The sequence below is a fragment of the Spirosoma daeguense genome, from assembly GCF_054776875.1.
Window position 1 is genome coordinate 115,343 of sequence record NZ_BAAHBF010000008.1, and the last position, 57,671, is coordinate 173,013.

Consider the following 57,671-nt stretch of genomic DNA (forward strand, 5'->3'; position numbering starts at 1 on the left):
GGACTGCCGGTTTATCCAGCGTATTGTAGGTTGCTTTTACGGATTCGTTGAGGTTGTAAAACGCACAGGCATAACGCTCTACGGTTTCACCCACGGTACCCATAAACGCATCCTGCCACCCGGAACCGCAGCCGCTGCTACGTCCGCCGAATTCTTCGCCACCCAGTTCCTTGGTACGTCCCGGCCAGATGCCGTAACTGATGAGATTCGGATCGTGGTTGAGTACGGGCATGCGGGTAATGCGCGAGAGAATCCCGACTTCCGATGAGATGGCTTTCAGCGCCTTGTTGAGGTTGGTATCGATGACGTTCATGGCTTAGTTCAGGGTAACGGGTTCTAACCAGGGAGCAGGCGAGTAAGCCAGTTCAGGCTGACAGACTTCACAGAAGGGTACTTTAAGCAGGTGGTGCTTGGTGATTCGATAGCTGAAAATATCGACGCTGACGTAGGCTTTCCATGTTTCGGGAATGCTCCAGCAATGCAGGAACTTGCTGGTTTCCAGTACGGCGTAGTTCGCCATCATGTCGATCAGCATATCATAGCCGGGCAGTCGGTCAGGCTTGGCTGTCAGGCGATTTTCGCGTAAATGATTTTCATATTCCTCTGAGTAAACCAGAAAGTTGTCGTGGCTTTTGAGCCGCAGCTTCAGGCAGTTGTAGCAACCGCATTCTTCGCCCCAGAAAATAGGGCCTACTTTTAAATTGGACGCTTCCAGTCCACCAATGTAGAGCCAGGGTTTGTTGGCTTCCACGGCCAGCTCGTTGAACTGCTCCAGAAAGAACGGGTTCCAGTGATGGCCATCGACGACCAGAAAATCGCTTTCCTGCAACACCGTCCGAAGCTGTGTTTCGTCGGCTTCGGCAATGGCGGTGAACAACCGTACCTGATCGAAGCCGTACTGACCTGCTTTTTTCTGGAAAAGCTGCCCCAGCGATTTGTCGCCTACGAACGTAATGACAGGTGCTTTGGAGAGATCAATGCTATATGGATTGTCTTTCTTGATATTGAGCGTTTGGGCCAGGTCGCGGGCGTTTTCGAACGACAGGAAATTGTTGGCGTCCAGTTCCTGCAATACGTCGAAAATTTTCTCTTTCGGGTAAGTACGTTCCAGTTTCCGAACCAGTGCCGATAACGGCTGGTCGGGGTCTTTCTGCAATAGACCGGCGAGGTCAATAAACAGAGCCGCTTTTTGCTCATCCTGAAATTCGATGGCATACACATCGGTTTTGGTACGTACCTGAAAGACTCCGTTTTTCTTGTCCTCGTAGATGTCGAAGTGGTGAAGCATGATTGAAAGCGTTTAGATCGATGAACAGAAGAATGGCGGACGGGCTTTTGCGATCCCCGTCCGCCATGGAGTTGACTAATTGGTAATAGAAGCTTCTGCTTCGAAGATACCCCAGCAGCAGCAGGTACAGGTGTTACAGTTGCAGCAGCAACCAGCAGCTACGATGTGGCGATTGTCGGCATTGTTAGAGAGACGTGAAATTTTCATGGCTTCAGAAAAGTTATTGGTTGTTTGCCTACTCTGGACGGGATTTTCGGCGGCCTCCCTTGCTGTATTGTGTCATGACTACAATCGGCGTTGGTTCGTCGGATTGTGCGAAAGAGAAGCGTTGGGTTGGTGCTCGCTTTCGTGTGCCCGATTACTGAAACAAAGGTGGGCGGTGGCGTAGCGGCTATCAAAAACCTCAGGTTATAGTCTATTCCATTACAGCATATTGGGGGTTCATCCGCCTTTTTTTTTCGGTCATACCGCCCATATCAGGTTCATGACACGAAAAATAAGGTTCATACACGCTCCATTTGGGTTCGCCCGAATTAGCTGGATTACCCCCTCCCCACGGCGATAGTTTTGGTCCATCAACTCGAACAAAAACTCTCTGCCGTCATGAAATCGTCACTACTTTTCCCCCTGATGTTGCTGGCCGCCACTACGTATGGTCAGGATGCTCCCCCCACTGTCCCGACACGTAGCACCGTAATCCGGGGCACTGTTCTCGATAAAAAACATCAGCCCGTTCCGGGTGCTAATGTCTATCTGGCTACGGTCTTCGATGGGGCTTCGTCCGATACGTCGGGGCGGTTTATGTTCCGGTCGTCGCAGGTGGGTTCACAGACGTTGGTGACATCATCGGTAGGGTACACGCAGGTAGAAAAACCCGTTAGTCTGGCTGGCGATACGTTGACGCTGACCATTACGTTGCCCGACGTAGTGAATACGCTCAGCATGGTGACAATCTCGGCTGGTTCGTTCGACGCCAGTGACGAAAAACGGATGGTGATGCTCAAACCGCTCGACATTGTGACAACTGCCGGTGCAGCCGCCGACATTACAAGTGCGTTACAGATGCTGCCCGGAACCCAACGGGTAGGGGAGCAGGAAGGGTTATTTGTACGGGGTGGCTCGGCCAGCGAAACTACGACGCTTATCGATGGAATGATGGTGCAGAATCCATTCTACAGCAGTATTCCCGACATTGCTCAGCGTGGTCGATTTACACCGGGTATGTTCAAAGGAACGTCGTTCAGTACGGGCGGTTATTCGGCCCAGTATGGACAGGCATTATCGAGCGTATTGCTTCTTGAAACACAGGATAAACGTAGTTCGGAAAATAAATGGATGATTGACCTGAATCCGGCCAATGCGGCTGTTTCCTATACGCACCAGGGTTCTATAGTTGGCCGGATTTCATATACGAATATGGGGCCGTACTTTAAATTACTCCGTCAGAATGTAAATTGGGTGCAGTCGCCGGAAGGGTTAGACGGTTCGCTCGAAGTGCGGGAGAAAGTCGGGAAACACGGTACGTTGAAACTCTACGGGCTCGCCAGCGGAAGTTCGTCGGCAACAAACCTGCCCACATTCCAGAAACCCGATGACATTTACCTTTTTCAGCTACGTAACAAAAACTACTTCACCACTAATTCGTATCAGCACATGCTGGGTGATGGCAAATGGATGATCAAAGCCGGATTTTCGTACAACTACAATTACGATTATATCAACGTAGCAGATGCCAAAACGCTTGATCGTTACGACCGCCGAGTTCAGTACCGTACCGTATTGACCCGATTCCTGAAAGGCAATAATTCAATCATGATTGGGGGCGAAGTGCACTATGTGAACGTAATGAACGAGCTGATTACCAAAACATTCTCGCTCGAAGATACGTACACAGCGGGCTTTGCCGAAGGTGAATTTTATATCGGAACAAAGCTGGCGGTACGTGCCGGACTACGTGCCGAACACTCGAAAGCAATCGGTCGCTCGAATCTGGCCCCCCGTTTGTCGATGTCGTATCAGGTTGGTGCACATGGACAGGTATCGCTGGCGGCAGGTCAGTTTTATCAAACCCCAGATAAAGGTTATCTCTATCGCAATCAGAACCTGAATTTCGAAGAAGCTACGCACCTGATTCTGAATTACCAATACATGCACAACGACCGCACGTTCCGGGTTGAAGCGTATCACAAACAATATGACCAGCTCGTTCGCGAAACTAACCTGCCCGGTTATGATCCAGACCCATACCGGCCAATGTCGGCCACGACCAACAACAGTGGTTATGGTTACGCCCGTGGTATCGATGTCTTCTTCCGCGATAAAACATCTATTAAATACGGCGATTTCTGGGTTGCCTATTCATTGCTCGACACGCGCCGACTAGCTGGCAACTTTCTGGCATCGGCCATGCCTACCTACGCATCGACACACAACCTGAGCTTCGTGTATAAACACTATCTCTCGAAACCCGGCCTATCGTTAGGTGCTACGTATCGGATTGCCAGCGGACGCCCGTTCTATGCGCATGAATCATCCGAATTTCTGGGCGACCGGCTTCCGACGTATCAAAATCTGAGTGTGTCGATCAGCAAGCTATTTTTCTTCAAACGCAACTACGTAGTGCTTTACACAACCATCGACAACGTATTGGGCAGTCGTAACGTGTTTGGTTACCGTTATTCGCCCGATGGTGCTTCCCGCTACGAAGTTCGGCCACCAGCCTATCGTACCGTTTTTGTTGGTATTTCAATGAATTTGACGAAGTGAGTTTAGAGTTGGTAATTCAGTAATTGGGCAGAACCTTTGGCAGAGGGTTCTGCCCAATTCTTTAGTTTTAGTGTGTTTGTTCTGTAAAAATCAGGCAATGCCGGACGAATAAAAGTGAACCGAAAAAGCAACGTTGTTTGGAGAGTTACACACGTTTTGGTGGGTTTATTACTGACTGAGAGTCGCTTATGAAAATAAAATGCTATATTTTCGATTTACTTAACCATTAAGTGTTGTAACTTAGCTGTTAGATAAGCCTCAACATCCTCTTCGAAGTGAAACTCCTTTTTTCCTTCTTTTCAAGATTGTACGCTTTTAATGTATTGAACAGCTATAATTAATACATTGAGCTAAATCCATCAAATTTCCTGTAGTAAATTCAAGTCTATATCTTTAGGGGAATAGATTATGAATTATTTATAAACTATTATGATTGAATAAGAATGGAGTCTTTAAAACAAGTAGGTAGCCCGCCGGCAAGAATAAAAAACAATGCTGACGATTCGCTTCTTTCTTTATACGATCGGTACAGTTCGCTGGCCTATGGGGTCATTTTGCAAATCATACCTGAACAAGCGTTGGCGCAGAAGGTACTTGTCGACCTGTTTTCTTCTGAAGAGGTAAAATCATACGCGCAGGACCCTATCGCTGCAAACGGCAAATTGATTCGTTTGGCCAGAAATAAAGCGCTTGAAGCCAGGCCCGCCCATTTAATTAAGACGTTCGCCATCGATGCCTTAACCGTCAGTGATGATTTGGGTAAGCTTGTGTTTGAGTTATCGTTTTATCAGGGCTATTCCATTCCGGAAATTGCAGAAAAATTAAAGCTTCCCTCGGCGGATGTTATGAAAACGCTCTCCACCTACTTTAAGCAACACCGCACCTCAAAATAAACTTGACTTTGAAAAACTATCAATATTTGACCGAGGGCGTTCTTGAAGCCTATTTACTTGGTTTAGCTACTGAATCGGAGAAACAGGAGGTTGAACACCTACTGGCTACGGATAACGAGGTGCTGGCGCAATTGAATGAAATTGAACTCGATATGGAGGAATTTTTTATGCGTAATGCCGTTCCGCCACCGCCAGCCATCCGGGAAAAACTAGAGATCAAACTTCTTGAAACGGATATTCAGAAGTGGGTCGAACCTGAGGAATCGACTAAAAAGTCAAGAACGTCTCAGGAACGTGAATCAAATTATGTCAATGTAGAAGTTGATGATACGCATATTCGGGTGCATAAGCACTGGAAAGCGGCCTTTATTGCGGTATTCGTTTTGTCTAAAATATTCCTGATTGCAGGCTTGTATTTCTACTTCAAAGCCAGCAGTCTGGAACAGGAAGTTACCCGTCTGAAAACAGAATCTCAGCAGGTGGTACAGCCGAATCGCTGAGAAATCACTGTTTGTAAGACTCGCTGAAAATCCCCATTCTGAAACCGTATCCAACGATTCAGAATGGGGATTTTTGTGTAATCACCAGACGAATGGATGATAGTAGTGTGTCCGGCCCTCATTTTTACGCATTGGTCGAAAAGGACGCAGCATCGGTCGAAATAATTTTTAACGCTACGTTCGGCAGTGTTCTTTTGTACAAGTATTTCAACGCAAAAGAAGAGAAACGATATGGAAACGTTCGCCACCAAAATCCGCAAACTCCGCGAAGTTCATGGCTATCCGCAGGAATATGTTGCCTTTCAGATTGGCGTAAGTCAGGCGGCCTACAGCAAAAAAGAAACCGGACGTACTGAACTGTCGCTTATGGTATTGCAACAGGTATCGCAATTATATAGAATATCCTTAACTGACCTGATCAACCTCACCTGGCAGGATCTGGTCGTGATGGTTATTCAACGGGGCGGCAAACAGGCGTAGCACATGTAGCTTAGGCATTACTTGTAATGTTGGTATTGGTTTGCGCCAACCGCGAACGTACCGAATCGTAATGCTTGGCCAGACAGTGATATAATACCAGTTCATAAGCCCGTTGTTTCGACGGGAAAAGCCGATTAACACTCATGTGAATCAGACTGTTCACAATGGGGTTCAACTGGGTTACGTCAGGCGTAGATTCACTTATGTGGAGAAGCAATTCTTGTTGCTGAGACATCCAGTTTTCCTGCCCGTCGAGGAGCGGAAACGGGCGACTCAGTGCCTGCTCGATCAACGGTCGATACGTTCGATACCGTTCGTTCAGTTGCTGACGTAGCGTTGAGTCGCCATTGAATTCCTCAAAGAATCGTTCTTTCAAGTCGCTGATTAACCGATACATAGCGTCGTTGCTACGTTGCGTATGACGTAATAGCGCGTCGATCTTGTGAATGGCAAAGCCGAACCGCAGATTCTCATCGAAGGTTTCGCCGGTTTGCGCCAGAAATTGAAGTGTCGACAGACTATCATGATGAAACAACGCTTCGCAGGATTCAATTCGGTGCATACCGTAGCGTTCTAACTCCCGCTGATACGTATCGGTCTGAATTTTATGCACTTCGCCCGTTTGCACATGCGGATGCAGTGCTCGTTCGACCGCCCGAATAACGTAGTGATAAAACTCAACGTGCGGATTTCCCCGAAACCGGAGTCGCAAATGCGTATCGGAATCTTTATATCGGACAAAGTGAAACTGATTGATAATCTGCGTACTCAATAACTGTTTCACGGTTGGATATAAATCCTGCACCAGCAACGTATCGGCCACTTTTTCGCCCGTGTAAATCTTCAGATACAGCCATTCGCTACCTACTGAAAATCGACGTTGCGGCAATTCGTCCATTCGTGTCGTAAACGGCTGAATAGCCGGGGCTGTGGTATTCTGAAACGGCAGAATCAGCTCGTGGGTAAACGTAGCACCAGCCTTTCCGACCGGGCAATTACCTGAACCTGCCAGAAACTCAGTAACCCGCACCGAAAGTTGTTTCCGAAGCTCCTGATCGAGCAATCGCAACGTATCAGGCACCCGCGTATTGAGCAACAGTTCGTTATCGCCAACGGTAATGACAAACTGCTCGGGCATTCCTTTTGCTACCAGCAAATCAGGCCATTCATCCAGCTTATTGGGCGGTAAATCACTACGTTGCAGAAGCCAGGTTGCCCGACTCACAATGATGTTTCGATAGCAAACGCGCGGTAGGTAGGTTTGCTGGCTAAGCTGGCCCCAATTCCACTGCACATTCAAATGGGAATCCTGATATTGTAAATCGCAGAGGAAACGATAAATGGGCAGACCATGCTGGAAATTATGCGCGCTCGACAGGCGTGGAATCACCCGTTTATTGAGTCGTTTCGAACGTAGCACCAACTGATCGTTATGTACCGATACTACTAAATCGGTAAGAAGAATCTGGTTTTCAAGTGGTACCGATGCCTTACCCATATACGGAATTTCGTAGGTGTGCAGACTGGGCCGGGTAAGAATATTCCCTGCTCGTGAATCCGGGAAATGAACAATCTCGGCAATGATAACGTCGGGGTTATGTTGCTCTTCGTCGAGTGCGCATTGCCGTATCTGTGTGGCTAATTCAGGATTTCCTTCGCAAAAACGACTCATCAAATTTACCGCCGAAGGCCCACGCCCCGATAACAGATTGAACCTGAACTCACCCCGATCAATAGCATCGGTATCGTTAGCGAGCAACGTTCCGAAAAGGAAAAAGCCGCTGGGTGGAGTTTCGGGTTGTGTGTGTGCCTGAATCGTCTTTAAATCGGCGTCGGTCAACGTTACTTCCGAACGATTGTGACGTAGCGCATCGGCATATTTACCCAGGACAAACGACTGCCACCAGTTCCAGCCCAGCGGATCGGTATCCGACGTAGCAGACGGAAGCGTCAGGCTGTCAATGAGTGGAGAATAGCCCACACCAAGGTCGAACAGGTTTCCATACCCAACGCCACTTTCATGATCAAGTGCGTAGGCGAGGGGCACTTCTTCGTGTTCGTAACGGTCGTAGAATCGGCGTTTAAACTCCTGTAGATCGGGCGATTGATACGGTTGGTTGAGCACCATCAGCGACTCAAACTGGCGTTGAATAGTTCGGATTACCCACTGGTTGAGTTGATACGTATCGGCGGGAAAGAACGTATCGACCTGCACAACATCGGCACCGGCAGGCTGGAGGTTGTTCGTTTCGAAAAACGCCCGGATAGCCTGATAACCGTTCATGCGTTCGTCAGATTGCTTCAAGGCTTGCTCAATGCTACGTAGCGATTCAAGCAACGTATCAATTCCTTTTATGTCCGAAAGTCGTTCGAGCAGCAGACTATAGTAGCTGTCGCCAATTACGTTTGGTTCGATTTCATAAACCAGTAATTGACTATCGAGCAATTGTTCCAGATAATCGCTGGCAACATCTGACTCAGCGCCTGCGCGGATTAATAAGTCGGTTAATTCGGGCAACGTAGCACCCTGCTGAGCCCGCGCAAACAAGGCTGTCAGGTGCGTATCGACGCTCACCGAACTGATAAAATACTGTCGCTGATTGTTCTCGCGCTGCTGTTCTACGTAGCGCAACGCATCGCCAACCGGATAAAACGACGAATTTGGGTAAAGCCGAAGCTGATTCCGAATGGCGGGTATACGTAGTAGCTCCTCTTTCAGAAATAATAACGACTCAAAATCAGGGCGAACATGCTGATACGTTTGTTCGGGGCTGGGTTCAAGAATTGTTTTGTTGCCAACAGTGCCGAGTGCACAACCTGCAAAATGGCCATAGGGCGTACAGCGCGTACACATCCGGATCAGGTATTTGTGCAACGTAATGAGTAGCTTTTCCTGTTCAGGTATTGGCTCCCCCAACAGCCAACGCTGGCAGCGTTCGTAAAGCGGTTGCGATGCAACGTAGATAGCTTGCTGCACCAGTGGATTCTGGTACCAGGCCAATAAAGCCGTTTGGAGCGATTGCGATTCGAGTTGTTGGTAAAACTGGGTAAGGTAAGTGGTTGGATATGCCGGACGGCGCAACAAAAAGAAGGGGTAAGGCTGTATCATGTTGAGAATGAGCGAAACAGTTCCTCAACCATATTACAGATTCTAGCTATGCGAAGCAACCTTTCATTAATTAAATTTTAATATAGTGTTTGAGATGTTGTTTATTATCTAAGTCAATTTCTTTAAGCAGATAGAGAAGTGCTGAATTTCAGACCATAACAGTAGGAGCGATACGTAGCAGATTCGTTTTATGATTAGACCATATAGCTGATACGTAATAGTCGTTTAATGGCGTTGCGTTGGCCATTGCCAGTGCTGTAGATCGTCGCTCCAGGCAATACCTAGCGAGGCATTTTTGTCGAAATCACCACCATCTTCAGTTTGTGGGCCTGAACCGTGAAAGAGCATGACGTATTTGCCAAACGCAGGAATATGTTTCAGATTTAGAACAGCACCACCTGTTATTCTGCCTTTGGCCCAGTTCCAGTCCGATTGCCCGAGTGTAATCAGTTCGCCCCAATCCTGCCAGTTTTTTAAATCGGCTGAGCGTTTTAAGCCGATCCCATTTTTCGGCGAATGCATCAAAATGTACTGGTTATTTTCGACTAAAACGCAGGCATTTTCGCCGGATTCAGTATGACCCACGAACGTCCAGTTTCGCAAATCAGTCGAGCTCGACATGCTGACGCCATTTTGTTTATAGAAGCACCACCATTTTCCCGATACGTCTTTATCGGCTACCAGATACGGGTCGATCATGCGGCCCATCTCTTTCTCTACTACGTCAGGGCCTTTTACCCGAAGCAATTCCGGACTACTCCAATGGCGTAAATCCCGACTGCGCATCGTAAAAATTCGCGCATCACCGTTGCCATATCGAGGTTTTTGATCTGCCGTATAGTTGGGGCGGGGGTAAGTTTGCAGACACAAAACCCATTCGTTGCCCTGCCGTACTACGTTACCGGGACTGCTATAATCAAGTCGTTGATCGCGGGCGGTTAAAATGCGGATGGGTGTCCAGTTTTTGAGGTCTTTGGTCTGGCTCATGGCAACGTAGGAGTAAATTTTGTTTTCTTCCTCCGTGCGTACCAGCGTGAAAAATACGTAAAGACTATCCTGATGATATAAAAAGGCCGGATCGCGATAGGCCGTACCATCATCGCCACGAAACAGAATAGGCGAATTCAACGCGGCCAGGTAATTTTTAAGAGGTGGGTCTGCCAATACAGGTGAGGTGATGAACCCCATAAGCAGGCAAATGAGTGACATTGATTTTAAGCGCATAGGGAAGGGGTAGCTGCTGAGTTTAAACAGACTCTAGATCATCGCGAAGAACATCTAAACGGGGGTCAGATTTTTATTCTGAAATGCCCCATTTTCAGTGATTTCCTTTCTGGTGGTTTTAGCCGAAACTACGAATTTCAATCGCGTTCAAACCTGCGAGCTTTTCGCCCATAGTCTTTTAGTTATTGACCTAATCTCAATCGTTATTGAGCTTTCAGAAGGGGAATAACCTTCGTGCCAATTAATTCAATGGACTTCATCAATTGTGCATGGGTTAGTCCGGCGTTATCCATCTGAAAGGTAAACCGATCAACTCCACCCAGTGCTTCGCTATGGTGAATCAGTTTTTCAACTACCCGCTCAGGTCCGCCAACTACCAATACACCCGCAGGCGAAATTAAGCCGTCGAATTGCTGTCTTGTTACTGGCGGCCAGCCTCGTTCTCGTCCTAATTTGGTCCATAGCTCAGCGTAACCCGGATAATAGTCGGCAATGGCCTGTTCATTCGTAGCTGCAACGTAGCCAGGCGAATGTAATCCTACTTTTAACTGATCAGGCGAAAAACCGGCAGCAGCTCCTGCTTTGCGATATAAATCGATCAATGGCCGAAAGCGATGCGTTTCCCCGCCAATGACAGCCACCATAAGCGGCAACCCTAACATACCCGCCCGGATAAAGGAATCTGGTGTGCCGCCTACACCCAGCCAAACGGGTAACTTCGCCTGTAATGCTCTTGGGTAAATGGGTTGGTTTACCAGCTTGGGCCGGAATTTGCCTGACCAATTAATAAACTCTTCGTCGCGAATCTTGAGCAATAAGTCCAGCTTTTCCTGAAATAATGCATCATAATCAGAAAGGCTAAACCCAAACAAAGGAAACGCTTCGACCGATGAACCACGGCCAACTACCAGTTCCGCCCGGCCTTTGGATATAAGATCCAGCGTAGCAAAGCTTTGATAAACTCGCACAGGATCTGCCGCACTCAGCACAGTTACTGCACTGGCAAGTCGTATTTGCTTGGTACGTGCTGCCGCTGCCGCCAAAATCACGGCAGTTGCTGAATCCAAAAATTCTTTCTTGTGATGTTCCCCAATTCCAAATACGTTAAGGCCGACTTCATCGGCAAAAGCAATCCTTTCGAGCAATTGCTCCATTGCGTCCACGCTGCTTAACGTATTTGTACCATACATCGCTGATGCGAAGCTATCAATGCCAATTTCCATATTATGCTACCTAAGAGAATGAACAAGTTTATAGTTCTCACCCAAAAGATTGTTAATTGGTTCCCTAACGCCTGATAACATCCCATGTAAATAGAGCATCGTTGGCATTCATAACCGTTGCCGTGTGAAGAAAAATTGACCATCTGGCAATCCGTTACTAGAGGAGCCAGATAGTCATTCTGTCTGAAATAATCACACTGACTAATGAAGCTGAGAGTCTTAAAGCCCCGTTAGCTGAAACAGCTGTATATAACGCCCGGCATCGGTTGATACGTAGCGATTGTAAACAATTCGATCTCCTTTGTTGGACCACACTACGCCATTAATTGGTCGCTGTTCATCGGTCGAACGGGTAGTAAGACGATGGAATTCTCCACTAATCAAATCACTCACGAAAATGCTGTTATCAGCCGCATAAGCAACCTGTTTTCCATCTGGGCTGAAGTTGAATGTTGTTTGGATCGAGAACGGTTGGTGAGTTAGTTGCCGAATTGAACCACCATTGGGCGAAACCCCAAAGAGCTGAATATGACCAGCAGCGTCTTTTGCCAAGAAACCAATTAAGGAACCGTCGGGCAAGCTGCGTAACCAGTGCCGAGGGCCTTCAATTCCGTTTTTCGTGAAGGTAACCCGACGTTGTTTAACACCTGCGGGTGGGTTCGGGCGGGTCGTTGCGGTACCTTCCAGCGGTTTGCCTGGATCGGCCTGGGTCAGGTCTTCGGGCAAATCGACCACAAACACTTCCGTAACGAGTTGATTTTCCTTAGTTCGGACATTTCCCTGAAAGGCTATGGCCCGTTTTTGCCAGTTACCATCGGCTTTACGGTATCCGTTATTGCCGATCCAGGTTTCGTCAAATGCTCGCTCAATCTCGTCACTACCGGCTTTGGGCTGTTCAGTGACCTGAGCAATAATGGTAGCAAACCACTCGCCATCAAAACAGTCCGTATCATTAGCGTCATGTACCTTTACGGAATGGGCTGGCGTTAAAACACCAACGGTCCGAAGGTCTTTTACGGCTGGATTCGTTTGAGAAAGCCGCTCCAGAACTTCGTCATTATAGGTAAAGCTGATTCGCTGTCCATCGCCACTCCACTGATGTGCATGTGTTCCTCCGCGTAAAGCACCCGGTACAAACGGAGCCGTAAGGCATCGACCATCCAAAAAATGGGGCTTCTGAGGCTGATCGACAGCAACCAGCACACCAGTTCGCCGACTCATGGAATATGGGTAGCGGGCATTTGCGTTCCTAAGCCCATGTAAGAATAGAACTTTTTGTTCCTTGGGCGAGAACGTAACAGCACCCGCACCCGGCCCATGTTCGGTCTGGTTGGGAGTTTGATAAAGCAATTGGATTTCTTTCGTGGTCACGTCAACCAGTTCAATGGAACTAGTTTGTCCTAAGCCTGTGTCGACGTTACGTGTATCATAGACAATCCAGCGATCGTCTGGTGAAAAAGCCTGATTATTATTAAGCGTATGACCTTTAGCGTCGAAAGTTAGTTGTGTCTCTATCGGCATTTTCGGTTGTTCTCTAGCCAGCAAAAGCCCTAAAAAAAGGGGCCAACCAGGTATCAATTGTTGAAAAAGAGGCATGCCATTTCTGGGTTATTGCGCATTAGCTCATATCCGCATAGTGAACATCGGAGTCAAAGCTTAGGCCGAACTGATCCAGTACGTCCTTTGGCGGACCGGCCCACTGATGAGGAGTATTTCCCATGTAGCCTAACGTAGCAATACCTGCCTTGCTGGTGAAGTATCCGGCTGCCGTCAGGTTGCGCATGCGCGAAAAGAACGCTACGCCGGGCGAAAATTCAGGCTTGGCTTTGGCTGGGTAGGCGATGTCATCCACTACGGCGATACGTTGCGGGGCAGCGCATTCCATAAAGGGTTTCCCAAAGCGGTTCCGGCATTCGTGGTCCAGCCAGTTCAGTCCTCCGCGTACAGGTGTCTGCATATCGGGCTGATCCTTTAACATAAACTCAATAAACTGCGGTACACCTACTTGGGATGCACTGGGTGAGCGAGCATCGGCGGGCAGAATAATATCGCATAGCAACGTAACGGTAGCCAGCTCATGGGCCGTCAGGAATTTTGCTGTTTGTAAAGCGCTGTCTCTGCGTTGTTCTTCCGGCGACTTACCATTTTTGAATACCGTTACCGCTGGTTTTGGCAATGGAGCTGTTGGGGGAGCCTCAGGCGTAACTGCGGCCGGTAAGCTCAACGTAGTAAGAGGAATTGCTTTTAGAATGTCCCGGCGGTTCATATGGCTTTCTTTTTGATTTGATCGATGATATAATCGGAGGTACGCATGGATGTGGCCAGAATGGTCCATGTCAGATTTTTGTCGCCCTGTGATGGGAACGCCGACGCATCGACGACAAATAGATTTTTCACCTCATGAGCTTGCTGAAATGGGTTGAGCGCCGAGGTTTTTGAATCGTTCCCCATCCGAATTGTTCCGGCTTCGTGAATGATCTTGCCTGGAGCTTCCAATCCGTAGTTTCGATCCGCACCGGGAGCCAGACCAACCCGCTGCCCACCCATCGCGTGAATAATTTCATCGAAGGTCTGCTGCATGTGTTTGGCCTGTTTTATCTCATGCTCCGACCACTTGTAATGAAACCGCAACGTAGGGATACCATATTGATCGACACGATTTGGGTCAATTTCACAATAGTTGCTTTCCAGCGGCACAGGTTCTCCCCGGCCTGCCATCGAAACAAATGCACCATAGTATCGGAGGTAATCATCCTTCAAACCAGTACCATACCCACCAGCTTCTTTCTTTTTACCACTGGCATCGGCAACAAGACCATTATAGTTTTCAATACCACTCATGAAGTTATAATCGGGCATACGCATACCGCCCCCATATTCAATGTGATACCCACGTGGGAAATCCAGCTTTTTGTTATCGAGCCACCAAGGGGTATAAATATGGCAACTTTGAGCCCCATCTTCATTGTATCGTTTGCGGTTCATCAGAGCGGGCACAAAACCCGACATGGAAGCCCCGGTTGAATCGTTTAAGTACTTCCCAACTACGCCCGAACCATTGGCCAGGCCCTGCTGAAATTGGGAAGACTTCGAGTTCAGCAGGAGTCGGGCCGATTGACAGGTGCTGGCAGCTACAACCACAATCTTGCCCTTAACGGTACGTTCCTGTAAACTAGTCTTGTCGACATAAGATACACCTGTACACAAGCCGCTTTGTGGGTCGGTTAATACCTCGCGGGCCATAGCATTATTGATGAGCGTAAGCTTTCCGGTTTTCATAGCCGGAATAACCAGCGCCGACGACGATGAAAAATCGGCCGCAGCTGAGCAGGCCCGGCCACACTGGGCGCAATAAAAACAGGTTCCTCGTTCCTCATTGATGGGTTTGGTTAGTACTGCCAAACGAGAAGGGAATACAGGGACGCCGATGCTACGTGCTGCTTTGGTAATCAGCATTTCGTGCAGGCGAGGTTTCGGGGGCGGTAGAAAATGCCCATCGGGCTCATTCGGCAATCCGACGTTGGTACCAAACACGCCAATGAGTTTATCCACCCGATCATAATAAGGCTTCATTTCCTGGTAGCCAATGGGCCAGTCGGCACCAATTCCTGAAAGACTGTATCGTCGGAAATCATCGGGGCCGAATCGCAGCGAAATACGTCCCCAGTGATTAGTACGTCCTCCAAGCATTTGTGAGCGAAACCAATGGAATTCGGTACCCGATTGCGCGGAATACGGCTCTCCTTCGATTTGCCAGCCCCCCCAGGCCGCATCGAAATCCCCGAATGGGCGAACGGTGTTGGCACCTCGCCGGGGTGATTCGTAAGGCCATTTAAGCTGCGTAATATACTTGGGATCAGCAGGGTCGAAATAGCCTCCTGCTTCCAGAAGACAGACATTGGCGCCAGCTTTGGTGAGTTGGTAGGCAGCCATGCCGCCACCAGCCCCAGAACCTATGATGATTACATCATAAGTCAAAAGTTCTTTACCATTCAAGTTACAAGACATAAATACTAGTGGCCTGACTGGATAAGGCCATGTTAAGAGCAAACTTAGTTTTTATCGTTTTCCAGAACCTCCAAAGCTTACGGATGTAGAGGTTCGGAAATTTAGGACTAATTCGTCAGTTTACTGTATACTACTCATATATGGTTCAATCGTACCTTTCTGTTCCTTAAAAATATCAAATCCACCCACTCCTCACAGCCGTTATTTATCCTACCCGGCTTGTGGTGTATGTAGCAGTTCAGTGGAATGGGAGCCTGCTTCATGTAGGAGACGTAGCGAGAGCCAACGTAGCGGGGATGTAAACCATAGTTATCTAAAACGACTCCACCTTATGCAGTCAGTACGTATCATGGGAATACTAAAATTTTAGATTAGAAATTTTTCGATGAGGTAGTATTTTTTGTATTCGTTGGTAAATCCAAGGTCAAGGTAAGTGACGTATATTGGTTTGGAATACTTTAAAAAAGAGATATTAGAAAGGCTGTATCATGTTGATTCAGCTTTTTTTTTCTTTCTAGGAAATCCAAGTTCCTTCGGCCTACGTATATAAGTCGTTAAGTTATTATTAGGGAGATTTTGAAAGGCTGTACCAGAGGGGGCGCAGTCTTTTTTGTTATATAGCTTTTCTAAATAATGTACCTAATTTTTAGATAGTTATCTGCCCTTGTCAGTCGTGGCCAAAGAGATTGAATAAGTTCTATTATGGTTCTACAGGTTGTGTATATGTTGGCACATGACTGATGCACTCTTATTGGAAAGGTGAGAGCATGGAGGTGATTCGACAGATTTTAATCGAAAAACGGCAAAATAGTGGCCAAACCTGATATAAGTAATCAGTCGCTCTTTAAAAAAAATAGGGTGTTCTCTATTCTCTACTTCACTATTTATATCAAGCCAGTATCATGGCCTGTACATAAAAACTGGTTCCGCCTAATCGATACACATGAGGAAGGAAATGGCTTCCGAATACAATATATCCTTCCGATTCTAGGCTGGTAACAGACGCTATTAGGTGCTTTAAGCAGTGAGCTTCCAGAATGATATACTGGTTTTTCATTATTAATCTATGAGTTCATAAGACAGGAACTCGTGTTCAAAAGTAGTGTGGCTCCGATTGCGCTGTCCTTAGAGAGCCATTAGATTTTCCTTAAAAAACAATTAGAAAACTTGAAAATGGAGAGGAAAGGCTTAGTTGAAAGTTAAGCCATAAACTCAATAAACACGCCAAATACGATGCCAATGCCGTATTTTTGTAAATGTTTCGTAAAATTTTTATGAAGTGTGATGCCACACTAAACCTGCCAGAAGCGTACTTAATTGTAAGTATTTTTTTTGTTATGCCTACCTTTGTGAGCATCCTATATAGGTAGGGCGATAACGAGTGAGACGAATTGATCTTATTCTCAACTAGCTAGGTAAGTGGTGTTCTTGCGGCCAAAATAGCAGAATAGGAATGTTGGTGTGATAGCGATTTTAGGCAAGTTTTTTATATTTATTTAATTCCACTCACAATTTGATACACTTTTCCTGCCAGAGCGTTAAGCTTTTGTTTGGCTTAGCCTGTTTGCAATCAATCATTAAAAGGTACTACTGTTCATGTGTTGTACTATGTATGTTTCTGATCGCTGTCCAATCGGCGTATGCGCAATATGAACTTTACCCGTCAGGGTTTAGTCAGGTATTGGTGGCTGATGGACTTAGCAATCCAACCGCTATGGCTTTTGCGCCTGATGGTCGTATTTTCGTAGCAGAGCAGGATGGTAAGCTGCGTGTGATTAAAAATGGTACGTTATTGCCTACACCTTTTGTGCAGCTAAATGTTGTATCTGCCGGAGAAGCGGGTCTGACAGGAGTAGCAGTAGATCCTAATTTCGAGACGAACAATTATATATACCTATACCATACGGTAAACGATTCTCCCTCATCCTACCGTAATCGTATCAGCCGCTTCATTGCCGATGGAGACGTAGCATTAGCTGGAAGTGAAACAATTATTTTAGATCTTGATCCACTTCCTCACGTTGAGCAACATAATGGAGGTGCCATGCACTTTGGTGTTGATGGTAAGCTATATGTTGGGGTAGGAGAGAGCCATGACCCACCTAAATCGCAGGATCTGGATACGTATTTGGGTAAACTTCTGCGAATCAATCCAGATGGGAGTGTGCCAACTGATAATCCGTTTAAAACGGGCTCCGAACAACGTAAGCGAATCTGGGCGTATGGTTTGAGAAATCCATTTACCTTTTCGATTGACCAAATGACTGGACAGATATTTATTAATGATGTCGGTGAGGGTAGTTGGGAGGAAATCAACGAGGCCGCTGTAGGTGGCATTAACTTTGGCTGGCCGTATGCAGAAGGGTATAGTAATGATCCGGAATATGAAAACCCAGTATTTGCCTATCCACACACAGAGTCTAGATGCGCCATTACAGGAGGCTTGATTTTCAAACCAAATACTACGTCTTACCCGGCTGAATTGGCTGGCAAATATTTTTACCAGGATTTTTGCACCAGTGCAATTAATACGCTGAGCCTAACAGATTCTATAATCACACCCACGTTGTTTGCTGCAAATTTGCCAGGAATGCCTGTTGGGTTAACTGTTGGTGCAGACGGTAATCTCTATTTCCTTAGCAGAACCGGAGCACTCTATAAAATTATATATACAACAGAAACAGCACCTGCAATCACACGTAACCCTATAAATGTTACGGTGCCAGAAGGGCGAAGAGCACAATTTTTCGTTTCTGTATCGGGCGCAACTCCGTTTACGTTTCAATGGCGAAAAAATGGTGTCGATATTAGCGGGGCGACATCCTATAGTTATACCATTCCTGTGACTGCACGGGCTGATTCGGGCCGATATAGTGTGTTCGTTACAAATGGCGCCGGGAGTGTTTTAAGTGACTCGGCAACATTAACACTCACTACTGCCGATTTTTTGCCAGTAGCTACCATCGACTTACCGCTTAATCATACTGTATATCGTGCAGGTGATGTAATTACCTTCTCCGGTTCAGCCACAGATGCCGAAGATGGAATACTGCCCGACAGTGTTTTTGTATGGAGAGTGGAACTACACCATGATACCCATTTTCATGATAGTCCACCTATCGCCATTGGAACGAAAAATGGCCAGTACACAATTCCTAATCATGGAGAAACGTCTGCCAATGTTTTTTATCGAATTATACTAACTGTTCATGATTCGGGTGGAGGGACTAGCTCAACCTATGTTGATGTAATTCCCAACGTAGTCAATCTCTCTTTTGCAACTGTTCCGGCTAACCAACCACTATTTCTGGATGGACAACCGATTACTACCCCCTATTCCCGCTCCTTTGTGTCTGGTATGAAAGTAGGGCTTACGGCGCCAGCAACACGAACAATTAACAACATCGTCTATTATTTTGATCATTGGTCGATTCCGCTTGATTCGGCCAGCCGGATGACGATTCCCAACAGCAATGCTACGTTTACCGCTTTCTATGTACCAGGCCCATGTATTGTGCCTGTACCTGTATCGACTACAGCTATTTCAGCTACGGCCGCTACAGCGAACTGGTTTGCGGCAACAACACCGGATACAACACAATACCAGCTTCGATGGCGATTAGAAGGTGCATCGACCTGGACTATTATCAATAGCTTAACCGCCACAAACGGGCATGGTAGTTATCAATTGATTGGTCTAACGAATCTTGCCCGTTACGAATGGCAGGTAAGAAGTATCTGCTCACGTACTGATAGTTCTGCGTTCTCAAATTCTGCTTTTTTTCAAGCAGCAACTCCTTGTGTTTCACAATATACAATCAAGAGTGGTTCGTGGGCTAACCCAGATACGTGGTCTTGTAATCGAATACCCGTTAGTGGAGATGTTGTTCGGATAAATCACGCTGTGACAGTACCCGTAAATTATAATGCATACGCCAGAAAGCTTATCTATGATACGTCGGTACCTATTCTATGGGAAAATGGTGCACGGTTATTAATCAGCCCATAAATAGAGCTCGCAGAAATGAACGTAGTAAAACCTGAAAAGCCGGATAAAATCCGGCTTTTTCAATATTCTTTAGTGGGATTTTCGGTCAAATCATTGATTTGTATTGATGTCTGCCACAGTAGGAGAAGTCATAACAGAAGGTTTCCCACGTGTAAACGATAAGAAAGCACCTAATAGAATTAATGCCGTCATTGCCAGGTAAGCGTAGTGCATACCAAGGAGTTGAGCTTCAGTCGTTTCTGGTACTACGTTATGCGTCATTGCATACTGATTTCGTGTGCTGTGCCAGACCGTAGCCGCCAGCGCAATGCCAATCACAAAACCCAGATTTCGCATAAAGGCAATCATGCTGCTGGCAATTCCTCTTTGCAACAAGGGGGCCGAATTTAAAGCACTACTACTGTTAGGCGATTGAAAAAGACCAAATCCCAAACTGACCAGCGAACTGCGCCAGATAACATCTTTCCAGTCCCAACTTGCATCGAGAAACGAAAACGCAAAATAGCCACAGGCCGTAATCAATAACCCAATTGTAGATACCAAGCGCGTAGGTACGCGGCTGGAAAGGTAGCCACCCAATGGCGCAACAATGCTTAGGGTTAGCGGCCCCGCCAGCAATATCAACCCGGCTTGCTCAGGATTCAGACCCAATAACTGCTGGAGAAAAAAAGGAATGACAAACAGATTACCGCCCGATGCCACAAAGCCACAAAAAGCTGCGAGAATAGCTGACGTAAAGGGCCAGATCCGGAATAAACTCAGACGTAGCATAGGCTCGCTGACACGCATTTCCCAAAGCAGAAAAACGACTAGCAACGTAGCACCAACGACCAGCAATCCTAACACCAGACTACTACCCCAGCCGTAGTGTGGTTCTGACCCGAAATCCAGTCCTGTCAGCAACGTAACAACACCGACCAGAAATAAACCAGCGCCTACCAGATCGAATCGTTGGCCACTTACTTTAGGGCTTTCGGGGAGGATAGTCCAGGCTCGCCAGATTGCTAGTAAGCCAATCGGTACGTTCACCCAGAAAATACTTGTCCAGCCGAACTCACCCAGTAATAAACCACCAATAACTGGTCCGGCACTTGAGCCAGCCGCCACTACAGAACCCATAAATCCCATTGCCTGTCCACGTTCGTTTGGTGCGAACGCATCGCCGATAATTGCCGGGCCAATTGCGAAAATCATAGCGGCACCCAGCCCCTGCAACACCCGAAACCCCACAAGCGACCATAAATTCCAGGCCAGCCCGCACAGAAATGAGCCAAATACAAACACGCAAAAACCAGTGATATAGAGTTGCCGCCGACCGATCCAATCCGAAAGTTTGCCCATGATCAGCAACGTACTGGTTGTTGTCAGCAGATAGCACAGTACAACCCATTCAACGCCATCTCCTGCGTTTAACTCCCGACGAATAGTGGGTAAGGCAATGTTTACGATACTGCTGTCGAGCGTCGACATGAACGTACCAAACATGACTGTACCCAGAATAATCCATTTATTAGGCAACGATGTAGCAGAAACTGAAGCAGGCACGGATGAATCGGTTTATTCTGAAAGCTAACCGCCGTAAGTTAGTAGTTGTTCAGAATAAGCGGTACAGTCGGTAATTCATGAAATGATTACCTTTTGAGGGTGCTACGTACGTTAACGATTCAGAAATGATAAACAATTAACTAATGATGCTGATACGTGAACTTTACCTACTGCTACTGCTAACATTTGGCAGTCATTTAGCATTTAGTCAGGATAAAAATCAACCGCTTGCAGGAAATTATAGTATTCCTTTTCGGCTAACAAATTTCAATAATATCTCAGTACAAACAGTTCTTAATCAACGAGATACTGTCCGTTTGATGTTTCATACGGCGGCCAATGCTGTTACGTTGACCGAAGAAGCTGTCAAACAACTTAAGACGATAAATTTCGCGGGTGCCGATAGCGTAAAAAGCTGGGGAGGTGGCGGTAATACGTCGAGATATAGTAAAAGTAATACGATTCAACTCGGCGAGTTGCACTGGCATGACGTACCGATTTGGGAAAATAAAAACTCAGGACTGGAAACAGACGGAAAATTCGGAATTGACCTCTTTGCCCATAAAATCATTGAATTAGACTTCGACAAGAAACAAATACGATTGCATTCAGGTCTGCCCGAAAACGTTGGTACGTATGAAAAGCTGAAATTGATTATTGAGAACGAGATGCTCTTTGTCGAAGCGGGTTGTGAATTGGGCGGACGTATTATCAAGAATAAATTTCTGCTCCACTCTGGGTATTCCGGCGCGGTTTTATTCGACGATACGTTCGTGAAAGACAATAAAATCGATGAGACGTTGACGGTTATCAGCGAGAAAGAATTGAAAGATTCGTTTGGTAACGTACTGAAAACAAAACGGGCTATTCTACCCAGTTTTCGCGTCGGTAATGAGACATTAACAAGCGTTCCGGTCGGCTTTTTCTCTGGTTCTATCGGTCGGCAGAAAATGAGCATTATCGGTGGCGATCTATTGAAACGATTCAACATCATCATCGACGTAGCAGGGCAATACATTTACCTGAAACCTAACGGATTAAGAGATACGAATTATTTCAGTAGCTAATCAGCCGGCATTGTTTACCGACTGACTAATTAGCTGCTCATAAGTACCTTCCGACAACTACAAGGAACACTACTTTGTTGCACCGGAAACGGGCACGAGCTTAGCCGACAAATCGGGTGTTTTCATATCGGCATCGAACGGGAACATGGGGCGCTGAATGCGGTTGTACTTAAGCCGGAACAAATCCTGATCAACACCGCCGGGCGTCAGCGCCATAATCCAGTCTTTCTGCATTTCATATAATTCGGGCTGTAAATAGCCAATTTTGACAACCACAATATCGGCTTTGCGAGGATTGAGCCCTAGCCGGACAAAATCCTTTTCTTCGTGGTAGGGTTTCCGTTTTTTGGTAACAATAACGTGAACGCTGCCTATTTTTACTACGGCTTCTACTTCGGCATCTTTGTCGCCGTAGTGTATCGCTTCAACAGTTCCGTCGAGGGCGACAGGTCCGGCAAAACGTGAATCGACAATGGCTCCAGCTTTACCCGTTACGTGTCCGCCGACACCCGCCGAAATTACTTTTTTGATGAATTCAGGGTCTGGAATCGACGCATAGAGCAGGGTAGGGCCATCCGGTTTTTTAAAGGCGGGGTTCTTTAGAATCTGCGTAATCGTCCACGTTACGTCGCCAGCACCACCGGCTGTCGGGTTGTCGCCGGTATCGCTGATGTAAAACGGACGTATTGAACTCGAAATAGCTTTTGTCAGGCTTTCGTCCAACGTACCGGTTGGGGCTACAAACCCAAACTTCGACCGTACATTCCAGAAGTTTTGTGCCAGTTTTTCAGCCGATTGCGTCACCTTGGTTTTATCGTCGCCTACCACCATTACAGCCGCGTGGTTACGTGGTTCATCGGCCCAGGCATAACCAATCCAGATGCCTCCATCGACCACCCCTTCCTGTTTATCGGAGAGTGGTGTTACGTCCTGATAAAGACTTTTGCCGGGTTCGATACGTGTGCTTGTCTTTTCGCCGGGGAGCAGAATCGGTACGGTAATCAGGGCTTTGTAAGCGGGTTTTCCTTTGCCACTTTTGATACGTTCCAGAAGATTAACGACGGCCCGTTCTTTGGTTTGCATAGCGTCTTCGTGCGGAGCCATACGGTAGCAAGTCATTAAATCGGTGTTTTGCGCCAGCCGCCACGATACGTTGCCGTGCAAATCCATCGACGTAGAAATGAGCGTTTTATAGCCGATAACCTTACGGATTCGCGTGATTAAATCGCCTTCGGGATCATCAAGCCCTTTTACGCTCATGGCGCCGTGAATATCGAAATACAAACCATCGTAAGGCATGTATTTTTTTAGCGAATCCAGCATTTTACCAACCAGCGATTCGTAGGCTTCACGCGTAACGGCCCCACCCGGTAATGATTTCCCAACAACGGCTGGTAGCCAAAGAGCCTGTTTACGTAGTGGCGAAACGGGCATCATAAACGAATACGCATTGAAAACTTCACCGCTGTAACGGGCATGAAAGGCTTCTTCGTGCGTAACGGCCGGAGAGAACGTACTGGATTCGATACCTAACCCAGCGATGGCGATACGTGGTAAACTATTGTTTGTTGATTGAGCGATTCCCTCGCTGATGAGTAAAAAAGAGGCTGCAACGCCTAAAAGCAATTGTTTCATGCCCACAAGTTAATGGATAGCTAATAAAATTTTGCTAGCCAACCGTTTGGCCGATTCTGAAACGTTTAAAGTCATTTAGGTAACGTAGTGACAAAGTCGTTATATGCCTTGGCTGCGTAACGGTCAGGATAGGATTAATCGCTACGTAGCACAAAAGCTTATTTCAATACAGCCGGTAAAATATACTCTTCCATCATTCGGTCTACCTGCGGGTGGGCATACCACGTATTAAATGCCGTGGCTGTAACGACCACTACAAGCGGCTGATCCTTGAAAACAAAAATCTTATTGCCGCCATTTCCGGTGCAGTAATCCGTTTCGTACGATTTGCCGTTTACGGTATAGGTTTTGTTCCAGAACAGATAGCCGTAATACTCATTCTTCCGTCCCGGAATCGGTTTGTGTTTTGAGAACGTTTTGGTTACCCAATCGGCCGGAATAATCTGCTTCCCGTTCCACTTTCCTTTGTTTTTATAGAGCTGCCCGTATTTTGCAAAGTCGAGTGCGTTCATCTGGATTCCACCTGCCGTATTCGCTACGTGCTGTGGCGTGTATTGCCATTTGTACTGGCTGATTCCCAAGGGATTAAATAGCTGTTGCTTCGAATACGTATCGAGATTGCCGGGCACGATTTTGTTCAATACGTCGCCTATGACCACAACGCCTGCCGTGAAATAATGCCACTCGCCGTTGAATTTGGTTGGTTTTACGGGCAGATCAAGCGCAAACTTTACCCAGTTCGCCGTAGGATACATGTTTTCTTCATTACCGGGTGAATTCATCTCACTGTCGTTTCCATCGAAAGCCGAACTCATGGTGAGCAATTCCTTGAGCGTAGTTTTGGCTTTTTCGGGCGAGTAATTCGAAAATGTTTTTAAATCGTAGAAATCGGCTAAAGGTTGGTTCTCGCTTTTCAAATGTCCCTCACCCTGCGCGATTCCAGCTAACGTAGAGGCAAACGATTTACCTACTGACCGAACATCGTGCAACGAATCTCTAGTGGCTCCGTTGAAATATTCTTCAATCAATATCTTGCCATTTTTGATAACAACCACGCTCGTGATATGCTTGAATACGTCGGCGTCGATGTTGCCCTTGAGTTTCTTGATTTCCTGGGTGTCGAATGATTCACTAGAAACGGGAAGACCAGCATAAGGTTTAGGTGCGGCTAATTGAATATCTGCCAGGTTTAAATGAGGTTTTCGATTGACTTCCAGCGCTAGTTCGCCCACCGCAATGGTTTCGCCCACCTTCACCTCTGCCAGTTTTACATACGGTCTGATTTCAAATTTAAACTGATGATGCCCTTCCGATAAAGCACTATCACCACCGTTATACATAAATCGGTTCCAGGCCGACTGGCTCCACCAACTCCCTTCGTGCTGATTGTCGATAAGCGGTTTACTGATTATGGTTTCGGTATGTTTCAGTTTGGCGTAGGGGGCGCCGGGATGAAGATTGCTCTGATAGACAAGTCGGTTATCGACGTAGAAATTGAACTGATAATTTCCCACTTTGGCGAGCGAATCTGGTTGTAAATCAGGAGCTAACGGGTGTAAATAATTCGTGAGCGAGTTGCCCATGAACACTGTTATAAATAAGTTGCTCTTATTCGTGAGTTTGTAGTGTTTCAGGAAATCGTCAGCCTTCAAATCGGCCGTAGGTATTGCTTTGCTGGTGAATATGATTTTGCCAACATTGGCCTGATGAACGGCTGAGGTAATACCTTGGCTTTTAACGAAATCGCTGGATTGAGCGTCAGCGGACCAATAACTAAAAAGGAGAATGGATAAAACTGAAATAAATCGCATAGGTATTGTTGTTGTACTGCGAATGAAATTTTGCCCAAATCTCGATGAATGGAAAATTCGAAAATAGAACGAAATTAACCTGAGCCGTCACGTACTAAAAGTTTCCGGTACTGCGATGGGGTAACGCTGTGCTGCGCTTTAAACGAACGGATAAAATGACTCTGATCGGCAAATCCGCACGACAGCGCGATTTCGGTCAACGGAATTTCTGGCGATACCAATAGCGGGAGCGCCTTCTGGATACGTAGCGTACGAACGTAATCCCCTAAATGAGCATGAAAATAGCGCGGAAACTCCCGACAAAGGTGAACCGGATGAATCGCTACGTAGCTCGACAAGTGCTCAAGTGTCCATGCTACGTCCGGCGCATCGTGTAGTAATGTTCTGATTTGATTTACCCATGCCGGTTGGGTTCGATACGGCTTTTCGGGAGCCGGGTTTATCTCACTTAAAAGCTTGACAAGTAGTGCATCTATAGCCAGTCTTTCGTCGCCTTTATACAGCTTCGTTTCCTTAACGATGCTGTACATCAGTGTTTTCAGATGAGGATTTTGCAGATTGAGACTTCCCTGAACCGCGTCAGTTCGAAGATCGTGGGTTTTGAACCAGTCGGGGTTGATTTCTACGTGAAATCCGCGTGTGTATCCTTTGGGTTTACTGTTGAAATGAGCTTCCTGCCAATGGTGAAAGAGTAGACTTCCAGCCGTGCAGTGGTACGTTTCTTTCCGATTGCCTTCCAGTACCCGCCCATCGAGAATAAACGTAAAATAGGCATTCTCATGAAAATGCCAGTCGACCCAGTCGTGCGTATACTCCGTATCGGTCAGCGTCAGATTGCCGAGCTTAACAGTTTGGTTCGTTTGGCCATAAAACTGACCAGTTTTCAACTCGTTCATAACCTTATGCCCTGATCAACAATACGTTTATTGAATGCGAATTACGAAAGAAAATGAATCAATTGGCCAACTTCCATGCTACGTAGCAGCACATTACTACGTATTGATTTCTAAAACCGAATTAATATTCGTCTATACAATCAGGTTGTTTACCTCAAAAGTGCTTGCTCAAGCAACATTCCAACGGTGATCGGCGTAAGGTATTGTTAGAGTTAATATGTTACACCAATAGATGAGAAAAAATACATTCACCGTAAATGCCTTTACTAATCTCTGGGCTACGAAGCTATGGATTAGTCAGTTAGTACTTATATGTACACTGGTTTCGCTGATCGGATGTTCGAAACCCGAAACCACCGTAACACCTGGAGGAACTACCACAACTACGCCAACGACCAGTACGACTACTACGTCGACCTCCTCAACATCGATTGTGATTGATAGCGTTAGTACATTGTCGAGTGCCAAAGAAGGTAACACCGACGTAGCGGCCAACGTCGATGATTTGCTGGCCAATTCAACATTTTCGTCAACCGTAACCATCAATTTCGGTACGTCGGTCAGCATTTCTAATCCGCTGGCTGGTAAGGGCGTAACCATAACCGAGACAAACGGCGATGTGGTGATTACGGCTACAGCGTCGGAAGTGGCGTATGTGCTGTCGGGAACGACGGCCAATGGTTCTGTAAAGATTTACAGCGACAAGAAATTCAAGCTCACCTTAAATGGTGTGAATATCACGAATGCCGATGGCCCTGCAATTAATATCCAGTCGGGCAAGCGGGTGTTTGTGGTGCTGGCCGATAATACGAACAATACGCTGACCGATGGCGCTACGTATGCTGCCAGCGCCACCGAAGATATGAAAGCTACGTTCTTCAGCGAAGGCCAGTTGATTTTTAGTGGAAACGGAAACCTTTCGGTAAAAGGAAATTACAAACATGCCATTTGCAGCGACGACTACGTGCGGCTGATTAGCGGAAATATCACCATCACCAGCGCCGTATCGGATGGGGTGCATACCAACAGCGCCTTTATTGCCGATGGTGGAAAAATAACCATTACGTCAGCTTCGAACGATGGTATTCAGTGCGAAAAAGGCTACGTAGTGATTAATAACGGAACCTTCAACATCAACGTAGTCGACAAAGGACTGTCGGCTTCTTACGATACCGACGCCACAATTGATCCGTACATGACCATTAATGGTGGCACAATTAACGTAACGTCCAGCGCCGGAGAAGGCATCGAAACGAAGAGTATACTGACCATTAACGGTGGTACGATTACGTCTAAATCGAAAGACGACGGCATCAACGCCGGAAAGTTCATTTATATTAATGGTGGTGTGGTTTATGCCTATGCTACATCGAACGACGGTATTGATTCGAACGGAAAAATTACCGTGACGGGAGGTAAAGTAATTGCGGTAGGCTCAACGGCACCCGAAGAAGGTTTCGACTGCGACCGGAATACGTTTAAAGTAACGGGTGGAATTTTGGTTGGCATTGGCGGGGCAACCAGCCAGCCTACGGCCAGCGTCAGTACGCAGGCATCTGTTATGTTGGGAAGTGGAACGCAGAATCAATTAATTCATCTTCAATCGAGTGACGGTGCTGAAACGCTAACTTTCCTGATTCCAAGAACATACGCAACCATGCTGTTTTCCAGTCCGAAGCTAAAAGTGAGTAAAGGCTACAAAGTATTTACGGGCGGAAGCGTAACCAACGGAATATCTGTCAACGGTTTGTATCTCAGCGGAACCTACATTCCCGGAACGCAGGGCACTACCTTCACCATGAGCAGTATGCTGACAAAGGTAGGAGGGAACGTAGGGCCTTAGTCGATTGTGTTACGCTATAGAATTATAAAAGGAAGGGCCCGGTCACTTGACCGGGCCCTTCCTTTTATGACGTAGCTAATAGTGAGCAAATTTTACTTTCCAAAAGCATCAACATTTTCTTTCGTGATACGTAGCAAACCTGTATTTACGGACGTTGGTACGTTGATAATGCCTGCCTGCGCATCATTGCCCGAAAGCTTATTGGTCTGGTGAACCATGTCGTATAGAAATTGCGCACCATACCACGTAAAGAGTTCACGCTTTTGCCCGGCAAGCATCTGAATAACGCCTTCGCGTACCAGTTGCAGATGTTCCGGCTCCCAATCGACGGTTGTGACTTTCACCTTTCCAACTCGACCTGCTTCCTTGACGGCCAACCCGATACCCGGCCCGGAATTTGAGTCGAAGCCACAAAGCCCGGCCAGATCAGGGTGTGCCGACAACAGATCGGACGTAATACGAGCCGCTTCTTCAACATTCGATTTGTCGTCGAATTTACCAACAACTTCAATGCCTGGGTATTTTTTCACTACGTCCAGAAGGCCCCGAAAACCGGCTTCCATACTGTTCAGGCCAAGAATACCCATGTAGGCAATTTTACCTTTGCCACCGAGCAAACGTACCATTTCCTTGCCTTGCATCTGACCAATTTCGTACCAGTCGGTGCCTAGAAATGCGTGCCGTTTTGAGTTCGGAATGTCGGAATCATAGACAACCGTTGGAATTCCGGCAGCCACCGCTTTATCGATAACCGGGCCAATGGCCGGGTCTGTACCATTGATAAGCAGCCCGGTCGGACGAGTGCCGATGACTTCTTCGATTACGTTAATCTGCGCCGGTACGTCCCATTCGGCAGGGCCGAGGATGGATGTTTTTACCCCTTTTTCACGGCCCCAGCGCAGAAATGTTGCCTGATCGTGGTGGATGTACATGGGCATCGTAACGGCAGTCGTCACCATTACGTATTCTTCGTCGGTGCTGGACGTAGTGGAGTCGGTAACCGTATTGAGGGCCGTGCGCGTGGTATTCTGGCGAGGAGGAAGCTCGCAGGATGAAAGAGCTAGTAAGCTAAGGATCAAGAGTTTTTTCATGCGAGTGCCCCCCGTTTTTGAAGCGCTTTATCGGTCCAGACGGCCGCAATCAGAATCAGGCCCAGAATAATTTCCTGCCAGTAACCCGATACGCGCGCCAGAACCATTACGTTACTGACCAATCCCATAAAGACGGTTCCGAGTAGCGCACCAATAATTTTACCATGTCCGCCCGACAAACTGGCTCCGCCCAGAATTACGGCTGTAATCACCCGCAACTCTAATCCCCGGCCTGCTGTTGGTAAGGCCGTTCCTAGCCGGGAAGCTAACAGAATACCTGCGACACCTGCCAGTAAAGCGGTCAGTACGTAGCCCCACAATTTCATGTTACGTACCCGAATCCCGGATAAATCAGCCGCTCGTTCGTTTCCGCCGATATAATAATAGCGTCGAAAAAAAATGGTCCGATTCATCAGAAACGCAAACGTAGCCACTAGCAAAAGCATGTACCATACTGGCATTTGCACACCCAACAAACGCGATTGGCTGATGGCGTTGAACCAGTACGGTAAATTCTGAATTCCGGCTCCACTTACCAATAAGGCTCCACCGCGCACAATACCCATTGTTGCCAGTGTCTGAATCATGGGGTTAATGCCTTGGTAAGCAATCAGGTATCCGTTTGTCAGGCCGACTAAACCGGCAGATGCTAGTGCCGTAATCAGGGCCAAAGGCATCGGCATTCCGAGGGTAATCATCGAATAAGCCGCAACTCCACCCGAAAACGCGACTACCGAACCAACGGACAGATCGAAAACGCCCGATACCAGCAGGAGCATCATGCCAACCGCCACAATGGTGTCGATGCTCAGATTCAGCAGGAGTTGACTCCAGTTACCAAACGTTGGAAACGTCTGTGGGAACGTAATGGCCGCGCCAACGCCAACCAGCAAAATGGTTAGCGTTAGCGAATACGTGCGTTCCTGCAAAAGTGATCGCATAGGAGTGGTGAACGATGAGTGGTAAGTGATGAACGATGAATTTAACGTAGCAAATAACTCATCGTTCATCACTTATCACTCATCACTCTTTATAGTGTTTGATAATTCCTGGCGGCATCGTCTAATACCAGAACCCAATCCTGACCGTAACCTTTGGTGGGTGGCGAAAATTGTTGTGCTTTCTGGTTATCGAACGTACCGGCTGATTTGGTTTTGCCCGTACGCGGGTCGAACCACGTAGCGGTAATGGTTTTGCCCGAAATCTTGCCCGGATTGACCGTAAATGGTTTACCTACAGATGAATATACAAATGCATAATCTTTGCCGCGCGTAGCCTGAATCCGTTCGGAAGATGCCAGATTATTCTCTACAACCAGCGACTGGTCGGGAACACGGTCGAGTTGGGGGCGGGCGGTCAGCAGTTTCCGAACGTAGCGCATCTGATTGGCTCCGGGCAAATCGAGGGCTTCCGGCCAGAAAAGATGCGGCCCATTTACGGCAGGACGTGCCGAACTGTACATCTGCCAGATGTCATGACAACCATACGTATGTCCGTGAGCACCTGCGAACAAATCCAGATACGCATACAGGCGCACATCGTAAGCATTTGACGTACCTAAATCTTTAGGATTGAAACAAACCGGATGGTCTTCGTAAATCGGTTCGGCATCAATGGTAGGCCGGGTTGGCTGGCTGTTATACGACAACGTAATGTGGTCATACATAGGCGTAAACCGGCAATGGCCATTCTGATGCATGTTGAAATCGAACCAAGGCTCATTATTGAACCACTTCAACGAACCACCGTCCATTCCGTTGGGCTGTGGATGATACGAAATCAACGCTTTATCGGCTCCACCAACGGCATTCTGAATACCTTCGGCCATCGCCCGCCAGACTGTTACGTCCTGCGAGCCATCGCGCGGATTGCGGTCGCCACCCATCACCCAGACGATATTTTCGCGGTTCTTATAGCGGTCGCCAAGGTAGCGACCATAGACACCAGCATTGGTTGGATTGAAAATTTCAGGGCCTTTTCCCCATGTACTTTTAAATAGTTTATCGCCCCAGGTTGGCAGAAACGCAATTACAATACCGTACTGCGCTGCCTTGTCGACAATGTAATCGACATGCTTGAAATAGGCTTCGTTTGGCTTGGTCGGGTCATCGCCAACGAGTGGTGTTTCGTTGTACGGATTCGGCTCTTTCAACCCGTCGAATTCGGCCAGCGCCACGGCTTGAACTACCGTAAAACCCTGTTCAGCCCGTTTTTTTAGGTATTGATCGGCCTCTTCGCGATTCAATCGATGAAATAATTCCCAAGCCGTATCGCCCAGCCAGAAAAAAGGCGTACCGTCCTGATGAACCAGATAGCGTTTATTATCGGAAACCTTCAGGCGACCATGCGAAAACGGCTGTTGACTATAAGCAGTCAGATTGATTACCAATCCAATAATCAGAAGGATGCTATTTTTCATGAAAAGGAGTAGTTAGGAACCTCATTTAAAAAAAGTGGCACAGAGTTACACTGAGTCTAAAAGAGATTCACAAAGAACTCCGTGTGTCTCTATGCGTCTTTGCGTATCTCTGTGTCTAGCTTTTACTATCGAGCCGTGATATCTTTTACCTGCTCACGAATATCATCCATCTCAAAAATGCGCTGCCAGCCTTCCTGAAACAGAATCGGTTTAGCCCGTTTCGAGATCTTGTAAGCCGCATCGGAGAACGTACCGTTGACTTCTTTAAACAGCACCGCAATCTGAATACGTAGGTGACCCAACACGAAATCGCGGGCGGCTGCTTCGGGAACGCCCAACGTAACGATTCGGTCGTAACCTTCTTTCACTACTTCCATGCAGGTTTGCGCCAGTGTTTCAACCATCGCCGGTTCCAGAATCGCCATCTGTTCCAACGTAATACGGTGCGTTTTGTCGACGGGCTGATACATATCTTGTGCCACTTTTTCGCCCAACTGATAATGCGCTTCCGTACCTGCCATCAGAGCCACCACAATCGATTGTTTAGCCGAGATGCCGCCGTAAAAGTCCCGGAAGGCGGTTTCGGTTGGTTCCCAGTTAAAGACCGATGGATGGCAAGGGTGGGCAATTACATAACCCAGATCGTCGCGGTGAGCAATCACGCCATCAAGCGGAGCGGCTGGATCAAGGGTAAGAACCAATGCGCCCGATTTCATTTGGGGAATAATCTGCTCGGAAAGTTTACCGATTGCTACGTCGGGAAGGGCCAGAATCACTACGTCGGCATCGGCAACGGCGGCCGCTTCTTCGCTCACCGATACGCCCCGCAGCCGGAGATTTTCAATACCCTGTGGTGCAATTTCGAGGTAAGAAACGTCGTAATCGGCTAGTTTTAGAAAGTTATCGGTTAGTCGGCAGCCCATTTTGCCACCAGCACCTACCAAAGCAATTTTAGTCATATTGGTTAAGGTTTATATTCTCGCTAATTGAGGTAAATAATTGTGTGTTTTTCAGGTAGTTGATACTTTCTATAGCCCAGTTTTCTTCTTTGCGGATAGTTTCCTCCATCGTAGCTTCGGGAACAACCCATTGTTCGAGAATTGCCGTTTCACAGCGATTGTATGGGCGAACCTGCTCCATCAGCCACGGAATATTCAGCATACCCTGACCCGCTATCCGCCCGTCGATCTGGAAACCCATCAGGTGCGGAAGTCGCTGAATACCAAAATCTTTCAGGTGTAGATTGACCGTATAAGGAGCTAAGGTATATACCACTTCGGCCAACCCTTCGCCAGCACCCATCGAATTGACGGAATCAAGACAAATACCAACGCTCGGGCTGCCCACTCGTTCCAGTATGTCGGCAAATTCAGTTGACAGCAGTCGGTCGTGATTCTCGATACCCAACGTAATACCTGTTGTCTTCAGAGTAGGAATCGCATTTTTCAGGATGTCAACAACCTGATTAACCGTTGGCTGATACGTTGCTTTATCAATTACAAACCGCAGCAAACGGCTTTTTAAATAGACACTCAACTCAACGTACCGTTCAAGATGGTCGTCGGTTAGCCCACGCGCTCCAACTTCCAGTTGCACACCTAATCGCGTCACTTCCTGCTTAAAGTTGCTTAATCGTTGAGCCGATAATTCATGCAGTGGCCAGTTATCGCCAAACTGCACCAGCGAAACGCCTAGCTGCTTCGCCCGGGCGAGTAAACCCAGTTCGTCTATCGGTTCCGGCGGTCGATGTTTTCCGGGATCGCCGATTGCCCATCCGAAGGTATATGTGCTGATGCCTAACTGCATAATTTACAGAGAGTTTCTCAGTAGCAATCCTCCGGGATTGGCAATTTTCTCGCGTCGGCGTTCGGCCAGTAATTGCCCGGCTGTTTGTCCCATAAGGGCAAAATCGGTAGAAATAACACTGATGCCACCCGCCAGAATTTCCTTCATCGGCGTATCGTCGTACGAAAGCAGACCGACCTGCTGACCAAGGTTTAGGTTTAGTCGATGAATGTCTTTTAGAAAATCAACCAGATCGCGGTCGGCGAAAATCAGAAAGACCTCACCCGGCTCTATTAGTTGACTGGAATAGCTATTAACGATACGTATCGGAAAATTAAATTCCTGCCCAAATCGCTCAAAACCAGCCAGCAGGCTACCGGGAATGTACTGAAACCGATCTTTCGACAAAACCAGTGTGATACGTTGGTAGCGTTTCAGTCGCTCGAAAGCCGATGAAAGAGCGTTATAGATATCTTGCTCGAAATCCTGATAAACAGCCGAAAAGTCACCCGGAAGCGTAGGGAGCATCTGGTCGAGCAGTAACAGTTTTTCGGGGGGGATCAGTCCGATGATTTCCGAAATGTCCGTATCGAAATGCGGCATTACGACGTAGGCGTTGAAGCGGCCCAGGTTGTTACGTATCAGCGTTTCGAATACCGTTGGATTGTAGTGGTGGAAGAATACGCTCAACGTAGCATCGTCAGGCAAAGCGGCTTTGAGGGCATCGTAAAGTGTTTCTTTATAGGCATTTAACGTATCGAAGATCACCAGTATGTTCAGCGATGTTCGCACGTTGGTACTCGCTACGTAGAACCCTTTGCCATGCTGCGAACGTACTACACCCCGTTGCCGAAGATCTTCGTAGGCTTTGGCAACCGTCACTTTGGCAACACCCTGCGCACTGGCCCACTCGCTGATCGACGGTAGTTGCTGACCCAGTTCCAGCGTACCCTGTTCGATACTCTGTAAGACCGTTTCGATGAGTTGCTGGTACTTCGGTTGGTCGGCCGATTGATCGATAAGACTATCATGCATTCGTTTGAATCAATTGTGTTTGTCGTTAAAACAAACGGAGTCACTATTACTTAAAAATTGCCCAGCATTAACGCTTCGATACGACTGCGTATGCCTTCGGGTGTGGCTTTTATCGCCAGATAGCCGTGCATCGGATTTACAGGCGATTTCCACTCGTTACTACCATCGGCGTTCACCGAACAATGACCATCTTTCATGACGGAAAAATAAGACGATGTGCCTTCAATGGCTTCCAGAATGGAAACCTGATCCCAACTGGCACGGCCTTTGAAGTTGTTATATAGTTCATAACCCCGATAAATTGGGCTATTCGGCTTACAGCGTGCCTTGAAATCAGCTCCACCTGTTACCAACTGATTACCGACTTCCCAACCTGCGAACGTAACAGGTAATGTCCACTTCGCCAGACAATTGACCGTCGAAGCCGGATCGGGCCGGTAAAAATTGGCTTCCTTACCGCTTGGAAAATGACCACCCATGCACGACCAGCGTTTTACTTTTTTAGTAACCAAATCCAGCCCACTCAACGGACTGACGGCGTCGGGTTGTGAGTTCAGTAAATTGCTCAGGCTGGTCAGGTGTCCAATTGTGATAATCACGACGCTGCCGTCGGGCTCTTTTGCCAGCAGACGCCGATATAGCGACGTACTGTTTTCGGCGTCTTTGCTGGAGTTAAGTTTATGCGGGAACTCCTTCGACACCGTCTGCGTGTATTTCGAAAACGTTTTCAGCGAATCTTTCTGACTAACGCCAATCGGCAAATCACCCCGTCCGAAATACGTATTGATGGCATCGGTACACGTAGCACTGTGGAGTTCATCGCTGGTAACGATAACTCCCAGAATTCGAATTTTCCCCGCCTTTTCGTAGGTATGTAACATCGCCAGCGCTCCCACATCGTCTACATCCGAGTCCATATCGGTATCCAGAATAACTGCGGTTGGCTTACTCTGAACAGGCGTCTGCTTACCCGAACAGACATTCGATAGACCTCCGAAAATGACCAGTATGATAAAAATGAATCGGTGCATGCGTTGCAATACCTAGTAGTTAAGATGTTGTGATCTAATAAGACAATATGCTTTATGAATTTTCTTGCAAAAACTTGTACGGAAGTTAAAAGAAATTACTTTTGCTTTAAATTTTTGGTACAGTAGAGTACAGTAGAGTTTGTGCAAATGTACTGTCTTTTTGAAATAGTTAAACAAAATCATCTAAAAATTAAAAATATTTACGCTAGTACTTTCTCAAACCGTTTCGTTCCTGATGTGAAACGGTTTGAGGTACAGCTTCAACGGATCATGAAGCACTTACTTGTATTACTCATTTGCTCAAGTTGGTTCAGTGCCAGAGCGCAGCTTCAGATTCAGTCGAACCACCGTTATTTTCAGGATAAAGAAGGTAAACCCTTTTTCTGGATGGGCGATACGGCTTGGGAATTGTTTCAACGGCTCGACCGACCGGAAACAGAAACCTATCTGGAAACGCGCCGTCGGCAGGGGTTCAACGTAATTCAAGTAGTGGCTTTAGCGTTTGCCAACGACGAGGATAATCGTAAACCCAACCGCTACGGTGATTTTCCGTTTATCGAAAACAACCCCGACCGATTAGCCATTACGCCGGGAAATAAACCTGAAGATGTTGCCCAGTACGATTATTGGGATCATGTCGATTTTGTGATTCAGACAGCGGCCAGGAAAGGCTTATACGTAGCGTTGAACCCGGTTTGGGGTGATCACGTATCGCGTCACTGGAGTTCGAAAGGGGTTATTTTCAACGAACAGAATGCGCGAACGTATGCTAAATTTCTGGCAAATCGATACGCCAAACAGTGGAATATTATCTGGATACTCGGCGGTGATTGCCCACTTGTGTATGAGAAAGACAACCATAAATATGATGACCGGCCTGTCTGGCGAGCGTTGGCGGCTGGTTTCAAAGAAGGCGAGGGTACACAACGACATCTGATGACGTTTCACCCGAAAGGCGGACGATCTTCTTCGGAATATTTTCATCAGGACAACTGGCTCGATTTCAACGCATTTCAGTCGAGTCATGGCTCTCGCGATGCAGACGCCTGGAATTGGGTTACGCGGGATTTAGCACTCAAACCACCCAAACCCACCCTCGATATGGAGCCGTGTTATGAAGACCATCCCATCAATCCGTGGGATGGAAAATGGACACGTCAGCGCGGGTATTTCAACGCTTATGATGTTCGTTCCCGGTTGTACCGTGGCGTTTTTGCTGGCATGTGCGGGTTTACCTATGGGCATCATCAGGTCTGGCAGTTTCTGGATACAACCCGCTTTAAGCCACTGAGCGTTGGCGATACGATTATTGGCTGGAAACGGGCGCTCAATGCCGAAGCCGCCGGACAGATTCAGTTTCTGAAACAATTGATGCTCTCGCGCCCTTACTTTACCAGAATAGCCGATCAGACATTGATTCAGTCCGATAAAGGTACCGACTACCGGGATTTGGTCACGGCCACGCGCGATTCGGCAGGTTCCTACGTACTGGTGTATCTGCCTCACAGTAAGCCCGTAACAATTAACGTAGCACGCATATCGGGGAAGGAAAAACGAGTCTGGTGGTTCAACCCTCGAACGGGCAAGGCTGTGAAAGATCGGGGAGGACGTATCACAGGAACCGTTACGTTCACGCCACCGACCCAACGTAGCACGTCGAATACAGCAACCGATTGGGTACTCGTTATTGATGATGTTTCTAAAAAATATCCATATCCGGGAGATTAAGAAGTGGATTGAATTGCGACCACCCCCAACCCCCTCCTAAAACAGGAGGGGGCCTTGTAAAGACAAGCTTTGACTGTTAAGCCATGTTAGAATGAGGAAAAAATATCCTTCTGCGTAGCCTCCTGTTTTAGGAGGGGGGTGGGGGTGGTAAACTGCTAGTAAACTTCACTAAACGGTATGTTAATTTGATCTTTCACATGAAAATAGAAAATCAGATCGCTTTCGTTACGTTCCGGCAACTGTATCCTGATTCACTTGTAGTCTCCGGTTCGACATACCGGTTCTTTCTGAAAATATGTTAAAGTTCGCGGTTATCGGTACGGGTTTCTGGGCCAATTATCAGATTCCGGCCTGGCAGGAACTGCCTGGTGTTGAATTAATTGCTGTTTATAATCGAACACTTGCTCGGGCAACTGAGATCGCTCAGCGATTCAACGTTCCGAATGTATACGATAATGTCGATCAACTCTTTGATAATCATGCTCACGAACTGGATTTTGTGGACATTATTACCGACGTCGATACGCACCCTGTTTTCACCGCTAAAGCCGCCGAACGGGGTATTGACGTGATCTGCCAGAAACCGATGGGACCAAATCTGGAATCGGCCCGGCAGATGGTCGATACGTGTCAGAAGGCGGGCGTTCGGTTGTATATCCATGAAAATTTTCGCTGGCAGACACCGCTACGTCGGTTAAAAACTATTCTCGATTCGGGAGAAATCGGTCAGCCGTTCAAAGCGCGGGTAAGCTTCTGTTCGGCGTTTCCAGTGTTTGATAATCAGCCGTTTCTGGCCGAGCTGGACCAGTTTATATTGACCGATATTGGTTCTCATATTCTCGATGTATGCCGGTTTTTATTTGGTGAAGCCGACTGGTTATTGTGTCAGACCATGCGGGTTAATCCGAAGATTCGGGGTGAAGACGTAGCGAATGTGCTGATGAAAATGCGGAGTGGATTGAGCTGCTTCGCCGAAATGTCGTATGCTTCTCTGCTCGAAAAAGAAGCCTTCCCGCAAACGCTGGTGCAGGTGGAGGGAAACGCTGGTTCGGTGGTACTAACACATGATTTTCAGCTACGTATCACCACGAAATCGGGAACGTATCAGGTCGATGCTACGCCACCTTATTACGCCTGGGCCGATCCGGATTATTCGATTGTTCATGCATCTATCGTGGCCTGTAATCAGAATTTATTAGCCGATTTGCAGGGAAAAGGTGGAGCCGAGACAACCGGAGCCAATAATTTTGAAACCATCCGATTGGTGTACGCAGCTTATGATTCGGCACAACGTAACGAAACGGTTTATCTATGACGCCTTTTCTGCAACTCACAGGTATCTGCAAGCAATTTCCGGGCGTAAAAGCACTGGACAACGTATCGTTTGACGTACAATCGGGTGAGATTCACGCGCTTTGTGGCGAAAATGGCGCAGGAAAAAGTACGTTAATGAACATACTAACGGGAAACCTGTCGCCTGATTCGGGGGAGTTGGTGCTACGTGGTGAACCGATTCAGTTGAGCGGCCCTGCTGAAGCCACGCGGCAGGGAATTGCAATTGTGTATCAGCAACTTAGTCTGGTCGATAGCCTATCGGTAGCTGAAAATATTTTTGCGAACCGACAACCTCGAAACGCGTTGGGACTAATTCGATATAAAGAATTATACGCGGCAACCGCGTCTCTACTGAATCGTCTGAATATGACCGATTTACAACCGAAAATGTTGGCTGGCAATCTATCGGCTGGGCAAAAGCAGATGGTTGAAATTGCCAAAGCGTTGTCGCAGGAGCCTGATTTGCTGCTACTTGATGAACCAACGGCTTCGCTCACCGAACGCGAAACTCAAACGCTCTTTCAACTAGTACGTCAACTTCGGGATTCGGGTAAAGCGATTATTTATATTTCGCATCGACTGCACGAAATTTTCGCTCTAGCCGACCGGGTTTCTATTCTGAAAGATGGTCGTTTTCAGGGAACATTAACAGTTAGCGATACTACTCCCGCCGAACTGATCCGACGCATGGTTGGACGCGACGTAGTAGTTTCGCGCCAGCTATCTACAACTATGCCGGATGCTATTCTTGTTGTAGATAACGTATCGGGGCCGGGTTTTAGCAATGTAAACTTTCGCTTGAACCGGGGCGAAATTCTGGGCTTAGCCGGATTGATTGGCGCGGGACGAACCGAGATTGCGCGCGCTATTTTTGGAGCCGCCCAAACGAGTTCTGGAATGATTCTGCTACGTGGTCAAGCCATTCAGCCGGGGCATCCGGCCGATGCAGTAAAGCTGGGCATTGGCTACTTACCCGAAGAACGTAAAACGCTCGGACTTTTCGCGGATCAGACCATTACGCAGAATATCATTGCGATTCGTTCGCCAAAAACAAAGGCCGGTTTGTTCGATGCATCAGCCAGTCAGAACGTAGCAGAAGATTATCAGAAGAAATTAGCCATTCGTACGCCGTCGGTACGCGAAACGGTTGTAAAATTGAGCGGTGGTAATCAGCAGAAAGTGATGCTGGCGCGCTGGCTCCTGACCAATCCCGACGTGTTGCTGGTCGATGAGCCGACGCACGGCATGGACGTTGGCGCAAAGGCCGAAGTATACGCCTTACTACGTCAGTTAGCCGCCGAAGGAAAAGCGATTTTACTGATTTCAAGCGAACTTCCCGAACTTATGGCGTTATCGGATCGAATTCTGGTGATGTGCGAAGGACAGATGACAGGAGAGCTGAGCGGAGATGAAGCCACCGAAGAAAAAATCATGGCATTAGCCACTCATTAACTACTTTTTTTGACCTATGGAATTGAAGGCTGGTCCGGTTACGGTTCATTACGAAAACGGTTTTTTGCGCACATTTTCGGCAGGCTCCCGCGAGTTGTTACGTATGATTTATTTCGCTTTGCGCGACGCCAAATGGGATACCGCTCCGATACGTATCAGTAACGAACGTATTGATTCTGATAGTGATACGTTCCAGATTGTGTACGATTGGTCGGTCGATGGTTTGGGTATGCAGGTGCAGGGACAGGTACATGTCAATGGGCAGACCGACGGACGTATCGACGTGCAATTTCGGGCCGAAGCGCTTAATACGTTCCAGCGTAACCGTATTGGTTTGTGCATTTTGCATCCGATTGTCGCTACGTCGGGGCAGCCCTGCGTGATTACCAGCCCTGATGGAACACAGCTTGAAAGTCAGTTTCCGGATTTCATCAGCCCGCATCAACCTTTTCTGAACATTCAGACTATGACTTGGGAAACAGGTTTTGGCGATACGTTACAGCTTAGTTTTTCGGGTGATGTGTTCGAAACGGAAGATCAGCGCAACTGGACTGATGCGTCGTTTAAAACCTATTCGACACCGTTAACCATTCCGATTCCTGCAACCGTTGAAGCGGGCACTGTTATTGAACAGTCAGTACATTTTCAGCCAATTAAACTAACTGGTACCGACGATTTAATTAACGAGAACCTAGATACAAGCCAGAATTCCAGTGTGTTACGTATTGGTCTTGGGCATCGTATCGACGGACCGCGTTTGCAGCCTGACGAAGCGCTACGTTTGAAAAAGTTAAATCTATCGCACCTGCGAGCCAACGTCTTTTTCAGCGGTCCCGACTGGTCTGAGCAACTTCTGAGCGCACGTACCGATGCCAATATGCTGGCGATTCCACTTGAACTAGCCTTATTTTTTGACGGAGATGCCGCTCATCAACTTAATGAGTTTCTGACGTTCTTATCCGCTGAATCCGCTTCGATTCAAAGCCTTCTATTATTTAATCTGGACACGCATACTACGTCCGATAAACTACTGAATGAACTCGTTCCTATGTTACGTTCGCAGTTGCCAAACGTGAAACTTGGCGGTGGGACTGACGCTAATTTTGCCGAATTCAACCGGAATCCATTTCTGTATGATTTGGTCGATTTTGTTACGTTCTCAGCTCATCCACAAGCTCATGCATTCGATAATCAGACGATTATGGAAAATGCCGCTGCCCATGCCGACGTAGTACGTTCGGCGAAAAAATTAACCAGCAATAAACCCGTACATATATCGCCCATTACGTTACGGTCTCGTTTTAACCCGGCATTACCTGCCGACAAATCCGGTTATAATCCACCAACCGATAGCCGACAAAATACGGACTTTGCAGCCGAATGGACTCGAAAAAGTCTGGAAGCAGTACGTAGTGCCGGGGCCGATTCTGTTACGTATTTCGAAACACATGGCCCACGTGGTGTACTGGAAAACGATACGTTACTGGCTGTTTTACAGGATAGATAGTTGCCTATCTGTTGTGCGTAGTTCTAAATTCAATGCGCCGTTCCAACCGAAATTAATCCGTTAGGGTCAAGTTGAAAAGGGCTAACATGATGAAGAATTACTACGTTGGAATACTGTTACTATTGGTTGGCGTAATGGGTTGTCAGCGCGACGAGTCCGTTATGCCGTCGTCGCTGCTGCATCGCAACTGGAACCTGTTCCGAACACGGGAAATAGCGAGTAACGACTGGCGATATTGGGACTCCGATGCCTATTATACCGTTGAGTATCGGGCTGATGGTACGTTGGTTTACCGACGGAATGGTGTTCGTTCAGATGCGAATTGTTGTGGCGCGTTAACGTATACATTTCGAGGGAGTACGATTCAGTATACAAGCTGGAATTTTTGCCCCAATGCGTATTGTGCTACCATAAAAAAAGTAACCATCACCCAACTCTCGGAAACTCTCCTTGAGTTCAATGATGGTTACATGGTTTATCAGTATGAACCGGCCAAATAGCGTATTAAGGCTTTAGCACCACTTTAATCAGTCCTTTTTCTTTGGCGTAGAGCCGCTTGAACCAATCGGCACCTTCTTCGAGCGGAACCTCAGCACTGAGAATAGCCTCAACATTCATTCGGCCCGACGAAATCAACGAGAGTGCCGCTTCATATTCGCCATTGATGGCGCAGGAACCCTGCAAACGTAGCTGGCGGGTTACGATGGCCTGTAAAGGCATCTCAACGGTTGGAGCCAGATTCCCGACCAACGTAACGGTAGCTCCTTTCCGTGCACAGTCGATTGCTGTTTTTACTGTTGGCCCGGCTCCTACCACTTCAAACGCTACGTCGGCCCCACGGCCATTGGTAAGGGCTTGAACCTGTGCTGATACGTTGCCCGACGTTACGTTAATCTGATGCGTAGCACCGAGTTTCTGCGCCAGTGCAAGACGGTCATCATCAAGGTCGAGGGCGATAATAGTACCGCAACCGGCCAGCTTAAGTGCCTGAATCACAAACAAACCAATCATACCCGCGCCAACCACCACTGCCGAATCGTTGACCTGAATAGGCGTTAGGCTGAGAGCGTGCAGGGCTACTGCAACGGGCTCAACCAGAGCCGCCTGCGTGAAACTTACATTGTCGGGAATGGCGTACAGAATGTGCTGTGGAACAGACACGAATTCGGCAAACGCGCCCTGACGTTTGAAATCAGGTGTCGATACACCAACCACTTCGCGGCCATCGCTGAGATTATATTGACCACGGCGGCTATACCAGTCGTCGAGCGAATAAACTGTAGAATCGAACGTAACGCGGTCGCCCGTTGACCAGCCTTTTACGTCGGCACCTACTTCGGCAATAATGCCGCTGGCTTCATGCCCCATCACAATCGGTGGAATTCGTCGGCCGCTGCTGCCATCCATGCCATGAACATCGGAACCGCAGATGCCGACAGCTTTTACACGTACCAGAACCTCATTGGGTCGAATGGTCGGCCTGGGTACGTCCTGCAGGTCGAAGTGATTGTATTCGGTGAGAACCAGTGCTTTCATACGTAACGCGGACGTGTTGCCCGCCAATAAAAACATACATTATGCGGACAGAATGTCCGCGTTACAATTTCTGATAAATTCTGATAAATACTTCTGGTGCTATCTGGTCGTAATGACCCTGTTGCAACGTTGGGTTTATTTCGTAAGTAACCACATCGTCCATCAATTCGGGTAATTCGCCAAATAGTTTACTGGCAGATGCGACTGTGTATTTCTTTTTCACCCAGATCAAGCGCTGTTCTGGTTCTTTTCCCCAAGCCGGATTGTCGCCCAAAATTAGCTGAATCTTAGACCAGTCATTGAAAAAATATTCCTGTAGAAGTGGAATAATCCGGTCGCGGAAAATTCCGCAAAGGTCGACCTGCGTGTCGATGTTCATAAAATAGGCATGGCCAACCTGATGGTCGCGGTCGAGCAGACATTCGATACGTTCGTTGATGGTACGTAGCAATTTCGCGAGATCAATCCCATCGACAACGCCCAATAGCGACGGGTCGGGCAATATCTCCTGAAACGCAAACCGCCGACGTAGCGCAATATCGAGCAGGGCAATGGAGCGGTCGGTTGTGTTCATCGTACCCACTACGTATAGATTGCTGGGCACGCCAAATCGCTCCTGCGAGTAGGGGAGAGTTACCCATAGTTCGTGTTCGGCCCCCAGTCGCTTATCAGCTTCAAGTAACGTAATGAGATCGCCAAATACACTGGCTACGTTGGCCCGGTTCACTTCATCGATGAGCAGGTAATGGGCGGGTGCTTTCGCCAGTTTTCGTTGCCGATTTTCGAGTGAATCGTTCAGGCAATCGGCCAGTGTACCGTATCCTGCCCGTTGAATGGCCGACAGGCAGGCACTGTAGAAAATACCTTTCCGAATTTTATAACTTATTTGACCATCGCGCGTGCTTTCTGGCCGAAGTCCTTCCACAAATTCCTCGTAACTATAGGCCGGGTGAAATGTAATCAGGCTGGCGTTTTCATTACTGAGGTAAGGCTGAAGTGCAAAGGTTTTTCCTGTTCCCGGCGGACCAAACAGAATTAGATTATGCGGCCGGTTTCGTTCTTCAGAATCAGTTTCATAGGCCGTTTCTGGCTCTTCTACGGAATGACCATTGAGCAATGTTTCGCCTAGTTGCGGATTGTCGGCAAGGCGAATGAGTTCGCTCTGGAAAGCTTCATCTTCGGCGGCCCGATACACGTCGGGATTATGCCGGGCCGAGTGTGGTCCTCGCTTAGCAATTTCGACCAGTTCGGTGAGGCAATCGTGCCAACAGGTTTGGATGGCTGGCTTATAAAGCAGATGCGAACTCGATTGCCCAATAACAGCCGCTATATAGGCCGATTTTTCGCTGATGGTTACGAAGTCAATTTCTTCGAATTCTTCCAGTTGTTCCTGACACGATTTCTTGACTGTTAGCCAATATTCGGGTTCAGATTTATGGGGTTTCACCAGACGTAGTGCCCAGAAGTAATTGATATTCGCCGTAATAGCCCGCTGATCTTTACGTACTGTAAACGCCAGTCGTGCATCTCCGTTGGGCAGGTTAACGATGTCAATCAGTTCCTTAAGCAAACCAAAAAAGCGCCGAACGGCTTCCGGGTGGTCGATGTCTCGGATACGATCAAGGAGTGTTTGCTGATTGGGTTCGATTAACATAAGAAAGTTATACCCTGCGAAATTACAATTTTTCGCCGTTAATTGAGTAGATTAGATTGGTAAATAGGTAATGAATAGTGAACGATCTGTAATCATTAAATGGGCTTATTACCAGATAGTTAATCTAATTTTCTGTTCTTTTTTAGCTTCATGGAAGATGCCCTGTTATCATTCGCTATTCATTTTACGTTATTCACATATACTCATTGCTTTACCAACGATTATGAAACGTTTCTATACGCTTTCCGGTATGCTGATTCTGATGGTATTGGTTGTTGCCTGCCATCCTAAAGAAGAACCGCAAATTAAGCCCCCCTGTTATCTGACCACAACAAGCGATCAACTCGTAGAAGCCAGTGGCCAACTCACCGACGAATTGAAACGGACTTTTACCTATACTGGTGGTGGACTTACTACGTTGGCCGAACGCTCGAAAAACAGCGATGCTACGTTTCAGATTGAGTACAATAATTCGCTGATAACCAAAGCTATCAGTGGGCAGGACGTCATTACACTAGCCTATGCACCTTCAGCAAGTGTTCCTGGCAGTGCTACGTTCGTTCGGAGTGGTAAAGTACAGTCGACTTTCACGATGGAGTACTCACCTATGGGGGCCATGACGCGGATTACCGAAAATCGGCAGTTGCTGGTTCCGGGTTCGTCTATAACCGAACGCACGTTTACGTTTACCTATGATAATGCCGGGAATCTGACCAATGAGCGAGGCCGGTTTATTTTAGCAGGCGGGGCCATTGCCGAACAGGAAGTGGAATATACATTCGAGCAGAAGCCATCGCCTTACACCTACATTGCCGAACTGCCGCTGTTGACGGTTGTTGCACTTAGTCAGGCTGTCGAAGCTAAACCGGGTCGTTTCTGGCACATTAACACGCCCATTACGCAGAAAATGTACAACATCAATAAAGACACCCGTGCCATGATCGAATCATCGACGTTTAAACCTGTATACGATGCCGACAGCAAAGTAATGAGCCAAGATCAGACTGCTTTGCTGTATTTGATCGGCTCACAGACTCCCATCACTAAAAACAACCGTCAAACGTTTGGTTATCAGTGCCAATAGTTTACGCCAAATAACTCCCGATGCTTACTACGTCGGCGAAGACACCCGCTGCCTTTAGTCGTGAACAATGTAGTCTATATTATCTATCTCAATGAATGTATGAAAGGAGAAAAGATCATCTATAGCATCAATATTACTACGAAACAAATCGAGTAATTGGCGATTTTTGATATTACCAGTGGTTACCAGAAGAAGTTGGGATGGTTGCCTGAAAAGTAGATAGCTATTTTGGAAGTCAGCATCTTTTGTAATGACAATCCGCCCTTCGCGAGCTGCGATACGCCGAATGGTTGTATCACTTGTTTCATCTTTTTCTGGCAGATCATCTGTGTGGATAGCATCGTAGCCCTTCGTCCTCAGAATTTCAGCCAGTAAATAAGGTATTTGGGCATCGACTAAGTACTTCATGAAGAATCAGTACGTTATGTCAACACTCGGTGTATACTCTTTACCTGTGTTAACCGGGCTGCATAGGCCAAACAGGCCCGGATATCGTCTTCTTCTAAGGTCGGATAATCCCCTACTATCTCTTCATGCGTCATGCCAGCAGCTAGTAAATCCAAAATCATTTCAACGGGGTAACGTCGATTGCGAATTGTGGGTTTGCCGTGGCAAATTTCCGAATTTATTGTAATTCGCTGTAGCAGGGGATTTTCCATCCGATTCAGATTTGTATAGTAACCGCAATTTAGGCTAAATAACTCCCGATACTCACTACGTCGGCGAAGACACCCGCTGCCGTTACTTCGGCACCTGCGCCAGGGCCTTTTACTACCAATGGCCGTTCTTTGTAACGCTCAGTTGTAAACGAAACGATGTTGTCGGCTCCTGTTAGCTGGTAAAAAGGATGTTCGGCATTTACCGTTTTCAGGCCGATTGTCGCTTTGTTGTTCTCAAAACTGGCTATAAACCGTAGTTTTTCGCCGTTGGCTTCGGCATCGGAAAGCAGTTTTTCGAAATAATCGTTGTTACGTTCCAGCTCATCGAAAAAGGCTGGTACTGTGGGAGCGGCCAGACAGGATTCGGGCAGCAGATTCGAAATCGTTACGTCTTCGGGCTCGAGGGCAAAACCAGCTTCACGCGCCAGAATCAGAATCTTGCGTGCTACGTCCAGCCCACTCAGATCGTCGCGTGGATCGGGTTCGGTATATCCTTTTTCTTTGGCTTCACGTACTACGTCGGCAAACGAACTGCCGGGGCGGAACGTATTGAAAATGAACGACAACGTACCGGAAAGGATTGCTTCAATTTTCAGGAATTGATCACCAGCGGTCATTAATCCCTGCACGGTATTGATAATGGGGAGACCAGCTCCTACGTTGGTTTCGTACAGAAATTTAACCCCCCGATTCAGGGCAGTACGTTGCAGCCGTCGGTATTCGCTGTAAGGGCCGGAGTTGGCCACTTTGTTGGGCGTAACAACGGAAATATTGGCGTCGAGCAAGGAGTCATAAAACTGCACAATGTCTTTGTCGGACGTACAGTCGATGAATACCGAGTTGGGCAGGTTGTAATCTTTGATTTTATCGACAAACGCCGGAAGCGACGTAGTGACACCTTCAGTCAGTAAACGCCCCTGCCAATCATCGAGCGAAATGCCTTTTGGGTCGAGCAGCATTTTTTTGGAGTTGGTCATGCCAACTACGCAGACTTTCAGCAGTTTTTCGGCCCGTAAAAATTCAGACTGGTCGAAGACTTGTTTCAGCAGAGTTTTTCCGATAAGTCCCGTACCAACCAGATACAGATTCAACACCCGCGCTTCTGACTGGAAAAAGATATTATGCAGCGCGTTGAGGGCTTTCGAGAGGTTGTTTTTATTGATAACTACCGAAATGTTGATCTCCGATGAACCCTGCGCAACTGCTACGATATTGACCCCGTTTTTGCCCAGTACCGAAAAGAGTTTACCGGCAATACCCGAGCTTTTTTTCATGCCTTCGCCCACGGTAGCAATGACCGACAAATCACGTTCGATGGTGATATTATCGATGTGCCCATGTTCGATTTCGGTAGCAAATTCTGCATCCAGAATCGTTTTTACGTGTTCGGCCCCACGCGGGTCGATGGCGAAACAGATGGAGTGTTCCGACGAAGCCTGCGAAATCAGAATGACGCTGATTCGATGTGCCGCCAATACGCCAAATAGTTTGGCCGATACACCCGCTACGCCAATCATGCCCGACCCCTGTACATTCACAAGCGCAATGTCGTCGATGCTTGAAATACCTGTAATGGTGTATTGCCGTCGTTCGGCCGTTCGGCTAACGGTAGTTCCTTCGTGCGTAGGGTTGAACGTATTGAGAACACGTATCGGAATATTACGGGTAAAGGCAGGTTGCAGACTGGGCGGATAGATGACTTTAGCGCCGAAGTGGCTGAGTTCCATGGCTTCGGCATACGTAATGGTCGGTATATTAAACGCGTTCGGCACCTTGCGCGGGTCGGCCGTCATCATGCCATCAACATCGGTCCAGATATCGATAACCGTAGCATTTAACGCAGCGCCAATAATTGACGCTGTATAATCCGAACCACCCCGACCTAACGTAGTGGTTTCGTTTTTTTCGGTCGAACCAATGAAACCTGTGATGAGTTGTAAGTCGGTTGTTTTGGCGAAATACTCCTGAATCAGTTGATTGGTCAGGATATAGTTTACTTCGGCATGACCAAACTGCGCATCGGTTTTAATAAGCTGCCGGGCGTCGCAAAACTGTGCCGGAATACCCCGACTTTTTATGCATTCGGTAATAACGGTAGTTGAAAGCCGTTCGCCAAAGCTGGTAATCAGGTCGTTCGTGCGGGGCGACAATTCCCGAATGAGTGATACGCCACGTAGCAGATCTTCCAGTTCGTTGATAATACCCCGAACGTGGGCAAATACCTTGCTCTGCTCTTTCACCGGAATCAGTGATTTCACTACGTTGAAATGCCGGTCTTCAATCCGCCGAACCAGTTCCATATAATCGGTTTCGCCCGAGGTAGCCATGCGGCCGATTTCGAGAAGCTGATTGGTAACTCCACCCATCGCCGAAAAAACAACGGCAATCTGATCATTGTTATGGCGGTGATTTTCAACGATTTGAATAACCTTTTTTATACTCTCTACGGAACCGACTGAGGTACCTCCGAATTTAAGAACCTGCATTTCTACTGCGTGAATTATGGCTGATTACTAATTGGTTCTAAGCAAACAGATTGCCAATCAGTCGCGCAAGTTAATCAGGAAGCTGTTGATGAAGGTTATTTCGGGCTAGTAAAGATAAATCGGAGCCGAATTTTAGCAGTTTTCTCTTCGAAAGTGCTGATTGAAAAAGTCAAAATTTATGGGTTGTAAGTACTCAAATATAAATAGCTTCGGTTATTTTGAAAAGGCTTTTTGCCATGCTTACATACTTAAGATTAGCCTTCCATGGGGGATGGAGTTGGCCTCGTTGCTATAAACAGGTAGTAGAGCCAATGCTGATTTAGAACCAACAAAAAATGCGCAGGGGTTTCCTGCGCATTGACGGTATTTATCATACCAGCCACTAATAAAAAGCTAGTAGACTATGTATTAGCGACCTCTGGAAATAATGATCGAAGCCGCACGGTCGTTCCAGGAAACGGTGCGTAAATCACTGACGCTGTTGGTAAATGTGTATGAATGACCAGTGAAATTGTCAGACTCAAAAATCTGAACTTTATACCCAGCCGGAATACCTATCGACGATGCCTGACGAGCCAGATTCCGAAGAGCTAAAGACCGGTAACGCCCTTCTGTTAGTGGGAGCGCATCACCTACATAATTAATATCGGTATAGACAAGTACCTCTTTGCCAGAATTAGTTGAACGCCGGTTATTATCACGTTGACGATCTCGACCATCGGCATAATCGGGACGATTATTGTTCGTTTCCCGGCTGATACGTAACGAACGAATTGTACCATTTATCCGAGCTACGTTACCTACGTAGCGTGCAGAAGATCCTCTGAAATTTTCCTGCGAATAGGCTTCAACAACGTAACCGCTAGGTACTTGCATGGAATTAAACGTCCAGTTTATATATAGATCGATAATTTCCTTCGTTTTGTCGAGATTGATCACCACGATAATTATCGCGGGCAAAAAAACGAACTTCTGTATTATTCTGATTGAAACGATCGCGATTCATCTGCTGAGCAGAAGCCATGATACTGCAGAAGAGAAAAGCCGTAACAAACGGAAATCTTAATGTTTTGATAGTGAGCATGATAAGCTTATTGTATATAATTAACTATTCATTAACATGTTAAATTTATATTAATTTCCGAAGAACCTCCGGGTTATCACCACAATAGTGCCCCCGTTTTTACCCAGTATCGAAAAGAGTTTACGGGCAATACCTGCGCTTTATAGGCCTTCGCCCGAATGATGGCCCATTACTGACTAATTCTAAATAAGCAAATTGCTCATCAGTGGCGCAAGTTGATCTGGTGGTTGCTGAGAAGGGTTATTGCGAGCCGCTAACGAGGCCAACAGGACAGTTTTGCGGCTTCTTCCTCAAAAAGAGCACGTTGATAAATCTGAATAGTACGCTCTTGCGTAGATGTAGTGAGTCGCCGATTAAACGGCAGTGCTTTTCGCCACAATATTTTTTACTCTTATGAACAACAAACAGCATTCATCAGACCTTCCGATGCTGCCGGGTCAGTTTGAGCCGGTTCGGGTAGGTCGCCGATTATTTCTGCGCTATGCGGGAGCAGCTACTGTTGGTGGCGCCTTAATCGCATCTTGCAAAAATGCAGAGGAAAATCCAACTACCGTTTCAGGAACCGTTGATCTGGGCATGGGCGATACGGGCATTCTGAATTATGCCTACGCGCTGGAGCAGTTAGAAGCCGCTTTTTATACGCAGGTAATTGCCACACCTTATACAGGTATGACCGATGCCGAGAAAACATTGCTGACCGACATTCGTGACCATGAGATTGTTCACCGTGAATTTTTTAAAGCAGCATTAGGTACATCGGCAATTGCAGGGCTGGTACCCAACTTTACGAGTGTCAACTTTGGTGATCGGGCCAGCGTATTGGGCACTGCCAAAGCGTTCGAAGATCTGGGAGTAGCGGCTTATAATGGTGCGGGGCCACTGATTAAAGATGTGAATTATCTGGCACTGGCTGGTAAGATTGTTTCGGTGGAAGCGCGTCATGCAGCCGCCATCCGCGACTTGCTTAATCCTAAATCTGCTGACTTTGCGGGCGATGACGTAGTGGCTCCGGCTACGGGTCTGGATGTGGCAACGGCTCCCGCCAATGTGTTACCAACGGCACAGAAATACGTAACAACTCAAATCAGCGGAGCTAACCTTCCGAAGTAAAACCTGAACAACGTCATGAATCTATTTAAAATAATCGCTGATATTGAAAAGGCCGACCCTGAAGTTGGCGAACGGTATAGTTTTTATTCGCGCCGGAACCTGCTCAAATTTGGGTCAAATATTGCTGCTGCGGGCATTCCTACGTTTATGGCTGCTACGTTAAACAAAGCAATGGCTCAATCGACAGCTCCTTCTCAAAAGGCTATCGACGTAGCAAACTTTGCCCTCACGCTTGAATATCTGGAAGACGATTTCTATAAAGCGGGGCTTGCGGCTGCGAATCTGATACCTGCGTCAGATCGTACGGTGATGACGCAGATCAGTAAACACGAAACGGCTCACGTAGCCTTGCTGAAATCGGCGTTAGGGGCTGCTGCTATTGCAAAACCAACGTTCAAATTTCCGGCTGGTACGTTAACGACCTATGCTACGTTTCTGGCAACAGCCCGAGCGTTGGAAGATACGGGTGTTCAAGCCTATAAAGGACAGGCTGGTGATTTGATTAATGATAAAGCCATTCTGCTCACGGCTTTGCAAATTCACTCGGTAGAAGCGCGGCACGCAGCAGAAATTCGCAAGATTCTGGGCGTTAAAAGCTGGGTTTCAGATACGGCACAAACAACCTTTACACAAGGGGGAGTTAACTTAAAAACACTTCCGAACGTATCAGGTATATCGGATGATAATTTTCGGGGAGCGTTTGACGAACCACTAACGAAAGCGCAGGTGCTGGCAATTGCCCAACCGTTTTTATAAGCTTGGTTAATAACCATATTAGGGAGACCGGGAAACCGGTAGGGGTGACTAAGGCACTGGAGGTTTTCTCCAGTGCCTTTTTATTTTTCATGCCGTGGAGTTCAGCCGTAGGCCATTATTCACGTTACTTACAAAAGGCGTTTGTAAACGCTAAGCTGGCTAAAAAAAACTTTTTTGCATAGAGCAAACCCTGAAAAGTATCCTTTATCTGGGCCGAACTGACGACCTGATAAGCCAATAGAAGAGTTCGCTTAGAAAAGTAAGCTTATGTTTGCTCGCGTTAGAAAGTTTAGCCAATATTGGCTGATCGTTGAAATAGGAAAGTAGCATGTCAATACAACAGCTCCTGGTGATGTTATCAGGCCATGTCTTAAAACGGTTTATCAAACAATCGAACGTATCGATTGGGTAAAAACAAACACTTCATCGAGGCTTCAGATTGAAACAGAATAATACTTCTTTTTTGTAAATGTATGATTGGTAGATTATTAGGGAGGAAACGGAAGAAATTTGATATAGTAGTAGAAATTCTGCTGGGGCTCGTTGTGTTTATTCTGCTCTTTCTGGCGGTTAGTCTGGCTCCGGTCGATGATACACCGTATCAGGAAATGCCTTACTACGTCCAAACGAAACAACGATTAGCGCAATTAACAACACCAGCATCTCCCAAAAAAGCTATACAGGCCGGTTGGGCCAAGGCAAATATTACACCGCCTTATACAACACCTACAGGTGGCTATGGCGTTCGTCGCGGTAAGCACTGGCATGTACTGAGTGACTCGATTTTTGCGCGGGCAATCGTTCTCAATAATGGCAATGCGCCTGTAGCCGTGGTTGGTCTGGATTTATTGATTACGCCACCAACCGTGGCCGAAGCACTGAAAAAACGCCTGCCTGAAATCGGGATGCGCTGGGAAAATGTGTACATAGGCGCTATTCATTCACACAACAGTGTGGGCGGTTGGGCGCCGGGGCTGGTAGGACAACTGATTGCGGGCGGATATGATGAAAAAATCGTTACGCGCATTACCGATGGCGTACTGGAGGCCATCCGAAAAGCACAGGCTAACGTAGCACCCGTACAGATTGGCTACGGGCAAACCGATGCAACCGACCATATCTACAATCGTATTAAAAACTCAGGCCCAACCCGCCCGCTCGATGGGCAAATTCGTTTATTAAAACTTAAAAAGGCAGACGGTGAATCTGCGTTGTTGTGCAGTTTCGCAGGTCACGCTACGTTGTTCGATGGTGGAAATGGCGATTACCTAAGCCGAGATTATCCGGGTTCACTGGTTGATAGACTGGAAAAAAAATCGGCAAGTTTTGCCGTATTTCTGGCCGGAGCCGTTGGAAGTACTGGCCCCGAAACCCGTGGTGTGACTGATTTTCAGGAAATTCGAAATTACGCAGGGGATTTAGCCGCCCGTATCGAACGTACCGTACCGCAAATTCAGACCCAACCCGATAGCGCACTGGCTATGTTCACCCTTCCGCTTGGTCTGCGCGAACCGCATCCGCGTGTGATTGGTAACTGGCGGGTACGTCCCTGGCTCTTCTACGCCATCTACGGCGATTACCCTTCCGAACTGAAAGCACTACGTATCGGCAACAACGTACTGCTCGGCACTCCCTGCGATTATTCGGGCGAATTCGTTGCTGATTTTGCGCCACTAGCCAAACAGAAAAATGTTAACCTGTTCATTACCAGTTTCGATGGGGGCTATATTGGCTACGTAACACCCGACGATTATTACCATCGACAAACCTACGAAACCCGCGATATGAACTGGTTTGGCCCGTACAACGGTGCTTATTTTGAAGAAATGATGATGGGGCTGCTGAAAAAAATATAGATGCGAACGTCGACAATCAATCCTAATTTCTAATTCGTATAGGCAAGGCATGCCTTGTCTATACCTCCGTCATCACCATCACCCCAACGATTTTATAGAATCACATCTCAAAAATTGGGATAACGAAAAAATGGTCTAACCTATATGCCTGTTCGTTTACTGTTGTTAATTACGTTACTGGTCAGTTTAGCCGCTTTTATTTTTCGGGCTAATGAACCAGCGGTGATTCGGATTAATCTTCTTGGCTATCGGCCGCAGAACACCAAAGTGGCCGTTTGGGGGAGTTTAACCGAAACAACTATTTCGCGCTTTCTACTGATCGATGAACAGACCGGAAAACCCGTTTATCAGGGGGTGTTGGGACGTAGTATGGGCGAGTATGGGCCATTTCGTCAGACGTACCGACTGGATTTCTCGAGTGTTCAACAACCCGGAACGTACTATGTTCAGACCGATGATGGGGCTCGTTCGCCTGGTTTTCGAATTGGGGATGATGTATACAATGGAGCGGCTGATTTCTGCTTGCGTTATATGCGGCAGCAACGTAGCGGTTTCAATCCGTTTCTGAACGATTCCTGCCATACGCACGATGGCTATACGCTTTATGGGCCCATGCCCGATAGCACGCACATCGACGTAGTGGGCGGCTGGCACGATGCGTCCGATTATTTGCAGTACGTAACAACTTCGGCCAACGCTACGTATCATTTGCTGGCCGCTGCCCGTGATTTTCCGAAGGCGTTTTCCGACCAGCATCAGGCAAATGGCCTGGCAGGTGTGAATAACGTACCGGACATTCTCGACGAAGCGCGCTGGGGACTTGACTGGCTGCTGAAAATGCACCCAACCGACAACTGGCTATTTAACCAGCTTGGCGACGACCGCGACCATGCGGGAATGCGAATCCCGAAAGAAGATAATTTTTATGGCAAAGGCCTCGAACGCCCCGTTTACTTTGCGACCGGACAGCCACAGGGCATGTTTAAATACAAAAATCGGGCAACGGGTGTAGCCTCCACCGCCGGAAAGGTTAGCAGTGCGTTTGCAATAGGATATCAGTTGTTGCAAAAACGTGACCCGGCTTATGCCCGGCAGCTCAAGAAACGGTCGCAATCATCGTATCAGCTTGGTTTAAACAAACCGGGTAACTGTCAGACCGCTCCCGGACGCGCGCCGTATTTCTACGAAGAAGATAATTACGTCGATGATATGGAACTGGCTACTGTTGAGCAATTTAGGTTGACCAACGTAGCCGGAAAACAGACGCAACAGCTTCGAAAAACGGCGTTGAATTTTGCGCGTCAGGAACCCGTTACGCCCTGGATGCAAAACGATACAGCCCGCCATTATCAGTGGTATCCGTTTGTGAATGTTGGGCACGCTGAACTGGCCAAAACGCTACCGGTTGGTCAGCGAAAAACCGTTACTGATTATTACAAAAAAGGTATAGAAATTGTCTGGCAACGGGCCAAACAGAACGCATTCTATCGCGGTGTGCCGTTTATCTGGTGCAGTAACAATTATACTACGTCGTTTGCAACCCAATGTTTCTGGTATCGAAACCTGACGGGCGATGCGCAGTACGTAGCGCTGGAACAGGCCAATTTCGATTGGTTGTTTGGCTGTAATCCGTGGGGAACCAGTTTTGTGTATGGCCTGCCCAACAAAGGCGATACGCCCACTGATCCGCATTCGGCGTTTACGCACCTGAAAAATTACCCTATCGACGGGGGGCTGGTCGATGGGCCGGTTCGGGGAAGCATCTATCGAAATCTGATTGGTATTACGTTATACGAACCCGACGAATATGCCGCTTTTCAGAGTAACGTAGCGGTTTATCACGACGATTACGGCGACTATAGCACCAACGAACCAACGATGGATGGAACGGCCTCGCTGGTGTACTTACTGGCTGCTAAACAGACGGAACGATTTACGCCCGTTCGTAAAACTACTACGTCGAAAAAGGTAGTAAAACCGTCTTCGCAACGTAGCATAAAGCAAAACACTAACCCAAAATCGACGTATTTTAAAGGAGCAAAAATTCGTGGTGATACGTCGCTACGTCGGTTGTCGCTGGTTTTTACTGGCGATGAGTTTGCCGATGGTGGAACCCACATTGCCCGAACGCTTCAGAAACACGGCGTTCGGGCTTCGTTTTTTTTGACGGGTCGCTTTCTCCGAAATCCTCTGTTTGCGCCCATCATTCGGCGACTTTTGCAGGATGGCCACTACGTTGGTCCGCATTCTAACCAACATTTGCTCTATTGCGATTGGGCCAGGCCAGATAGTCTGCTGGTGAGTAGGGAGCAGTTTGTTGCCGATTTACGCGCTAATTATCAGGCATTAGAGCCGTTTCATCGACAACGCCCAGCCCGCGAACTGTTTCTGCCACCTTATGAATGGTATAATGACAGTATTGCTGCCTGGACGAAAGCCGAAGGTGTTGAGTTGATTAACTATACATCCGGTACGTTGAGTCACGCCGACTATACTATGCCCACCGAGCGTAACTATCGGAGTAGCGAAACTATTCTTCAGTCGATCCGAACCTATGAGCAGAAAAAAACGGCTGGGCTCAACGGGTTTATTTTATTGATGCACATTGGCACGGCTCCCAGCCGAACGGATAAATTGTATAATCATCTTGACGCTTTACTGACCGAACTTCGACAGAAATCCTACCAGTTCGTGCGCGTCGATAACTTGTGATTACCACCTCCATCCCTTTACTAAAACAGGAGAGGGATGGAGGTGGTAAATCAGGCTCAACAACTTTTACCACATTCATTGAATTGAGTGGGAATTACAGTAAAAACTGGCCGTATTTTTGTTTGACTATTGATAACCTATTGGTTAAGTAGCGTACAGTCGAATGCGAACCTTTCTCTTTTCTGCCTTTTTTCTGTTTTTCGGATTTCTGCCATTTTCTGGCCGCAGTCAACCGATTTTTTCCACAATTGCTGTGGGCGATACAACCCGATTTCTTCCGATAGGTCGTCAATTGGGTGTTCTGGAAGACAAAACAGCTCAGCTTACGTTCGAACAGGTTCGACGGCGGACTGATTTTGTGCCCAGCCGTTCCGAAACGTTTCAGTATGGCTACAGCAGTAGCGCCTTCTGGTTCCGGTTTCAGGTTACTAATCATAGCCGGGAAAATATAAAACACTGGTTAATTGGTCTGCTCGATGCCTCTTCGGTTGAGTATGCCGATTGCTACGTTGTGTATGCCGATGGGCGAGTTGAACACCAGACTGGCGGTTTGAAACGACCTTATGTTGATCGCGGTTTTTTTGCGACAACCCCATTCTTTCGGATCAAACTGCCAACTAATGAGCCGGTTACAGTATTCTTTCGTATCGAGAGCAGCGTAACCATGTTCGGGAAAGTGACCATCTGGGAAGAGTATTATAACCTGAGCAAAGGTCGGGTTATCATTTTTGCCATCTGGATGTTTCTGGGACTGTTTATTCTGCGTTCACTCAATAGCTTCGTGCTGGCTCGGTTTGTGCCCAATCGTCAGTTTCGGTTTTATACGGTTTGTACGTTTCTCTTGTATCTGGCTACGTTGGCGCGCACTGGAATTTACCCAATTCTGCTGGCAAACCATCCTCAATTGCTCGACTGGATTCATACCGGTATGGGCCGACTGATGCCGTTGGGCCTGGCAGTCTGGATGTATACGTTACTAGACAATCGCCCGGTGCTACGTCCTATGCGATGGTTATTGCTGGCCATTGCGGGTACCAGTTTTATCGGCGTTTTT

At 47.3% G+C, this 57,671-nt stretch carries 43 protein-coding genes (2 of these 43 running past the window's edge); 18 read left to right on the forward strand and 25 right to left on the reverse strand.

Going from position 1 to position 57,671, the window contains the following annotated elements; genetic code table 11:
* Together ACYVD4_RS24470 and ACYVD4_RS24475 are read right to left on the reverse strand one after the other, a co-directional pair.
* A protein-coding gene (locus ACYVD4_RS24470) for a YcaO-like family protein (protein ID WP_460950207.1) crosses the window boundary here: on the reverse strand, positions 1-313 show its 5' portion. The gene continues 992 nt to the left of window position 1, outside the view; the window shows 313 of its 1,305 coding nt (coding positions 1-313); its start codon is at positions 311-313; the stop codon falls past the left edge of the window.
* Between the two features lie 3 nt (positions 314-316).
* Entirely contained in the window at positions 317-1,288 is a 972-nt protein-coding gene (locus tag ACYVD4_RS24475) for a TOMM precursor leader peptide-binding protein (RefSeq protein ID WP_460950209.1), read from the reverse strand.
* A 603-nt stretch (positions 1,289-1,891) separates the two neighbouring features.
* On the opposite strand from ACYVD4_RS24475, the gene ACYVD4_RS24480 reads away from it, so the two are divergent.
* The 4 genes from ACYVD4_RS24480 to ACYVD4_RS24495 all read left to right on the forward strand — a co-directional run bounded on the left by ACYVD4_RS24480 (position 1,892) and on the right by ACYVD4_RS24495 (position 5,927).
* Positions 1,892-4,054, forward strand: a complete 2,163-nt coding sequence (locus tag ACYVD4_RS24480) for a TonB-dependent receptor (protein ID WP_460950211.1) — start codon at positions 1,892-1,894, stop codon at positions 4,052-4,054.
* Positions 4,055-4,497: 443 nt separating this feature from the next.
* On the forward strand, positions 4,498-4,947 hold the full coding sequence (locus ACYVD4_RS24485; protein WP_460950212.1) for a hypothetical protein: 450 nt from the start codon (positions 4,498-4,500) through the stop codon (positions 4,945-4,947).
* A gap of 8 nt (positions 4,948-4,955) precedes the next feature.
* Entirely contained in the window at positions 4,956-5,447 is a 492-nt protein-coding gene (locus ACYVD4_RS24490) for a hypothetical protein (RefSeq protein WP_460950213.1), read from the forward strand.
* A gap of 231 nt (positions 5,448-5,678) precedes the next feature.
* Entirely contained in the window at positions 5,679-5,927 is a 249-nt protein-coding gene (locus tag ACYVD4_RS24495) for a helix-turn-helix domain-containing protein (protein WP_460950215.1), read from the forward strand.
* A gap of 10 nt (positions 5,928-5,937) precedes the next feature.
* On the opposite strand, the gene ACYVD4_RS24500 is transcribed toward ACYVD4_RS24495, so the two are convergent.
* From ACYVD4_RS24500 to ACYVD4_RS24525, 6 genes are all read right to left on the reverse strand, one after another.
* The gene (locus ACYVD4_RS24500) at positions 5,938-9,036 is read right to left on the reverse strand and encodes a lantibiotic dehydratase (RefSeq protein ID WP_460950217.1); all 3,099 of its coding nucleotides are present in this window, start codon (positions 9,034-9,036) and stop codon (positions 5,938-5,940) included.
* A gap of 225 nt (positions 9,037-9,261) precedes the next feature.
* Positions 9,262-10,260, reverse strand: coding sequence for a glycoside hydrolase family protein (locus ACYVD4_RS24505; protein WP_460950218.1), 999 nt, complete (start codon positions 10,258-10,260; stop codon positions 9,262-9,264).
* Between the two features lie 203 nt (positions 10,261-10,463).
* On the reverse strand, positions 10,464-11,483 hold the full coding sequence (locus ACYVD4_RS24510) for an LLM class flavin-dependent oxidoreductase (RefSeq protein WP_460950220.1): 1,020 nt from the start codon (positions 11,481-11,483) through the stop codon (positions 10,464-10,466).
* A 219-nt stretch (positions 11,484-11,702) separates the two neighbouring features.
* Positions 11,703-13,004, reverse strand: a complete 1,302-nt coding sequence (locus ACYVD4_RS24515) for a DUF3748 domain-containing protein (RefSeq protein WP_460950221.1) — start codon at positions 13,002-13,004, stop codon at positions 11,703-11,705.
* 97 nt (positions 13,005-13,101) lie between these two features.
* Entirely contained in the window at positions 13,102-13,749 is a 648-nt protein-coding gene (locus ACYVD4_RS24520) for a gluconate 2-dehydrogenase subunit 3 family protein (RefSeq protein WP_460950222.1), read from the reverse strand.
* Positions 13,746-15,491: a GMC oxidoreductase gene (locus ACYVD4_RS24525; protein ID WP_460950223.1), complete on the reverse strand. Its 1,746-nt coding sequence runs from the start codon at positions 15,489-15,491 to the stop codon at positions 13,746-13,748. The genes ACYVD4_RS24520 and ACYVD4_RS24525 overlap by 4 nt, the downstream gene beginning before the upstream one ends.
* A gap of 1,612 nt (positions 15,492-17,103) precedes the next feature.
* Between ACYVD4_RS24525 and ACYVD4_RS24530 the strand changes: the two genes are divergently transcribed.
* Positions 17,104-19,500 (forward strand): PQQ-dependent sugar dehydrogenase, encoded by a 2,397-nt coding sequence (locus ACYVD4_RS24530; protein WP_460950224.1) that lies wholly within the window; start codon positions 17,104-17,106, stop codon positions 19,498-19,500.
* 90 nt (positions 19,501-19,590) lie between these two features.
* Here the strand turns inward: ACYVD4_RS24530 and ACYVD4_RS24535 are convergent, their stop codons facing one another.
* Complete coding sequence (locus tag ACYVD4_RS24535) at positions 19,591-21,045, reverse strand: MFS transporter (RefSeq protein ID WP_460950226.1); 1,455 nt, start codon at positions 21,043-21,045, stop codon at positions 19,591-19,593.
* Between the two features lie 146 nt (positions 21,046-21,191).
* Here ACYVD4_RS24535 and ACYVD4_RS24540 point away from each other — a divergent pair, with 146 nt between their 5' ends.
* The gene (locus ACYVD4_RS24540; protein ID WP_460950704.1) at positions 21,192-22,112 is read left to right on the forward strand and encodes a retropepsin-like aspartic protease; all 921 of its coding nucleotides are present in this window, start codon (positions 21,192-21,194) and stop codon (positions 22,110-22,112) included.
* Between the two features lie 69 nt (positions 22,113-22,181).
* Here the strand turns inward: ACYVD4_RS24540 and ACYVD4_RS24545 are convergent, their stop codons facing one another.
* The 3 genes from ACYVD4_RS24545 to ACYVD4_RS24555 all read right to left on the reverse strand — a co-directional run bounded on the left by ACYVD4_RS24545 (position 22,182) and on the right by ACYVD4_RS24555 (position 26,454).
* Entirely contained in the window at positions 22,182-23,747 is a 1,566-nt protein-coding gene (locus ACYVD4_RS24545) for a M81 family metallopeptidase (RefSeq protein WP_460950228.1), read from the reverse strand.
* Between the two features lie 158 nt (positions 23,748-23,905).
* On the reverse strand, positions 23,906-25,558 hold the full coding sequence (locus ACYVD4_RS24550; protein WP_460950230.1) for a serine hydrolase domain-containing protein: 1,653 nt from the start codon (positions 25,556-25,558) through the stop codon (positions 23,906-23,908).
* 74 nt (positions 25,559-25,632) lie between these two features.
* Positions 25,633-26,454 (reverse strand): AraC family transcriptional regulator, encoded by an 822-nt coding sequence (locus ACYVD4_RS24555; protein ID WP_460950231.1) that lies wholly within the window; start codon positions 26,452-26,454, stop codon positions 25,633-25,635.
* Positions 26,455-26,686: 232 nt separating this feature from the next.
* On the opposite strand from ACYVD4_RS24555, the gene ACYVD4_RS24560 reads away from it, so the two are divergent.
* On the forward strand, positions 26,687-28,297 hold the full coding sequence (locus ACYVD4_RS24560; RefSeq protein ID WP_460950232.1) for a carbohydrate-binding domain-containing protein: 1,611 nt from the start codon (positions 26,687-26,689) through the stop codon (positions 28,295-28,297).
* 92 nt (positions 28,298-28,389) lie between these two features.
* On the opposite strand, the gene ACYVD4_RS24565 is transcribed toward ACYVD4_RS24560, so the two are convergent.
* The 7 genes from ACYVD4_RS24565 to ACYVD4_RS24595 form a co-directional block, all read right to left on the reverse strand.
* Positions 28,390-29,388, reverse strand: a complete 999-nt coding sequence (locus ACYVD4_RS24565) for a substrate-binding domain-containing protein (RefSeq protein ID WP_460950234.1) — start codon at positions 29,386-29,388, stop codon at positions 28,390-28,392.
* Positions 29,385-30,398: an ABC transporter permease gene (locus ACYVD4_RS24570; RefSeq protein WP_460950236.1), complete on the reverse strand. Its 1,014-nt coding sequence runs from the start codon at positions 30,396-30,398 to the stop codon at positions 29,385-29,387. The genes ACYVD4_RS24565 and ACYVD4_RS24570 overlap by 4 nt, the downstream gene beginning before the upstream one ends.
* A 20-nt stretch (positions 30,399-30,418) precedes the next feature.
* Positions 30,419-31,807: a glycoside hydrolase family 140 protein gene (locus tag ACYVD4_RS24575; protein WP_460950237.1), complete on the reverse strand. Its 1,389-nt coding sequence runs from the start codon at positions 31,805-31,807 to the stop codon at positions 30,419-30,421.
* Positions 31,808-31,932: 125 nt separating this feature from the next.
* Positions 31,933-32,766, reverse strand: a complete 834-nt coding sequence (locus tag ACYVD4_RS24580; protein WP_460950239.1) for a phosphogluconate dehydrogenase C-terminal domain-containing protein — start codon at positions 32,764-32,766, stop codon at positions 31,933-31,935.
* Positions 32,759-33,613: a sugar phosphate isomerase/epimerase family protein gene (locus ACYVD4_RS24585; protein ID WP_460950241.1), complete on the reverse strand. Its 855-nt coding sequence runs from the start codon at positions 33,611-33,613 to the stop codon at positions 32,759-32,761. The genes ACYVD4_RS24580 and ACYVD4_RS24585 overlap by 8 nt, the downstream gene beginning before the upstream one ends.
* A 3-nt stretch (positions 33,614-33,616) precedes the next feature.
* Positions 33,617-34,627: a GntR family transcriptional regulator gene (locus tag ACYVD4_RS24590; protein WP_460950243.1), complete on the reverse strand. Its 1,011-nt coding sequence runs from the start codon at positions 34,625-34,627 to the stop codon at positions 33,617-33,619.
* Positions 34,628-34,677: 50 nt separating this feature from the next.
* Positions 34,678-35,658, reverse strand: coding sequence for a nucleoside hydrolase (locus ACYVD4_RS24595; RefSeq protein ID WP_460950245.1), 981 nt, complete (start codon positions 35,656-35,658; stop codon positions 34,678-34,680).
* A gap of 270 nt (positions 35,659-35,928) precedes the next feature.
* Here ACYVD4_RS24595 and ACYVD4_RS24600 point away from each other — a divergent pair, with 270 nt between their 5' ends.
* The 5 genes from ACYVD4_RS24600 to ACYVD4_RS24620 all read left to right on the forward strand — a co-directional run bounded on the left by ACYVD4_RS24600 (position 35,929) and on the right by ACYVD4_RS24620 (position 42,180).
* Positions 35,929-37,386 carry a glycoside hydrolase family 140 protein gene (locus ACYVD4_RS24600; RefSeq protein ID WP_460950246.1) on the forward strand — a complete coding sequence of 486 codons (1,458 nt, stop codon included), beginning with the start codon at positions 35,929-35,931 and terminating at the stop codon, positions 37,384-37,386.
* Positions 37,387-37,681: 295 nt separating this feature from the next.
* A complete protein-coding gene (locus tag ACYVD4_RS24605) occupies positions 37,682-38,701 on the forward strand; it encodes a Gfo/Idh/MocA family protein (protein WP_460950247.1) in 1,020 nt (339 codons plus the stop codon).
* Positions 38,698-40,173 (forward strand): sugar ABC transporter ATP-binding protein, encoded by a 1,476-nt coding sequence (locus ACYVD4_RS24610; RefSeq protein WP_460950249.1) that lies wholly within the window; start codon positions 38,698-38,700, stop codon positions 40,171-40,173. The genes ACYVD4_RS24605 and ACYVD4_RS24610 overlap by 4 nt, the downstream gene beginning before the upstream one ends.
* 16 nt (positions 40,174-40,189) lie before the next feature.
* Complete coding sequence (locus ACYVD4_RS24615; RefSeq protein WP_460950251.1) at positions 40,190-41,680, forward strand: hypothetical protein; 1,491 nt, start codon at positions 40,190-40,192, stop codon at positions 41,678-41,680.
* An 86-nt stretch (positions 41,681-41,766) separates the two neighbouring features.
* The gene (locus ACYVD4_RS24620) at positions 41,767-42,180 is read left to right on the forward strand and encodes a hypothetical protein (RefSeq protein WP_460950252.1); all 414 of its coding nucleotides are present in this window, start codon (positions 41,767-41,769) and stop codon (positions 42,178-42,180) included.
* Between the two features lie 4 nt (positions 42,181-42,184).
* Here the strand turns inward: ACYVD4_RS24620 and ACYVD4_RS24625 are convergent, their stop codons facing one another.
* Positions 42,185-43,216 carry a galactitol-1-phosphate 5-dehydrogenase gene (locus ACYVD4_RS24625; RefSeq protein ID WP_460950254.1) on the reverse strand — a complete coding sequence of 344 codons (1,032 nt, stop codon included), beginning with the start codon at positions 43,214-43,216 and terminating at the stop codon, positions 42,185-42,187.
* A gap of 61 nt (positions 43,217-43,277) precedes the next feature.
* Positions 43,278-44,870 carry an McrB family protein gene (locus ACYVD4_RS24630; protein ID WP_460950256.1) on the reverse strand — a complete coding sequence of 531 codons (1,593 nt, stop codon included), beginning with the start codon at positions 44,868-44,870 and terminating at the stop codon, positions 43,278-43,280.
* 223 nt (positions 44,871-45,093) lie between these two features.
* On the opposite strand from ACYVD4_RS24630, the gene ACYVD4_RS24635 reads away from it, so the two are divergent.
* Entirely contained in the window at positions 45,094-45,954 is an 861-nt protein-coding gene (locus tag ACYVD4_RS24635) for a hypothetical protein (protein WP_460950257.1), read from the forward strand.
* Positions 45,955-46,008: 54 nt separating this feature from the next.
* Here ACYVD4_RS24635 and ACYVD4_RS24640 read toward each other — a convergent pair whose 3' ends face one another.
* The 4 genes from ACYVD4_RS24640 to ACYVD4_RS24655 form a co-directional block, all read right to left on the reverse strand.
* Positions 46,009-46,362: a DUF5615 family PIN-like protein gene (locus ACYVD4_RS24640; RefSeq protein ID WP_460950258.1), complete on the reverse strand. Its 354-nt coding sequence runs from the start codon at positions 46,360-46,362 to the stop codon at positions 46,009-46,011.
* A 14-nt stretch (positions 46,363-46,376) separates the two neighbouring features.
* Positions 46,377-46,613 carry a DUF433 domain-containing protein gene (locus ACYVD4_RS24645; RefSeq protein ID WP_460950260.1) on the reverse strand — a complete coding sequence of 79 codons (237 nt, stop codon included), beginning with the start codon at positions 46,611-46,613 and terminating at the stop codon, positions 46,377-46,379.
* 29 nt (positions 46,614-46,642) lie between these two features.
* Positions 46,643-49,099, reverse strand: coding sequence for a bifunctional aspartate kinase/homoserine dehydrogenase I (thrA, locus tag ACYVD4_RS24650; protein WP_460950261.1), 2,457 nt, complete (start codon positions 49,097-49,099; stop codon positions 46,643-46,645).
* A gap of 408 nt (positions 49,100-49,507) precedes the next feature.
* Positions 49,508-50,059 carry a beta/gamma crystallin-related protein gene (locus ACYVD4_RS24655; protein ID WP_460950263.1) on the reverse strand — a complete coding sequence of 184 codons (552 nt, stop codon included), beginning with the start codon at positions 50,057-50,059 and terminating at the stop codon, positions 49,508-49,510.
* A gap of 517 nt (positions 50,060-50,576) precedes the next feature.
* Between ACYVD4_RS24655 and ACYVD4_RS24660 the strand changes: the two genes are divergently transcribed.
* The 5 genes from ACYVD4_RS24660 to ACYVD4_RS24680 all read left to right on the forward strand — a co-directional run.
* Positions 50,577-51,293 carry a ferritin-like domain-containing protein gene (locus ACYVD4_RS24660; RefSeq protein WP_460950264.1) on the forward strand — a complete coding sequence of 239 codons (717 nt, stop codon included), beginning with the start codon at positions 50,577-50,579 and terminating at the stop codon, positions 51,291-51,293.
* Between the two features lie 15 nt (positions 51,294-51,308).
* Entirely contained in the window at positions 51,309-52,049 is a 741-nt protein-coding gene (locus tag ACYVD4_RS24665) for a ferritin-like domain-containing protein (protein ID WP_460950266.1), read from the forward strand.
* A 473-nt stretch (positions 52,050-52,522) separates the two neighbouring features.
* The gene (locus tag ACYVD4_RS24670) at positions 52,523-53,905 is read left to right on the forward strand and encodes a neutral/alkaline non-lysosomal ceramidase N-terminal domain-containing protein (RefSeq protein WP_460950267.1); all 1,383 of its coding nucleotides are present in this window, start codon (positions 52,523-52,525) and stop codon (positions 53,903-53,905) included.
* 144 nt (positions 53,906-54,049) lie between these two features.
* Complete coding sequence (locus tag ACYVD4_RS24675; protein ID WP_460950268.1) at positions 54,050-56,617, forward strand: glycoside hydrolase family 9 protein; 2,568 nt, start codon at positions 54,050-54,052, stop codon at positions 56,615-56,617.
* A 163-nt stretch (positions 56,618-56,780) separates the two neighbouring features.
* Positions 56,781-57,671, forward strand: the 5' portion of a protein-coding gene (locus tag ACYVD4_RS24680) for an ATP-binding protein (RefSeq protein ID WP_460950270.1). Its footprint extends 1,968 nt past the window's final position; only the first 891 of its 2,859 coding nucleotides appear in the window; it begins with the start codon at positions 56,781-56,783; its stop codon lies beyond the right edge, outside the window.

Excerpts from the sequence above, each read along its gene's own strand:
- ACYVD4_RS24475 (WP_460950209.1), bottom strand. The coding sequence starts at position 1,288 with ATGCTTCACCACTTCGACATCTACGAGGACAAGAAAAACGGAGTCTTT.
- ACYVD4_RS24480 (WP_460950211.1), top strand. The coding sequence starts at position 1,892 with ATGAAATCGTCACTACTTTTCCCCCTGATGTTGCTGGCCGCCACTACG.
- ACYVD4_RS24485 (WP_460950212.1), top strand. The coding sequence starts at position 4,498 with ATGGAGTCTTTAAAACAAGTAGGTAGCCCGCCGGCAAGAATAAAAAAC.
- ACYVD4_RS24495 (WP_460950215.1), top strand. The coding sequence starts at position 5,679 with ATGGAAACGTTCGCCACCAAAATCCGCAAACTCCGCGAAGTTCATGGC.
- ACYVD4_RS24500 (WP_460950217.1), bottom strand. The coding sequence starts at position 9,036 with ATGATACAGCCTTACCCCTTCTTTTTGTTGCGCCGTCCGGCATATCCA.
- ACYVD4_RS24505 (WP_460950218.1), bottom strand. The coding sequence starts at position 10,260 with ATGCGCTTAAAATCAATGTCACTCATTTGCCTGCTTATGGGGTTCATC.
- ACYVD4_RS24510 (WP_460950220.1), bottom strand. The coding sequence starts at position 11,483 with ATGGAAATTGGCATTGATAGCTTCGCATCAGCGATGTATGGTACAAAT.
- ACYVD4_RS24515 (WP_460950221.1), bottom strand. The coding sequence starts at position 13,004 with ATGCCGATAGAGACACAACTAACTTTCGACGCTAAAGGTCATACGCTT.
- ACYVD4_RS24520 (WP_460950222.1), bottom strand. The coding sequence starts at position 13,749 with ATGAACCGCCGGGACATTCTAAAAGCAATTCCTCTTACTACGTTGAGC.
- ACYVD4_RS24525 (WP_460950223.1), bottom strand. The coding sequence starts at position 15,491 with ATGTCTTGTAACTTGAATGGTAAAGAACTTTTGACTTATGATGTAATC.
- ACYVD4_RS24530 (WP_460950224.1), top strand. The coding sequence starts at position 17,104 with ATGTTTCTGATCGCTGTCCAATCGGCGTATGCGCAATATGAACTTTAC.
- ACYVD4_RS24540 (WP_460950704.1), top strand. The coding sequence starts at position 21,192 with ATGCTGATACGTGAACTTTACCTACTGCTACTGCTAACATTTGGCAGT.
- ACYVD4_RS24545 (WP_460950228.1), bottom strand. The coding sequence starts at position 23,747 with ATGAAACAATTGCTTTTAGGCGTTGCAGCCTCTTTTTTACTCATCAGC.
- ACYVD4_RS24550 (WP_460950230.1), bottom strand. The coding sequence starts at position 25,558 with ATGCGATTTATTTCAGTTTTATCCATTCTCCTTTTTAGTTATTGGTCC.
- ACYVD4_RS24555 (WP_460950231.1), bottom strand. The coding sequence starts at position 26,454 with ATGAACGAGTTGAAAACTGGTCAGTTTTATGGCCAAACGAACCAAACT.
- ACYVD4_RS24560 (WP_460950232.1), top strand. The coding sequence starts at position 26,687 with ATGAGAAAAAATACATTCACCGTAAATGCCTTTACTAATCTCTGGGCT.
- ACYVD4_RS24565 (WP_460950234.1), bottom strand. The coding sequence starts at position 29,388 with ATGAAAAAACTCTTGATCCTTAGCTTACTAGCTCTTTCATCCTGCGAG.
- ACYVD4_RS24570 (WP_460950236.1), bottom strand. The coding sequence starts at position 30,398 with ATGAACGATGAGTTATTTGCTACGTTAAATTCATCGTTCATCACTTAC.
- ACYVD4_RS24575 (WP_460950237.1), bottom strand. The coding sequence starts at position 31,807 with ATGAAAAATAGCATCCTTCTGATTATTGGATTGGTAATCAATCTGACT.
- ACYVD4_RS24580 (WP_460950239.1), bottom strand. The coding sequence starts at position 32,766 with ATGACTAAAATTGCTTTGGTAGGTGCTGGTGGCAAAATGGGCTGCCGA.
- ACYVD4_RS24585 (WP_460950241.1), bottom strand. The coding sequence starts at position 33,613 with ATGCAGTTAGGCATCAGCACATATACCTTCGGATGGGCAATCGGCGAT.
- ACYVD4_RS24590 (WP_460950243.1), bottom strand. The coding sequence starts at position 34,627 with ATGCATGATAGTCTTATCGATCAATCGGCCGACCAACCGAAGTACCAG.
- ACYVD4_RS24595 (WP_460950245.1), bottom strand. The coding sequence starts at position 35,658 with ATGCACCGATTCATTTTTATCATACTGGTCATTTTCGGAGGTCTATCG.
- ACYVD4_RS24600 (WP_460950246.1), top strand. The coding sequence starts at position 35,929 with ATGAAGCACTTACTTGTATTACTCATTTGCTCAAGTTGGTTCAGTGCC.
- ACYVD4_RS24605 (WP_460950247.1), top strand. The coding sequence starts at position 37,682 with ATGTTAAAGTTCGCGGTTATCGGTACGGGTTTCTGGGCCAATTATCAG.
- ACYVD4_RS24610 (WP_460950249.1), top strand. The coding sequence starts at position 38,698 with ATGACGCCTTTTCTGCAACTCACAGGTATCTGCAAGCAATTTCCGGGC.
- ACYVD4_RS24615 (WP_460950251.1), top strand. The coding sequence starts at position 40,190 with ATGGAATTGAAGGCTGGTCCGGTTACGGTTCATTACGAAAACGGTTTT.
- ACYVD4_RS24620 (WP_460950252.1), top strand. The coding sequence starts at position 41,767 with ATGATGAAGAATTACTACGTTGGAATACTGTTACTATTGGTTGGCGTA.
- ACYVD4_RS24625 (WP_460950254.1), bottom strand. The coding sequence starts at position 43,216 with ATGAAAGCACTGGTTCTCACCGAATACAATCACTTCGACCTGCAGGAC.
- ACYVD4_RS24630 (WP_460950256.1), bottom strand. The coding sequence starts at position 44,870 with ATGTTAATCGAACCCAATCAGCAAACACTCCTTGATCGTATCCGAGAC.
- ACYVD4_RS24635 (WP_460950257.1), top strand. The coding sequence starts at position 45,094 with ATGAAACGTTTCTATACGCTTTCCGGTATGCTGATTCTGATGGTATTG.
- ACYVD4_RS24640 (WP_460950258.1), bottom strand. The coding sequence starts at position 46,362 with ATGAAGTACTTAGTCGATGCCCAAATACCTTATTTACTGGCTGAAATT.
- ACYVD4_RS24645 (WP_460950260.1), bottom strand. The coding sequence starts at position 46,613 with ATGGAAAATCCCCTGCTACAGCGAATTACAATAAATTCGGAAATTTGC.
- thrA (WP_460950261.1), bottom strand. The coding sequence starts at position 49,099 with ATGCAGGTTCTTAAATTCGGAGGTACCTCAGTCGGTTCCGTAGAGAGT.
- ACYVD4_RS24660 (WP_460950264.1), top strand. The coding sequence starts at position 50,577 with ATGAACAACAAACAGCATTCATCAGACCTTCCGATGCTGCCGGGTCAG.
- ACYVD4_RS24665 (WP_460950266.1), top strand. The coding sequence starts at position 51,309 with ATGAATCTATTTAAAATAATCGCTGATATTGAAAAGGCCGACCCTGAA.
- ACYVD4_RS24670 (WP_460950267.1), top strand. The coding sequence starts at position 52,523 with ATGATTGGTAGATTATTAGGGAGGAAACGGAAGAAATTTGATATAGTA.
- ACYVD4_RS24675 (WP_460950268.1), top strand. The coding sequence starts at position 54,050 with ATGCCTGTTCGTTTACTGTTGTTAATTACGTTACTGGTCAGTTTAGCC.